Source organism: Mesoplasma sp. JKS002658 (genome assembly GCF_023566355.1).
GTDB lineage: Bacteria > Bacillota_I > Bacilli_A > Mycoplasmatales > Mycoplasmataceae > Edwardiiplasma > Edwardiiplasma whartonense.
On sequence record NZ_JAKNSW010000002.1, the window covers coordinates 57,672 to 115,342 of the forward strand.

Consider the following 57,671-nt stretch of genomic DNA (forward strand, 5'->3'; position numbering starts at 1 on the left):
CACATCACGAATATCTTTGTTGTAGTATTGAGCTAGAATACAAGCAGCATTACCTTTATTTGCAATCTTATTAGTAAGAGAAATTACAGGTAATGCTTTAGAATCACGAGTTACTCCATATAGGGTGTCGGTTTGAATTTTAACTGCATCTTTAAAATCTGTTAACATTCGCATGACATCATCTTTATATTTGGCATCTTTTAATTTCAAGACAATGTTGTTTGCTGGTCCTTTTCACTTGTGGGCTGGGTCATTATAAGTAAAAGTTCCTGCTTCCATTTCGTTTAAGTGAAAGAAGTTCTCTAAATCGTCATCCTGGTTTTTCAACATTGCTTTGTCATAATATTCCGTCATGACGTTAAGACAAGCATCGTTAATAATCGGATTATTTAAGATTTCTTTAATGATTGGTTCACTAATTGGAAATAAAATCCGTTTGAATTGACGTGCTTTGGGATCATGAATGTGGGAACCATCAAAATTGGTTAACAAAGTTGTTAAACCCAATTCTTCATATTGACGTGCACTAGCAATATATGGTCGGCCTGTAACAATACATACTTGGTGTCCGTTTTTCATTGCTTCTTTTAAAACTTCCACGGTTTTAGGATGCATTGTTTCGCCATCATTTGTCAAAATTGTTCCGTCCAGATCGACTAAAATTAAGCGTTTCTTATTTAAATTATTTAGTTTCATAAAAGATTCCTTTCCAAGAAAATACCTCTTAATTTTAACTGATAATTCCTTTCATAACATGATCAGAGGTTTTCTATTGTCTCCTTAAAGAGTACGGGCTAAAAATCATTTTTTCTTACTATTAAAAATAAAGTTCAGGTTATAATGATAATTAACATATTTAGAAAGAAGGAATAAATAATGAATGTTTTTGATGCGATTAAAAAAAGAAAAGCACTTAAAGCTTACAAACCTGGAACTCCAATAACTGATGAACAGTTAGATAAAATCATTGAAGCAGGAAGATTAGCTCCAACTGCTAACAACGTTCAAGACAACACTGTTATTGTCTTACGTAGTCCTGAAGCTCGTGAAAAGTACAAGAAAGGATTACATGACTTTAACCAACAGTATGCTACCACTGGAGAAGTAATTGTAATCTTTGTAGGTGTCCCTTGAGAGATGGTTGCTAAAAATGATGGTCAATGAATTTATGATGTTGATGTCCATGAGTATGATGCTCCTGAAGAAACCAAGCGAAAAATTGTCGAAGGGGTTCTGACTTATTACAAAACCAGATCAAGTTATGCTGATGTGCTAGACATTTATTCTAGTGCAATAATGTTTGCTTATATGAGTTTAGAAGCTACCGAATTGGGCTTTGGTACTACCCCAATGTTGGGAATTGCTAAAAATGATTTGGAAAAGATGTTGTTAGCTGATAAGTTAATTCAACCAGGACAACGGGTAAATTTAGCCTTAGCGATTGGATATGAAGATGAAGATAATGAACGAAACAAAATTCATACTCGGATTCGTATGCCCAAAGAAAAACAATTTAAGATTTTATAATTATCAAAAAATGTAGTCAAGAATAACTACATTTTTTTATCTTAAATTAGTTAGAAAATTTTCTGCTGATTTTCTTCAAAAATTACTGTCATTTCTCACCAGATATCTATAATGAACTGTGAGAAAGGAGAGAGAAAATGGATATTTCTAACAAAGATAAACAAGTTTGAGACAAAGCTAAGAGTTGTTATTGTGCCATCCAAGATTGTGCTGATAATCATAAGTTATGCGGAATTTGTGATGAAACAATGATTTATGGAGCTCATGAATCAGTACAACCAAATAGCGAATATTCTTGAAATGTTGATCATATTATTCCTTCATCATATGGTGGTGGCGATGGTATTAACAACTTACAAGCAGTTCATGTAGATTGCAATCAAGCTAAAGCTGATCACTAATAATCATTAGGCAAATGACACTTATCAATCTCTTAAGCGAATGGGACCCCTCCCTGCTTAAGAGATTTTTTTATTTTGCTATCTTAGGGGGGTGGAAGGTAGTTGTCTGCCTTAGATTTTTTCTAGAATAAGAAGTTTTTTCCTTTTTTCTGTTTGTGCAAATTCTATTATATGTTTCAAAAAGAAACATATAATAGAATAATAGAAAGAAGGGTTAGTTCTTTGAAATTATCCTCGAAGAAGAAAAAGGTTTGAAAACGCGCTAAACACTGTCATTGTAATGTTCAAGATTGTGCTCAAAATCACCGCTTGTGTGCTTTATGTCGTCAAACCATTATTTATACTGCTTATGAAAGTAATCAACCCCATAGTGAATATGCTTGAAACATTGATCATATTAAACCAAAATCACGGGGTGGAACTAATAAATTAAGTAATTTACAAGCAACTCACGTACGGTGCAACCTTGCAGCTGCTGATAAGCTTGATGATTAATTAACAATAAAAAAACCACCATTAACGGTGGTTTTTAACTGCAACAGCACAAGGCTGACAGTAATTATTTAAGCGCTGCATGTGCATCACATTCTTTCTAACTTATACTTTAATTATACTCTTATAATGAGATAATTAAGAGAGTTATCAAGCGTTAATTTTCACACTTTTTAATGACTTTTTTCTAGTTGTTGTAACCTTTGTTTTAGTGCCAATCCAGCACTAAAACCACCTAACTCCCCACTTTTACGGTTAACCCGATGACAAGGAATCATGATTAATAAGGGGTTTTTACCAACAGTGGTCGCAACATAACGCACCGCTTTGGGGTTATTGATTCTTGTGGCTAATTCAGAATAAGCAATGATTTCTTGATACTTCACTTTGGCAAGTTCTTTTCAGATGATGATTTCTTGCTCAGAACCATAAAGTTTAAAGGGAAAGGTTAATTCCTTGATTTTTCCTTGAAAATATTGCTCAAGTTGTTCTAAGGCTTGGTCGTTAACCAGGGTTGGTTGCTTAACCAAATTAATTGCTTCAATTTCAAAAGAGAAGTGATGATGAATTCAGGTTTTGAGTTTTTCATCAAAGTTCTCATGAGCAGAAATATAAATAATCTGGTGATCTAACTCTAAAACTGTAAAGAGATAGTCTTCAATTCTCCGACTGTTAATAATTCATGTTGTCTTCATTTTTGTTCTTTTCCTTGGCGTATTCTCTTTAATTGTAATAAAAAAGTTAGTCATAAGACTAACTTTATTGTTAATTTACTTGACCATCAGCACGCGCACATGCTTGACAACAATAAGGTTTATCGTTGACCATCACAACTTCATCTGGGTGCATTGAAACACCACAATGAGTACAACTAGTTTCGTTCATGAATTCACCTTCTTTCTAAAGTTAGTTCATCTCATAATCTCCCAATTATTGTACCTGGGTATAAATGCTTTTTTATGCAATTTCTAAAAGTTTCTATCCAATGAATTTAGTTTTATAATACGCCTTAGAAGTGGGGATTATGAAAACAAGTGAGATCATCAGTTTATACGCCTTACTGTTCACAATTTCTTATGCTGTTTTTCTGAAATCATTAAGTTCTTTTAAAGTTAAAAGATATAATTACTTAAAATAGAAGAGAGAAATAAATAAAATGGAAAATTTAAATGATGAGAGAATAGAGAAAATCTCGAATTCTTCAATCACACCTCAACAAGATATTAATAAGACTTTGTATGCGGTTGCTTTTGGTTTTATGATTCTAACATTGATTGCAACCGGAATTGCAGGAATTTACTTTATCATTTTTGCAGTTACTTCAACTTCATTTACCTCAACTTTTGATAAAGCAATGGTGGTGATTTATGCGATTTTTGCAGTAATTAGTTTTATTAGTTATGCTTGAAATATTCCTTTTACAATGAAAATCAAAAAGAGTATGGAAGCACTTGAAAAACCAAGCATTGCCTTTGGAGTTTGTGTTCTAATCTTTGGAAATTTAGTTTCTGGGATTTTACTTTTGGTAGCATCCTCAACCCAACCCAAAGTAATTAGCTAGAATGCGATAAAAAAGCAGATTTTAATAATCTGCTTTTTTATACCTCTTCACTCTCTTCTTGATTATTTTCTTTATCTTTCATTGCTTGGAGTAATTCTTGATTTTGCTTCAATAAGTCCTTGATTATTTGACCGTCATTTTGTTTACGAACAGTTTCTTGATTGGTGATTATTTTTTCATATCGTTCATCTTTTACTGATTCACTAGATTTATGTAGACAGATTAACCCGATTATTAATCCAATCAAGGCAGAACCTAAAAAACATAAAACCAAACCAACCGAATTATTATTGCTACACATAACAGCTCCTCCGATTGTGAAACCTAAAGTTCAAATTACTGCAACTATTACAATTAAAATTATCATATTATTCATCCTTATCATTTATTGTTTACAACAACAATAGTAATAATAATAATAATAATCAGTGTCAATGTTTGACACAAAATTGAGCAAGTTTTGATAGGTATAATTCATTCAGATAATTTAAGAAGATTAGATTGTTGTTTTATGTTTTTTATTTCGGAATGAAGTATTATCTAAGTAAGAAAAGTGGGCGATATTATGAATTTTAAAAAAGATGACAAAGTTTTAAAGTTAGTGAAGTATATTGGCAAAAATTATGATGTACAAAGTCAGGTGAAGATGCAAAAAATCTTGTATTTTTTGAATATAGATTTTTACAGAAAATATAATCGGTTCTTGGAAATATAAATTTCATCATTACCAATAATTTCCATAAATGCTTGTAATTCTGGTGGTTCTTGATTTCACTGGTCATAATCAAGACGCGGATTTTAAAACAAAAAATAGAAGAAGCCTATCAAATTAAAATTGATAAAGATAAAAATCCTGACAATAGTGTGCTATACAGAAGTAGAAATTCTGAGTGCAGATTTTAATTAAGAAAATATATTAAAAAATACCAAGTGTTTAAAAAAATGCTTGGTATTTTTCGTTAGTATAAATCCAAATTTTATTTTTCCCTATCAGACAGAAAATAAGTTATGTAGTAAAATAAGAATATGATATTTAATCATTAAGATGATTTAAATCATTGCTTAATAGGGGAGACTTAATATGATTCAGGAAAGGAATTTAGAGGAAAATTTTGCCTCTAAATTAGAAGAGAGTGGTTGAATAAAATTAGATGACATTAGCCGAGATAATGGCAAGTTAACTAGTGTAGTTGATACCAAACTTTTAAAGAAGAAAATTATTCAAATAAATGATATTTCTGAAAAACTGGCAGACAAAGCACTTTTAGAGATTCGTAAACAAAATGCTTCTTCATACCAAGAATTGGCTTTTTTGGGGTGACAATTATTAACAAATGGAGTTAAGGTTATTGACGATGAAAGTAATAATCTTACCAAAACTATTCGCTTAATTTCTCCTTATTCTGCTCAGAACACTTATCATTATGTCCGTCAATTTAAAATTGAAAGTCTTAATAATAACGAAAAACGAATTCCTGACATTGTTTTATTTGTTAACGGATTACCTGTAGTAGTGATCGAACTAAAGAGCACTTTAGCAGAAGAAAAACTTGATGATGCTTTTAACCAAAACCAATCACTAAAAACTTTTGCTCCCGAATTGTGAAAGTTTAATATTTTAAACATTGTTGCTAGTGATACAACGCTGTGTTATGGATCAATTAGTTCTAGTTATAAACGCATGGCTAAAATTAAAGGTTATAAAACCAGAGAGAGTCAAGAAGGGATTGATTATCTTCTCCATCCGAATAATCTTTTTAGTTTTATTGAACTTTATTCTTACTATTCTCAAGAACAAAACGAACAAATTAAATATATTGCTGCTCCTCATCAAATTGAAGCAGTGAAAAAAACAATGCAACATTTGGATGCTAATGCTAGTGATCCTGTTAAAGGTGGAGTGATTTGGCACACTCAGGGTTCTGGTAAGTCAGTGACCATGGTTTTTTTAACTAGAGCAATTTTAAACACTTATAAAAAAGCAACCATCCTGTTAGTAACTGATCGAACTGAACTTGATGACCAACTTTATACCCGCTTTGCAAAAGCAGCTAATTACTTGAATAATACCCCGGTGCAAATTCAATCTCGTCAAGATTTAATTAATCAACTTGATCAGAAGAAAAACTTTGGGATTTATTTCACAACGATTCAAAAATTTGGTGATCAAGTCCAGGGTGGTTTATCACAACGTGATGATATTTTTGTGTTGGTTGATGAAGCTCACCGCACCCAAAACAACTTAAGTTTTGACTGACAAGTGAACAAAGAAACCAGAGAATTAATTGAAAAATTTGGTTATGCTACTTATATGCGCAATGCTTTTCCCAACGCTCATTTTGTCGCTTTTACAGGAACACCATTAATGGGGGTAGAAAAGCAAACAACTAAAATTTTTGGTGATTATAACCATAAGTATTTAATGACTGATTCGATTGAAGACGGAACAACAGTCAAAATCAATTACGAGTTAAGAAAAATCAATTATGAGTTTGATCAAGAATATTTACAAAAAATGGATGAGTTACAAAACGCTTATGTTGAAGAACTTAATAAAAATGATTTAGCTTCCCAAGTAAAGGTGGATGAACTTTTACGTTCAATTAAAATTAAAGAAGTTTTAGAAAATCCCGAAATTATTAAGGCAAAGTCTCGGGATTTACTTGAGCATTATAAAAAACGTTTTCAAGTTTTACACGGAAAAGCAATGATTGTCGCAGGAACGAGAAAAGCAGCCTTTGAATACTATCAACAGTTAAAAGCTTTAACTGCTCAGGATGATGAATTAAAGCAAATCACTCATCTTGACTGAAGTGACCAAGAAATCATTTTGGTGATGACTACGAGTAATAAAGATAACCAAGCAATGAATGAAGCAATTGTTAAAGGTGAAAAAGAACATGAGGTTGCTGAAGAGTTTAAAAAACCTGATTCTAAACATAAAATTGCGATTGTGGTCGATAAGTGGTTAACTGGTTTTGACGTACCAGATTTAGACACGATGTATCTTGATAAAATAATTAAGTGACATAATTTAATGCAAGCAATTGCTCGCGTTAACCGGACTTATGAAAATTCAAAGTATCAAGAAGTAAAAGAAAATGGTCTAATTGTAGATTATATTGGGATTTGAAGAAAACTTCGTGACGCCTTATTACAATATACAAAAAGAGAAAATGATCCCAATGATTTCTCCATTGAAGATGTGGAAAATGCTCATGATTCTCTAGTTCAACAACTAAAAATCATTGAAGAAAATTACATCCCTGATTTATTCGCTTCTTATCAATCAGATTTAAAAAATAATGCTCAAGTAGCTTATCGTTTTATTATGAATGCTTGAGAACAAATTAGTAATTTAGCAATTGAAGATCGTAATCGTTTCTTGATGATGGCAAATTCAGTAAAGAAGTTTACTAAAGTTGCTTATTCGGTTTTAAGTGATGATGAAATCTGGGCTTCAAGGGTGGTTGGTGAAGTTTATGCTTTACAGAATTCTAGCACTAGATTTGATGATGCGCGGTTATATGCCACAATTGAACAAATGAAAACTTTAACCAAACAAGCAATCTTAGTTAATGACAAACAAATTATTGTTGAAGAAGCACAAATTAATCGGGATTTGAGTGAGGTTGCAATCTTAATGCAACAAGAAGCAAATGAATTAGCACCAACCAACCCTAAAATAGCAGTAAAGATTATTACCATGGCGATTAAAACCATTATTGATAAGGTTTCCACGATGCGACCAATTTTTGCTGAGAAGGCTTCTGAGCGTTTACAAACAATTGTTTTGGAATTTGATAAAACTATTGATGCGGCAAACTTATTAGAAGAACTAAACCGTTTGTTTAAAGATCTGCGTCTTGATTATGACCAGTGAAGTCAAGAACCACCAGAATTACAAGCATTTATGGAAATTATTGGTGATGATGAATATTTTCAAGAAGCGAAGAATTCACCAATTGTTGAAGAAATTTCCACAAAATTAGTTAACTTAATTAAGCAACAAGGGATTGTTCAATACGACACTAATCCGCGGGTGCGAACTTTAATTTTAAGAGAAATTAAGAAACTCTTATTGACAGATTATAACTATCCTCCAGAAAGATTAGGGGGAACTTCAAAGATTTTAATTGATTCAATTGATAAACAAATTAAGTTGAATCCGCACTACTTTGAAGAAAGTATTTAGAAAGAGGCAAACAATATGGCACAAAATATTGAAGACATTGAAACCAAACTTTGAACTGCTGCTGATGAATTAAGAGGTAACCAGTCAGCTGAAGAATATATGCATATTATCTTAGGGGTAATTTCTTTGAAATATATTTCCGACCGGTTTAAAGTTGCCAAAGAAAAACTAAAAGAAACTGGCGAAACTTTAGCTGATTATCCCCCAAGAGATTTTTATTTAACTTTTGAAGCTTTTGTGGTTGTTGAAGAGGCGAGTTGGGATTATATTATGCAGTTTGCCAACACCAACGAAATCGGGATGAAATTAGATCACGCTTTCTTGTTATTAGAAGAAAAGAACCTTGATTTAGCAGGTTTATTTAACAAAAACTACAACAGTGAAGGGTTAGACCAAATAAAGCTTGGAAACGTAGTTAAAGTCTTTTCTGATGAAGATTTCACTCAAAAAGGAAGCGAAGATTTGGTAGGAAGAATTTATGAATTCTTTTTAGGAAAGTTTTTCAAAGACCGGGGACAAAAGGGTGGTGAGTTCTATACTCCCGAATCAATTGTAAAGTTAATGGTTAATCTTTTAAAACCGACAGGAACGATTTATGATCCTGCTTGTGGTACGGGAGGAATTTTAGTTCAAGCTAAACATTATATTGAAAAACATGGTAGAAAGATTACTGATATCTTTGTTTATGGTCAAGAATATAATTCGGTTACTTGAAAGTTAGCAAAGTTGAACTTGGTATTGAATAGTTTCCCTTTAGAAGATGTTAAGCATCATCCAGTATTGGGAACCCGAGCAGCTGATTCGTTTGCTGCGGACCAACATAAAGGTTTGAAATTTGATTTTGCGATGGCCAATCCCCCATTTAATATGAAAAAATGAGGGCAAGACAAGTTGTTAGATGATCCTAGGTGAGAATGAGGTCTTCCTCCAGCAAACAATGCGAACTACGCGTGGTTATCAATGATTGTTTCTAAGTTAAATCAACACGGAAAAGCCGCAGTTGTGCTTGCAAACGGTTCTTTATCTTCTTCACAAAATAATGAGTTAGAGATTCGAAAGAATTTTGTTAAGAATAATAAGGTTGATGCAATCATTGAGTTACCAGATAAGTTGTTTTATACCACGGGAATTCCTGCTTCAATTTGATTCTTTAACAACGATAAGAAAACTGACAAGATTTTAATGATTTCTCCCAATGCTGTTAAAGGAAGAATGCGTAGTAAGAAACTTCGTGAACTAACAAATGAAGATATCAAAGGAATTGTTGAACTCTTTGATCGTCATGAAAATGGCGAAGATATCAACAAAGAGGGAATTGCTAAGTCAGTTACTCAAAATGATTTAGCAGCAAATGATTATTCTTTTGTCCCGGGAAGATATGTTGGTAGTGTTGAAGAAAAAGTTGATAAAGAGGCAATCAAGTCCGAAATTAAAACTTTGGCTAGTGAATTAAATCAGTTATTAGAAGAATTTGATGAATTGGTACCTGACATAAAAAAAGCAATTGACCAAGCAATCGCTTATAACGATGATGAAGAGTAAGCGGTAGTTTCAAACTCCTTAAGTAAAGAAGTTTTTTTATTCTTTTACTCCTAATTGAACCATTTCACTTCATAGTTTTTGATTATTTTTTGGAGTTCAGATTCCAGCTTGATAATTAAAAATTGAGAAAGTTAACAAAGGATAAGGAAAATTCATTTCTACTAACTTTGAAATACATTTGAAGTAATCGTTCTTCAAAGGAAGAATAACTTCACAAACCTTTTGTTTTCATGGTTGTTTATACTGAACTCCACTATAAATATCATTTAATTCAGGAACAATGAAATTATAAATTCCTCCAACCCCAACAACAGGATTCACTAAACTACCATCAGGCATTATTTGTGGTTTTGGTTGGGGATATTCCACAATTTTAATATGCAAAACCAGGTGTTCTAACAAATTACAATAAACCAATCGTTCGGATTTTTGTCATTCAAATGGCGAAAGTTGGGCAAATTCTTTAGTTGATAGCATAATTCCTTTATCTTCATCAATATGATGAATGTACAATCCTTCATTACCGCGACCAATCTTTTGAGTTTTACTGGTATAACTTTCATTAGTAAAGTAATTTTTAGGCACTAATCCATACTTTTTGTGAAGGTGTTTTCAACATTGTTCATAATCTCAACTTAACATTTGTTCGATTTCAGTCATTTTTTTATCCTTTTATCTAATTAATAAATTAACACAAAGTTGATAAAGTTTGGTTTTCTTAGCTTCAATTTCTTCAATTAGCAAGAGTAGTTTAAATAAAGTGTTGGTAATGTTTTTTCACTCAGAATTAAGTTTGAAGTAAAGCATTTCTTTTTTTGCTTTAGAAGCATGCTTAATTGTTGAACCAGTTGCATTCATTTCAATGATCTTTTTATTAGTGTTATTAAGAACGTTCAATAATATTTCCACCTTTGTTAAATAATCGGATTTCAAATTGTATAAATAACCATTAAAGCCTTCAATAAACCAATCAACTAAACCAACAGTAGCATCTAAAGAAAGTAAAATATCCCCTTTAAAGGTGTTCGGTTGATCTTTGACAAATTTACTAGAAATTCTGGTATTCAAAGTTCTTATATCAAGAAAAGGTGTTCCTGAGCTTTCAAATTCCTTTGGTCCGTTTTTACCTTTTTCAAAAGTAAGATGATTAATTAGTAGTTCATTGGTCTTTTCAATCTTATGGTTAGCAATCATTTTTAGTAATGAAATGATTGCTTTTTTAGTGGTTTTTATCTTAGTTGAGATTGTTTCAAGAGGTTCAATAATGTCGATTATTTTTTGTTGCTCTTCTAGTGGAGGAAGGTTTATAAAATATTGATTCCAAAAATTACTGGTTAGACGAGGTACAGCAGATCCTATACTAAAAATGGAAAAATCAATTGATGACATTAAATAATAGATGTATTTGGTTGTTGTATCATCTTTTGTTTTAAACGAAAATGCCGTGTTTTTTGTTGAATGTTTTTTGTTTGTAAAATATATGGACATAGTCCCAACCCTAGGCAAGATGATAGAATTACTTTCAAAGGTTGGAATTTTTGTATAACCAACTATTCCCCCTGTTGCAAATATAGGGAAATCTGAATCATTCCCATTAGCGACAAAACTTTTAGAATACTTTAATTCTCCAATTTCTCCAAGTTTATAAATTGCCATTAAAAAACAAGGCTACATTGCCTTGTTATAGATTTTTCAGTTGTCTTCTAAGGATAGGTTTAAATATCGAAAGGTTGTTTCAATTTTTTCGTGGCCTAACTGCAACATTACCATCTTAGGATTAGCACCATTTAACAATAAATGTGTTGCACTTGATCTTCGAATTGAGTGGGGTGTAAACTGATCACCCAAAACCTCTTTAACTCACAATCTTAAAGTTTTTGTCGTGTAATCAAATGGTCTTAATTGCTTGGTTGTTTCTCAATTGTGAAAGACTTCTCTAATTTTGTTTCCTTTCCCCAAAATCCTAATGGTTTTCTTGTTTATTTCGATTATTTGATAAAGTTCTGAAGCTCTTATTCCTGTCTCAAATAAGAAGCGAATCAATAGTTTCTTTTCTGTCAATGAAACATTTTCCTCCTCTTTAACTTCGGTTTTTTTCATTAAATATTTCTTGGTAAATACCTCCATATATACCTTAGGTATTTTTGGTAATTTGATATTTTTAAAGGTATCAATTCGTTTATCTTTGCTTCACTTCATGTATGAACATAAGACATTGTAATGAGTTCAAACTGTATTTGGTGAATGATAATGTAACCTTAATTCCTTCTTTAAGCTTGCAATATTTCCATAGTATTGCTTATATTTTTTTAAAATATTTGTATAAGTAATAATTGTATTTTTCGAATAATTATTTCGTTTTAAATAATTTATAAATTCTTTTTCTTTCATTTTCCCCCTCTTAAATACTAATTAAAATGGCAATACGATAGAATAATAATTAGAAATTGGGAGGTTTAATAATGGCAATTATTGGTATACAAACAGGTAACTCGAATACAGAGGATGCCCAAGAAAAAGGTATCTATCCTTTATTTGATAGATCGCAAGTAATTAAAAGAAGTAACAAGTATCTTTTCGATGGTGAGTACGTAATCGTGGCTGGAGAAGGAAACTTTAAACCAAAGTATTACAATGGAAAATTTGATTTGCATCAAAGAGCATATTGTATAAAATCGACAGATACTACGAAATTAAGTAATAAATATTTGTATTATTTAATTTTGAAAAATTATCAAATTTTCAATAATTATTCCGTTGGTTCAACTGTGCCATCGTTAAGACTTTCTAGTTTTAATTGGATTAACAAAATATCTTTTCCGGCTTTTGAAGAGCAACAAAAAATAATCGACATTATCGCACCAAAAGAAGAGTTATTTTTAAAATTTTCAAACACGATTAGAGTTGATAATTTTGAACATACGAAAAATGATCTTAAAAATTTAATCGACATTATTGAACCTATTGAGAAATTGATAGATTCGATAAATTTTGCCAAAAAAAAGACTATTTCTTTGATTTCGAAAATGGGTGAGTTATCACTTTTGGCTTCAAAGAATATTGAATCAATTAAATTTGATAAACAAAAAGAAAAGTATATTGAATCAGGAAATTATGTTTCAACTGGAAATATTGGTGATTTCAATAATCTTATTGAAAAGTTTGAACAATTATCATCAAATCCGACTAGAGCTAGACTTAAATTTAAAAAGGATACCCTTTACATTTCTAAATTAGATGGCGAAAAGAAAATTCTATATCTAAATAAAGATCGAGATTTAGTTCTTTCTAATGGTATGTGAGGAATTGAAGGAAATGAGGATAGTAAATATTCTTTATATGCTTTTCTACTATCAAATACTTTCTATGAAGAAAAGACACTCAAATCAACAGGAACTACGATGAGAGGATTGAATGACAATACTCTAAAACAAATTATTAATTATTATTCGATTACAAAGAAACACAATTGATTAGTAAAAAAATATTTTGTCTACTTGTCTTTCTTAACAGAATTATTAGAAGTATTTTATAAAATCAAAAATAAGTTCATTAAGTTTTTTGTTGTTTAGAGAATTAAAATTTTTTGAGTAAATATTTAACTGTTATTTGATTAATTAAATATCTTAAATTAAGATTAAATAAAGAAATGATGAGGTTTTATGATGAAAAAACAACAATATTATGATTTGATAGATGTTTTAAATAAAATGAATTTAAATCTAGAAAAAATTAATCAGAAATTAGAAGATGATGTGGAACTAAAATCTAAATTAATTGAAAGTGTTGATAGTTTTACCTACTCCTTAAAAAATATTGAACAATTTGTTGAAATATTAGGAAAAACAAATGAACATATGTCTAATTTACATAAAATTAGTGATGGAATTAGTAAAGTTTACCTTCAAGATGAGCAAAAGAATGAATTGTTAAAAGAAACATTAAATGAAATTAAATGAGCAAATAAACGATTACAAGAATAGTTAAAACTATTTGGAGAATTTATTTTAGATTAGGGAGGTTATTTTGTTGTGCCAAATTTTGAACAAACAAAAAAAGACAAGAATTACACGAAACTTTTGAACAATTTATTAGATATTAGGAGGGCCGATTCCTCCATTTTAACCAAAACATCGACTAATAAAAATTTTGATTTGTTTACTATGTTTCAAAACGATGTTAAATGTCTTGATCTTATATTTGATGAAAAAGAATTTACTCTACAATTAACAACAAAATGAATGGAAGAGTTTATAGATGAACTTAAGGAAGTTTATCAAAATTTTGAAAATCATTCTGAATATAGTTTTTTGGTGAAACAAAGAATAGACAGATTGTGTCAGAAATACGATTGAAAATTATCAAAAAAACAACAAAACGGTTTAGAACTTTCAGATAAAAGTGAAATAGTCAGAGAAACTTTATTAGAAATTGTTGATTCTTTAGAAATTGAACGACAAAAATTTATTAAAACATGAACTAAATATGCGAAAGAAGTTAATGATGAAATTGATCAAAAAGGCACATCCCCTTTGTACGTCGCTACTTGTTTCTTAAAAGGAACTAATCAGAATCAATCTATGGGATTTAATGCACCGTTGTTATTGAGAGAATTAAATATTAACGTTTTAAAAGATTCAGTAAAGATAACAAGTAGTTCTGATTGAATAATTAATGAAAAGTTAGTTTTTCATTTTGAAAGAATTGGTTATACATTACCTAAAAAACTTGATTTTGAAGATGAAAAGTCTTTTTCAGAAATTTTAAATGATGTTTTATCAAGAATTCAATTAGATGCACCAGCGAAAAATGGTTATTTCATTTCAAAATTTAAAAACTTTAAGAAAGAAGAGATTTCTAATAAAAAAATCGAAATAATGCCAGGAATCGTCATGGGTTGATTTAATCCTGTTGGGGGTTATTTAAGAGAATTAATGCAAAAAATTATTGATGATAATGAAATTGACCAGATTATTGATACTAATCCAATTAAAAGTATTTATCAAAACAAAATTATGACTGAGATCGAGAATAATTATGAAAAATTAGTTAAAATTCAAGAATTGAATTATGCCCAAGACAAAGCATTGGTTTCAGCATTAAATCAAGATACTATCATCTGAGGTCCTCCAGGCACTGGTAAATCACAGGTTATTGCTAATATTATCGCCAATATTTTGTACACAAATAAACGAGCCATTGTCATGTCACAAAAAATGGCTGCTTTAAGTGTTATTAAAAAAAGATTGGGTAAATTAGCTAAGTTTATTCTTTTTTCTTTCGATTCAAAACAAATGAAAAAAGAAGATTTCTACGAACAGTTAAATGATTTTTTAAAAACTGTAGAAAAATTCGACGATTCTGATATTAATTATCGAAAAGCTAAACCTTTAATCTCTAAAGAAAAAATCAATATTCTTAATTTTGTAGAACGTCTTAAAGCAAAAGGCGAATATGATAGCATTGTTAAGATTTATAAGTTGAATGGTAATAAGTATGACCAGATGAAACAAATTTCTTTTTTAAATAAGAATTACTATTATCCGGAAAATGCCACAAATGATCAAAATTACTTTTTAGAGAGTTTGGCAAATCTAAATAACATAAAGAAAAATGGTTATATTTTTTGATGAAAATATAAAGATTCTTTTATAGAAGAAGTTAATAAAGCTTTTCAAACAATGAATGATCATGAGATTCATGATTTAGAAAAGTATATTGCTCCTTTTAGAAAAACTTCGTTTGATAACGTCCGATTAGTTGGCGAAATTCCAAAAGTGTTAGGAAATGATGAAACAGATTTAGATTTTCAAAGTGATGAGGATTATCTGGAGAATTATTTAGCTACCAAGATTGCCAAAAAAATTGAGAATTGAAGTTTTTTTGATAGAGATAATCTTGTTAAATACAATAAGTTTGCTAGTGCAATTAGAGCTAAGCGAAGATTGCCTAATAAATTCATTAATGATCATCTTGAAATTCTCAATGAATTGTTTCCGATTATTGTTACAACTCCTGAACAAATTTTTGTTGGTTATGAAAAGAATTATTTTGATTATGCAGTGGTTGATGAAGCTTCGCAAATTTTTTTAGAAGTTGGTTTACCGATTTTATACCTAGCAAAAACAAAAATTTTAGCTGGTGATCCAGAGCAAATGCGCCCAACTTCTTGATTTTCAACAAGAGATGTTGCTGATGAATATGATGAAGAGGACGTTGAAGAGAATGCGCTTTCTTTATTGGATTATGCAATTGATAAAGGAGTTAACCAAGTTTTATTGAATCAAAATTATCGTTCTAGTTCTGCTGCTTTGATGTCCTTCTCTTCAAAAGAATACTACAACTCTGAGTTAGAAGTGATTGACAAGCAAACACTTCTTGATGAATTTTCTTTTACCAATAAACCAATTAAAATTGTTCAAGTGAATGGCGAATGAAACAAAGGAACTAACGAACAAGAAGCAAGAGAAGTTGTTAAGATTCTAAAACAAACTCATGAAAACTATGAAAACATTATTGTCTTAGCCTTTAATATTAAACAAAAACAATTAATTGAAGAAATGATTTCATTTTCTGAATCAAAAATTTGAAATAAGGTGTTAGAACGAAAAATAAGTATTCGCAATATTGAAAATATCCAAGGAGACGAAGCGGATTTAGTAATCATGTCAGTAGTTTATGCTCCTGAAACAAGAGTTATGGGGACCTATGTTGTTCGAAATGGCGGAAGAAATGCCTTGAATGTGGCGGTTTCGCGCGCCAAAGAACAAATGATAATTGTCAAATCAGTTAATGCTAATAATTTGGCTAATGGGTCAGGAGAAAACTATGAAACCTTTAGAAGATGACTTTATTTTTTAGATCTTGATAATCCAAAACAAAAAACTTATTCAATTACTGAAGTGAAACGAATAGAAAGTTATAGTGAATCTGATTTCGAAGAAACAGTTTATCAAAGATTATTAACCGATCTAAAACTTATCCAAGAAGAATTAAAATTGTTTCAACAATATCCGATTGGTTCAAAAAGAATTGATATTGCTGTTTTAGATGAAAATGACAATTATATTTTAGGAATCGAAGTAGATGGTTATAAATACCATTCGACAATTGATAAGTATTTAAAAGACCTTTCTCGAGAAAATTTTATTAAATCTAAAGGATATGATATTACTAGAATCAAAGATATAAATTGGTATTTAGATTCAGATGCTGAGGTTAGAAGAATTGAATTTTTAATAAATGATAAATTAAAGCAAAGTAATCTTAATCGAAATGATGAGAAACAATTAATTGAAAATAATGATTCAAATAAATATTGATGAGACCAATAAGTAAAGTACAACTAAAAAATAAGAATTTCGATAATTTGAAGTTGCATTCCTTAGATATAATAAGGTTATGTTTGATATCAGAAAGAACATTAATATGAAACAATTAACATCAAATCAAATCCGACAAATGTGGTTAGACTTTTTTGTGACTAAAGGTCATCATTTTGTTGAACCAGTATCTTTAATTCCAGTTAATGATCTTAGTTTATTGTGAATTAATTCAGGAGTAGCAACGTTAAAACCTTATTTTGATGGAAGAAAGACCCCACCATCAAAAAGGTTAACTAATTCTCAGAAAGCAATTCGGACTAATGACATTGAAAACGTAGGAGTAACTGCTCGTCACCAAACCATGTTTGAAATGCTTGGTAATTTTTCGATTGGTGATTATTTTAAAAAAGAAGCGATTCAATTTGCTTGAGAATTGTTAACTAGTAAAGAATGATTTGATATTCCTGTAGAGAAACTTTATATCACTGTTTTTGATGAAGATACAGAAGCTTATGAACTTTGAACTAAAGAAATTGGTATTCCAACTGATCATATTTTTAAGATGGGTCGAGAGACTAACTTTTGAGATGTTGGTCAAGGACCTTGTGGACCGAATACTGAAATCTTTTTTGATCGGGGTGAAGTCTGAGATCCAAAACATCTTGCTACGAAGTTATTAAGTGATGATTTAGAAAATGATCGTTATATTGAAATTTGAAATATTGTTTTCTCTCAATTCAATAACGATGGTACTAACCACTATACTGAATTACCAAGAAAGAATATTGATACTGGTGCTGGCTTAGAACGATTAACTTCAATTTTTCAAGACACCCCCACTAACTTTGAAACTGATTTGTTTTTACCAACCATTAAAAAAGTAGAACAACTAAGTGATGGATTTAGTTATTCTCTGGATAATTACTTTCATCCTCAAGATGCTCAAACTCGGACTAACACTGCTTTCAAAGTGATTGCTGATCATGTTCGGGCAGTGAGTTTTGCGATTGCTGATGGGGTATTTCCAAGCAATAAAGACCGAGGATATGTTTTACGACGTTTAATTCGTCGTAGTAGTGTTTATGGGGGTTATTTGGGTATTCATGAACCATTTCTTTACCAATTAGTTGATGAAGTGGTCAAGGCAATGCAAGTCTTCTATCCTTACTTAAGAGAAAAGAAAGCATCAATTGAAAAAACCATTTATGAAGAAGAAGTGAAGTTCTTAAAAACTTTATCTAAAGGATTTGAAATGTTAGAAAGCTTAATTACTACTAAGCATGAAGTTAGTGGTCAAGATGCTTTATTATTGTTTGAATCATTTGGCTTTCCAATTGAATTAACCATTGAAATTGCAGCAAACAAGCAAGTAAAAGTTGATGTTAAAGCGTTTAATGAGTTATTAGCAGAAGTTAAGGAAAACTCGCGTTCAGCACGTAAAAACCTTCAAGCTTGGAATAATCAAAACGAGTTATTTACTAAACTAACTGTTGAATCAGAGTTTATTGGTTATGAGACTTTAGAAAATAAACAAGCAAAGGTAGTTTATCTGTTTGTTGATAATCAAGAAGTTCAAAGTACGAAGGATGAAGAAGTTTATCTGATTTTAGATAAAACCCCTTTTTATGCTGAAAAAGGAGGACAAGCTGCTGATGCTGGTTATCTCTATTTAAAGAATGGCAGCAAAGTGTTTGTTGATGATGTTCAACAAGGACCATTGGGACAAAACATTCACCATGTTCAACTAAATAATCACGAACTAAAGGTTGGCGATGTTGTTGAAGCCCGGGTTGATGAAGAAAAACGTCTCTTAACCATGAAGAATCACTCAGGAACCCATTTAGTTCATGCTGCTTTAAGACAAGTCTTGGGAAATACAGTAATGCAATCTGGTTCTTATAATGATGAACACGGATTAAGAATGGACTTTACTTATAATGAAAAAATTACTTCTAATCAATTAGCCAAAACCGAAACAATTGTTAATCAAGTGATTGATTTAAATATTCCTAGAGAAGTGTATTACACTTCTCTAGAAGAAGCTATCAAGAAGTATCATGCTTTAGCTTTCTTTACCGAGAAATATGATGAGATTGTTCGGATTGTTAAGTTTGGTGATTTTTCTTGTGAACTTTGTGGAGGAACTCATGTGGAAAGTACCAGAGAAATTGAAAACTTTATGATTACCAAGTTGGAGTCAAAAGGATCAGGAGTTTATCGAATTCACTGTTTGACTAGTAATGCAACGATTAGTGAATATGTTCAAACTTTGTTTAATAACTATCAAGAAGAAGTTGATAAGTTAATGTCTACTTATCATGAATTTAAAGAACAAGTAACTAGTGCTAGTTTAGAAACTAAATATGAAGCAGTTAAGCATGTGGTGGTTGATAAACAAAACATCAACCAATTAAAAGAATTGGTTGATGACTTTAAACAAAGTTATAAAGAGTGAGATAAACAAAAACAAGACGTTTTAACTCAATTAAAGATTAAACCTTATTTAGAAGTTAAACCTCAAGTAAATGCTCAAGGAGTGGCAGAAATTCGTTTAGAAACTAAAAATTTAAGTATGAGTGATTTAAAAACTTTAGCTGATGTCTTTAGAAATAAATATGATGATTTGATTGTTATTCTATTTAGTCAAAGTAATAATGATAACTTTGTGGTGGTCGCGGTTAGTGAAAGCCTACAAGATCAATATAAAGCAATTGAGATCTTTAAGAATTTAGCAGTTCATCCAAAAGGTGGAGGTAATGCTAATTTAGCTCAAGGGAAGTATTAAAAAAATATCGTTTTACATTATTTTGAGAAACTTATTCCTTTTTTGATTATAATAACAGTGAACAAGTTTTGCTTGTTATATAAAGTTACAACGTGCCTCTTATATTCAGAACTGAACCTTTTGATATGTTAGGCTATGTGCTCGCAGAGAGCTTAGAAATATCACCACCTACTTATAAAAGTAGGTGGTGATATTTCTTTTTATTGATGCTTTTTGATGAGATTCCATAAGATGGCCTTATTTTTGGTGTTACTTTTCTGGACGTCATTAGATTTTATTTAATCTTTTTATTTATTTCAAAATGATATATTATTTAAATAAAATGGAAAAAAAATTAAACACATTGAATCAGAATATTAAAAATTCTGATACTTACAAGAATTTATCAAAAAGTTATGAGTTATTGGTTCCTAAACTGAAAAAAGACAATGGATTTGTAAAATACGATTATTTTACTACCAAAAACTGTGTTTCAAAAAACTTAAAAAATTCAAAAAGTGGTTTTGAAATTCATCACGTTAAAGAAACTGAGAGTAGTAATTTGTCTATTTCTTTTTATGCCCAAAGAGCAAAATGAGAGTATCAAATTAAAGAAAATTTAGTATATGTAAATAAGATTCAGCACATAATTTTGCATTTAAAAATACTAATTGAAAATGGAATTGGAAGAGGTTTTGAAATAACGTTAATTAATTTCCAAGCTTTAGTAAAGAACTGTTTAACTAAAGAAAATGGAATTTACGGCATTGAAAAAGAAAATTTTAAACAATGTAAGAAAGAGATTCCTTATTTCGTCTTGTGTTTTTTGTATTTATATATGAGTTTTTACAAATTAAAAACCGATGATGAAAATTTAAAAAATTTGAAAGCGTATCTTTCGGTTATAAATGGACATGTTTTAAAAATTTATCATCAAATGAGAAAGAAGAAAGAATATGAGTATTTACCTAAAGATTATAAGAATTTTATCAATAAACTTGATTTTGATAATTTAGATCAAAAGGTATTTAGGGATTATTTGAAAGGATGATCTCCCAAAAAACCGACGAATCTTATCGAAGAAAAAGAGGAAAAAATTAGTTTTAAGAAACCGGAAAAGATTTTTCACGATATCAACGGAAATCATATTAAATATAATCAAAAAGAAAGTTTGATACCTAAAGACTACCAAAAAGATGCTATTGATAAACTTTATAATCAAGATCGGGGTTTAATTACCTTTCAAATGGGACTTGGAAAAACACTTACTGCTGTTTTATTAATAGAAAAATGGCAATGTAAAGATTTACTAATTATTTGTCCAGATAAAGTCAAATCTAATTGAGAAAATTATTTTTTTTATCATACATCTACTCAGGATGAGAATTATAGAAGATACTCCTATAATAAAAATCATATTTCAATAATTACTCCTGAAGAAATATTAAGTAAGTTTAACTATCAGTATGACATCGATCAAAATAATGAGTTGTTTAAATACGAAAATATTATTATTGATGAAATTCAAAAATTTTCTGCCACTTACTCAGCAAAAGCAAATGCTTTGTACAAATTAAGTATTAATGCAGATAAAGTTTTATTGTTATCTGGCAATTCGATGTTATATGGAATGAATAGATTTCTCACCATTTATCGAATTCTAACCAATTGCGAAACTCCTATATTTGATTTGGCTAGATATCTAAAAAAAGATCATGGTTTCAATTCGATTATTCTTCCATCGGAATTAAATTTATATAAAAATCAGCATTGACCGTGCACGAATGAAAATTGTAAGGGAGGGAGACTTTCGTTAATAAATTCTCTGACTGGTCCTTTTAAATATTGCAACAAATGTAGTTTGATTTATTCATATGATATCGAAACAGAAGAATTTGTTTTAACTAATAAAAAGTTTCGCAAAGATATGTCGAGCAAAGCCAATATTAAAAACGAAATTCAGAAAATCAAATCGATGGAAGAACTTGAAGATAAAATTGCAGAGATTTCTAATACAAAAATGTTAGGTATCGAAGAGAGAAAACGTATTGTGAAAATAAAGACCGATTTAGCATATCATGAATTTTGTAAAACTAAGAAAGAAAAGGATGGTAAACTTGTGAAAACTCCGTTGAATATGCCTTATAAAAGAATTGTGTGACCAGAAAATATTGACAATAAAATCAAAAAATTAAATCAATTAATAAAACATAATCAAGAATCAATTTTGGTTTTTTATAATTTTAGTGAAGAATTGTCTACTCTTGAATCATTTTTTAACAATAAAGGTTATTTAATTTATAAAATTAATGGTGAAGAAAGTGGTCTTGATGAGTTCAAAAATAACAATTCAAAAAATCAAAAAATTGTTTTACTGTGTCAAACTGATGCTGCTGGTGTTGGTGTTGAGGGGTTACAAGATAGCATTCATATTTGTTATTTTTTCTCAATTCCTAAAAATTATTCTCTTTTTGAACAAGCAAAAGCTCGTATTTATCGAATTGGTCAAAAGAAAGATGTTAGTATATTTTCTTTATTTACTAAATTTGAAAAAAACTTATATAATAAAAAGCGTAATTTAACAGAATATCAAGACGAAACATCCGAGGAAAACGACTTGTATTAATCTAATAAAGAGAATTGAATTATAAAACATATAGAAGGTTCGGATGTTTTTTCTGAAAAAGTAAGCAACAATAGAAAGAGTGATAAAATGAGTTTTAGACAATTTAAAAATCCTTATCAAGAAGAACTTGCCAATATTGAGGAACAAAATAGAAATTTGACTAAGAATGAAAAATTAGCTGAATTTATTAAACAGAATTATGTAATGGAAAAGTGACCATCAATTGATGAAGCTGATATTTTTACTAATGATAAAGCTGTTAACTGTGCTTTTGTTGATGAAGAAAAGAACCAATTGAATATTTTTTCAACTTGTTATGTTGAAGAAGACTTTGCTAATTCATTTTCTATTAATATTTACTTAAACAACCTTCGGGATTCACTATTAGATTTTAGAAGACAATATTTTACTAAAGATCCAGAGTTTTCTGCAATGCTAAACGAATTTGTAGTTAATAATAATCATGAAGACAAAGTAAATGTTTACTTGATTTTATTAGCAAAAATAGAAAATAATACTGATTACAAAAACTTGTTAAATAGAAAAGAACAAGAAATTATTGATGTAATTAATTACAATAAGAGAACGAAGATTAATGTAAATTTAAAAGTTTGAAGTATTGAACAATTAGAAAATGAACTAGATCTACTCCATAAAAAAGCAGGAAGTAATAAGAATAATTCTTTAGAAGTTTTACAAGCGAATCAAACTGCTGATGGAAGTGTTTTAGAAGTTAAAAATGGTAAAAATAAAGTTTTATTAACAGTTTTAAAAGCTGATGGTTTGCGAGATATTTATCAAAAAGCATCCGATGAACAAAGAGCTTCTTTTTTTGATTTAAATGTTAGGGAATATATTAATGCTAATAAAAATGTTGATAATCAAATTATTGATACATTAAAAAATAATAAAGATAAGTTTTTTATTTTTAATAACGGAATTACAATTGTTGGTAAAAATATTTCTCGGAATGGTTATACGATTAATCTTGACGAAATGAATATTGTTAATGGAGCGCAAACTTTTTCAATTATTGGTAGTAAAACCGAGAATATTGATTTAACTGGTGTAGGAGTTTTTGCAAAAATAATTGAACTTAATGATTATGAAAATGATGATTTAACCATGAAGATTTCAATTGCTTCCAATAGTCAAAAACCAATTAGTCCTAAAGATTTACTTTCACAGTATAAGGAAGTTGAAGATTTTGAAAAAAGTTTCAACGCTTTAGCACTTAGATATGATTCGCGATATTACTTTCAACGAAAACGGAGTGCAGAATTAAATCGATCAATTAGACACGACAGAACAAAAATACCGCTTTCGATTGACAAATTTATCAAAACTTCATTGTGAGCCTTGTTTTCAAAACCAGGAACTTCACGAAGCGGTAGTGGGAAATTTATTTCTGAGGATCAAAGAGATGAATTTGCAACCATTAAAAGAACTTTTATTTATTCAAAACCAAGTAATCAAGATCTTGAGGTTTTGCTCTTCTTAGAGGATGTCCTTTTCTTACAAGAAAAAATTAAACAATATAAGAGTAATATTTATGCTAGCAAAATCTTTTCTAGTGAGGTTATTGATTTCTACAAAAATGGAAATTTATATATTGCATCATTAATGGTGGATTTGTTAAAAACTTTTCGTTTTCAAGAATATTTACGGTTTATTGATCTTAATCCTGAAAACAATAGTTTGAGAAGTGAAAATGCCATCTTTAGTGATGAGAATAAAAAGGAACTCATAATTCAACGACTTTTTGAAAGGGTTGAAAACGATTCGTTAAAGAATTATACGAAAGTTTATCAAGAAAAAATCAATTCGTTTTTGAAAAAGCACTTAGATGGCATTACCAAAAATGTAAAGACTTTTCGGGATAAAAAAGCCACCTTTACTAATACAACTAAAAAAGATAAGACCTATTTCAAACTTTTAGAGTATTATGCTAATCCAGAAAATGAACTTGAAATGAAAGAGGATTTAAAGCAAACATTTAGCTTGAATTAAACGATTAGTAGAATAATTAAAACCTTTTTTCTCAAAATTATTAACGATATAATTTAAACAGTGACTTATAATGTCAATTACAAATCATAGTTGCTATTAATTGAGGAGAAATTAACAAAATGAAAAAAGATTTTAATGATTTTATTAACACTCTTACCAACAACGTTATGGATTATGAAAATCTAGTTGATGTTGATAAAGTGATTGATAGATATTCCATTTGATATCAAGGATTTGCTGATATCAATGAAAAATTAACTGATTATGAAGAGTTTTATAATAGTTTAGATTATTGATTAACTAGTAATCCGACTACGAAAAAATATATTCCTTTATTATTTGCTACCAGAAATGAACAAGGGAAAATGATCAAGAAAAATGGTGAAGTTTTATCCTTTACTTCAAACACTCCTAATCAAGAAGTTATTGAAGTGATAAAAAATTCACCATTAGATAAATTAGTTGCCAAAAAGATGATTACTAACGTTAACGATTATTTATTGGGTGTAGAAGTAGGATTAGACTCAAATGCTCGAAAAAATAGAACAGGAAAAATGATGGAAGAACTTGTAATTGACATTATAGAGCAGAAGGGAATAAAAATTAAGTCTCAATATCATCTTGAACAATTATTTATTGATGGTTTCATTGATAAAAATCAGTTAGAAGAAATTAAATCTTTACAAAACAACCAAGCAACTAAAGTATTTGATTTCATGTTTCAATTTGAAGATAAAATTTATTTGGGCGAGACTAATTTTTATAATAGTCCTGGGTCAAAACTTAATGAAGTTACGAAATCTTATTTATTCTTAAATGAACGTTTAAGTAAAGTTCCTAATTTAGAATTTGTTTGAATAACTGATGGGGGAGGATGAAAAGCTACCAAGAACCAAATTCATGAAGCTTATACAAAAATCCCCTTCCTTTTCAATCTTCACCAGCTAAAAAATAACTCTTTTAAGGAGTTATTAAGTTAATGAAGCCTTTTGTTAAGTGAGCGGGTGGAAAAACCCAGTTACTTGGTGAAATTAACCAGTATCTACCTAAAAATTTTGATCGTCTGGTTGAACCCTTTGTTGGTGGAGGAGCTTTATTTTTAAGTTTGGAACACGATAAGGTTTGAATTAATGATTTAAATAAAGAGTTAATTAACTTGTATCAACAAGTTAAAAGAAATCCCAAGAAATTGATGACGATTGTTGATACTTTTAAAGATGAATATCAATTAGATCCTAAAGGTTATTATTATCTTCGTCGAAAACATGACCGTGATGAGGTTCTGTATGCTAATCTTTCTCCGGCTTTCAAAGCTTCGCGAACTCTATTTTTAAATAAAACGAATTTCAATGGTTTATATCGGGTAAATTCTCGTGATCGTTTTAATACTCCTTGAGGGCAAAAACATAAGGTACCAGAAATCTATAATCAAGAAGAATTACTCAAAATTTCCTCATACCTTAAACAAATTAAGATCACTAGCACTAATTATTATTCGATGTTAGAAGGTATCGATCAGGGCGATTTTGTTTATCTTGACCCGCCTTATGATAAATTGAATAAAAATACTTTTACTAGTTACACAATTCCTGATTTTGGCGAAGCGGAGCAAAGAAAACTCAAAGAATTTTGTGACCACTTAAATGATCGAGGAATTAAATTTCTCCAATCAAATCACAATACTCCTTTAATTCAAGAGTTATATCAAAATTATAAGATTGTAATTGTTAATGCTAAAAGAAACATTAATGCTAATGGAGAAAAACGAAATGGGGTTGAAGAAGTATTAATCATGAATTATGGTGAGTAAGTTTTCGATTCAATAACGATGTAAAAATCTAGGTTTATGATCATCTTTTGATTAATTACCTTTAAAATTTTTTATTGAATTGTACGTTCAGAATAACAGAAATAGAATTTGTCATATAACAAAACTTGTGGTGATAAAGTGTTCATAATTATTAGTAATTTAAAAGAATTAAGTTTAAAAAGTACCTAAAATTACGTTTTTTTATCACTTTTAGATTGATAAGGAATGTAAAAACGACTGATATAATTATAAGGTCAAAGTGAGACGGTTAAAGAGTTATTAATTGTGATTAACTACTTTTTTGTAGTCCAAAATGGTAAATACACTACGTCTTACTATCACAATGTTTTAAAACATTGAAAAGATGGGAATATAAAAATGAAAAGTAAAAAACAACAACCCCGAAGGTCTAAAAATTGAAAGTTATGGGCGGGAATTTTTGCTCTTATATCAGCTGGGTCAATTATTGCCACAACTGTAAGTTTAGTATCGTGTGGAACCAATAACCGTTCTGAAGTAATTAAAACTGATTTAGCTGATTTAAATCTTGAAGCAACTGTAGCAGTGGATCTATCAGCAACTCCAGAAGAAGTTTTTCAGGCCTTTTTAGATAAAAACCAAAGTATTCTTGATAATACTTTAACTCTTGATCATGTAGAGTTATCTGACTTCCAAGCATCAGAATACCTTAAAAATGGTTCTTTAATGATTAATGCTAAAAAAGTACCAACTAATAAATGAACTGGTACGATTCAATTGGCAGTCAAGTACATTCTACATGAAAAAAACTTTCCTGATTTTCTTGGTTACCTTTCTGATAATGATTTACTTAAATTCGAGATTCCTGCTGGGACAATCACCTCACTTGGTAATTTAGTTGAAGTATTCAAAGAAACATTAAATAATAAGATGAAACAATATTATGAATATGAAAGCAACATTACCGAAATTAGAGTGAAAAAATGAGCTTGAAACTTCCCTAAAGGGGTAGAAAGACCTTCTATAGAAGACTTAAATACTAAAGGATATACAGTACATCTTCCAAGATTTCGTGGGGTTTTTGCCATCGATCATCGCGATGGTCATTTAACCAAGATTGATAAGCACTGAAATGTTTATTGGACGATAGTATAATAAAATACTTTAAAGAATAGTTTATTCAGTTTAAAAAGGACCTTAGGGTCCTTTTTAAAATGTCTAATCTTAGGGTGAATAACATTGTTGTTGGTAACTTATAAGTCTGAGGACCTTGTGGTTCCCCAAATTCAAGCTTGTTCCTCGAAAATTTATTAATATATTTCATGTTATAACGAGAAATTATGAAGATCATAAAAACTTGTTTTTTTTCTTGCTTTCAGATTGCTAAAAACCTAATAATGATTGGTAAAATTATAGGGACAAATTGAGATTGTTAACGAATTATTGATTGCTTTTTATTGCGAAAAATATAGATATTCCTATTGTCATAATGACTTAAAACAACGTTTTTTAAGAAATAAAGAAAGAATAAAATTGATAAATTAACTATGAAAAATAAACAGAAAAAACCTAAAAATTGAAAATTACGGGCAGGAGTTTTTGCGCTTGCACCAATTGGGATAATTGCAGCAAGTGCAAGTGTGATATCGTGTGGAACTAATGGTCGTTCTGAGATCATTAAAACTAATTTGAACGATTTACATCTAAAAACTATATTATCAATGCCAGTAACTAATCAACAAGCGGCGTTTGACTTATTTATTAAAATGAACCCTGAAGTTAGTGATTTAGAAACGAATGTTGAAATCATTGATTTTAATACACCATTAATTAATAAAACTGGATCATTAACAATCCAAGCAAAACCAAACATGAAGTATAGTGGAACCTTAACTATCACGATTCCAGAACTAAATAAAACTGATATTACTCGTTTGATTAACAATCAAACTATTCAAGGTACTGAAAACATGACTGTTGATCAAGCTTTTCAGGCTTTCTTGGAAGCTAATAACAGCTGAACTAACTTAAACGACTATGTTGAAGTTGATAGTTTTACTGCTGCCACTTACACAAGTAATGGTTCTTTAACCATTAAGGCTAAAGCAAATACAGCATACACTGGATCAGTTATGGTTAGAATTAATGCAATTGGTCAAACAAGTTTAAATGACTTGCATTTAAAGACTTTATTATCACTTCCAGTAACCAATCAACAAACTGCTTTTGACTTATTTATTAAATCAAATTCAAATATTGGTGATTTAAAAGATGATCTTGAAATTATTAGTTTTAATACTCCAGATTACAATCAAACTGGATCATTAACAATTGCAACTAAAGTTGATGGTAAATATGTTGGAACTTTAACCATCATGATTCCAGAACTAATCAAAACTGATATTATTCATTTTGTAACAAACACAACCATTCAAGGTACTGAAAACATGACTGTTGATCAAGCCTTCGAAGCTTTCTTAGAAGCTAATAACAGCTGACCTAACTTAAGCGATTATGTTGAAGTTGGTGAATTTACTGCTCCTAATAGTAAGGATAATGGTTCTTTAATAATCAAAACTAAAGAAGATCGTGAATATACAGGAACAATTACTATTAAAATTATCATGACTACTGATTTAGCTGATTTAAATCTTGAAGCAACTGTAGCGGTGGATCTATCAGCAACTCCAGAAGAAGTTTTTCAGGCTTTCTTAGATAAAAACCAAAGTATTCTTGATGATGGTTTAACCCTTGATCAAGTTGAATTAACTGATTTTCACGCACCAGAATACCTTCAAAATGGTCATTTAAAGGTTGCTGCAAAGAAAATATCAACCAACAAATGAACTGGTGATATCGAATTGAGAATTAAATATATTCTAAGCGAAAACAATTTTACTGATATTTTCAGTTATCTTTCAGATAATGATTTACTTAAATTTAATGTTAATGTTGGGAGAATCAAAACACTTGGTGATTTGGCTGCTGTAGCAAGAGAAATATTGAATGGTGAAATGAAACAATACTATGAATATGATCAAAACATTAAGGAGATTAGACTACATCAATGGTCTTGAAACTTCCCTGAAGGGACAACACAACCTTCTCTAGAAGAATTGAACACTAAAGGATTTAGTCTACACCTTCCAAGATTCTATGGTGTTATTGCTCTTGACCATCCTGATGGGACCACAACCCTAATTGATCGTAATTGAAACGTTTACTGGATGATCGTTTAGAAATATTAAAGAATAGTTTTATTTAATTAAAAAAGGACCTCGAAGAGGTCCTTTTTGTTTTTTACTATTTAATCTTATTTGTGATTTGGATTCTTTTGATTAGCACGGTTGTTATTCGTATCGTTGTAATCCTTGTTGTTATGTGACTGATTAGTATTATTACTATTCTTTTGATTAGCTTTTTGGTTATTGTTACTCATAAATTTCCCTCCTCTTTACCAGTATGAACTCTTAGTGGAATTAAACAATTGTTTAGGGAGAATTTGTAATTTTCTTAATTTGCTTGAGTTTTATCCATTTTAATTAATCCTTAGATACAATAAAAATAAGGTGAGGTGTTCGTCATGAAAACAAATCTTGAAAAAGATAAAATAGTAGCTATTGCCAATTATTTAGTTACTAATTATCCTGACCAAATTGATGATTATATTAAAGTACAAAAGGTTCTGTATTTTCTAGACTGAGATTATAAGCAAGAAACTGGTCACCTTCTTTTTGAAGATCAGTTTGAAGCTTGAGTTTATGGACCAGTTAATCGTCGAATTTTTGCATTAATGAAAAACAATAATTTAGTGTTTGAAAGTGATTACAAGTTAAGCGAAGAAGACAAGAAATTTATCAAAAGAGATGTTAAAAAATATCTGAATTATCTTTCTTTTGATTTGGTGACTTTATCACATCAATCCCAACCTTGAGTTGAAGCAAGAAAAGGGCTCTCAACTTACGAACCTTCTCGAAAAAAAATTAAATTTTAGGTAACCCTTGTTATGGGAAAAGAGCATCAGAGCAAGAAGAAAGTTGGAGCAACACCCAAACTTGTTAAGAAAGTTTTACTTAATTTTGACGAGTTTTTGTTTAATTGCTTTGAGTTAGATAAATGAGGTTTCACATATAAATGTTCAGAACAAAAATGCGTGAATTATTTTAAACATCTTCTTGAGGGATTAATTCAAATGACTAATTCTCAGCAGTTTAAAAATAATTATCTATTACCAAGCCAGGGTAATGACCATCGCCATTCAGTTAATAATCAAGAACATTTGAAAAAAATTATCTCGATTTTAAAACGTGGAAAAAAACATAGTGATGATTGATATTCACAAAATATCTCTTTTGGTTCGGTTTATCAAACCAGTATTAATGCTGGAGGAGCAAGGTTATTTTTTACTTGTTTTGAAACTAATGATTATTTTGAAATTCGACCTTTATTTTTAGATTTACATCATGTTGTTTATCGTGATCCTGAAAAAAATTATGATGAACAATACAATTCTTGTTTCTTTTGTCTAGGAAAACATTGCTAACCCTAAATTTAGTTTCCCATTCATTTTTATATTATTTAAAATAATAATAGTAATAAACCAAAACAATTATGATGAAGGAAAAAATAATGGAAGATCAGCAAATTTATCAATTTAGAAGCATTAATTATCAAAATAATCGCTTAGAATATGTTATCCAAACTACTTTTACCACCAGAGTTGTTGAGCGATATGTTCAACGTAATTATGTTAAAATTCCAATCTATACTACTAGTGAAAAAGCAAAAATTGTTAAACGTTTTAACCGAGTAATTAAGCCAACAATCTTTATGATGAAAGACTTGCCATATTTGGAATGTACTACTCCAGAAATGAAAGCAGAAATTTGTTTAACTATTCACCAACCAATTCCTGATTGATTGAAAAATGAAATTGTTCTGCTTGATGTTGAAGCACAACAACTTCAGTTGGCTAAGAATTATGAATATGCAGAAAAAGATTTAGATCAAGCAAAATTTCAACAAGTATACCCTTTGGTTATCGATCGAGAAAGTTTGATCTTTTCATGAATTTTTTTCTTCATTGGTTTAGTACGACTTTTGTTAAAAAATTCACCCTCACTGAACCCAATTTTTCAAAGTCAAATTGAAGCTAATAAACTTCAAAATAATCATCGTCAAAGAAGAATTAAAAACTGTAAAACTAGAATTAATGAATTAGAACTTAATCAAATTAAATTAAAAGATCAACACCATAAATTGGAATTAATGATTGAACAACAAATTGCTGAGTTAACGAAGGTCGAAGAAATTATTGAAAAAGGAATTGAATGAAAGAACCTTCGTTCTTCATTGTTAGTTTACAATGGTGAATTGACTAAAGTGCGGGGAGTTTATGTTATTTGAAATAAGAGCAAAGATAAGTATTATGTTGGTCAATCAGTTAATATCGGTACCAGAATTTTTGCTAATCATTTTAAAAATGGTGATGTCAATAACCAAATCTTTATGCGTGATTGAATCAATGATGATAAGTTTTACTATCGTTATATCGAAAATAATAAAGGTTCATTAAATAATGAAGAGAAGTATTGGATTGATTATTATGATTCTTTCAATCAAGGATATAATTCTACTAGTGGTAACCAATTTTAGACAAGATAAAAACCCAATCAACCATTGATTGGGTTTTTATCAATAACAATGTTATTCATCTGAGTAGAGAATAAAAAGGTAATTAATTAACTAATTTGACAACTACTTAGTTAGTCTCATTACTATTCGGATTTGTTTGATTGTTGTTTGAATCTGAATTGTTTTGAGATTGGTTAGTATTGTTATTAGATTGACCATTGCTGTTATTTTGGTTAGAGTTTTGGTTATCTGGTCCCATATTTTCATTCCTCCTTATAGACAGTCTGAACTATTTCTTAAAAATAAGCAATCATTTTGGGAGAAATTTGAACCTTCTTAATTAGTGTCTTAGATAGATTAAATTCTAGGGAATTTTTGTTTAAGAAGATTATTGTTAAGTTAAGAAAAACCACGTTAGTTTTAACGTGGTTTTTAATAAACTATTCAGCTTCAGTTTCGCTATCCTTATCTTTAACATAGGTGTTAGTGTAATTGTTTGGTTTATTGTTGTTGAAACGATTATTGTAAGGACGGTTGTTATAACTAGAAGAGTTGTTATCACGATAACTTCTTCTTTCTCCGTTATTATGGTTAAAACCAGAACCTTGTTGGTCGCGATTACGGTTAAACCCATCACGACTGGGACGATTGTTGTTTCAACGACTTTGTCCTTGTTCGCCATTACCTTTATTATATGATGAGCGTTCACCACGATTTTGGTTATATCCACTATTTGTACGGATAAAACCGTTTTTATCTTTGTTGTAGTTTGGGCGTTGAGTGTTGTTATTGCGATCGTTGCTAAAACCATTGTTTGGACGACGATCATAACTTCTTCTTTCCCCATCTTTATTGTTAAAGCGAGTGTTATCACGAGAATAACTTCTGCCTTCTCCGTTATTACGGTTAAACCCAGAACCTTGTTGATCACGATTACGGTTAAACCCATCACGATTGGGGCGGTTATCATTTCCTCAATGGTTCGGTCTTTGTTCCCCATCACGGTGATAACTTCTTCTTTCCCCATTGTTTTGATTACTTGTTCTTCGGTTATTACCATAAGTGCGAGACCCACCTCGATTATGGTTATATTCACCCTTGTCGTTCTTTTCGTCCCCTAGTTCTTCACTACCGTGGTCGCGGTTATACTGACTAGGGTTATTGCGAAAACTATCTTTCTCACTGCGAGGATTACGTTTAGTGTAAGTTTTCTTTTCAAAAGAATGATGATTATCAAACTCTTTCTTATTACCTTCCTTTTTATGATTGGTATCTTTGGTTGCATCTTTTACCTCTTTTAAAAGGTTTGCCTCTAAGTTACTTAAGATGATTTCATCATCAATTAACTCTTCTAATTCTTCTTTTAATAATTCATCATTATCTTGATTATTATAATCTGTCATTCTATTCTCCTAAATTGGTCTTTCTTATTTTATCTGAAATTAAAAGTAATAGTAATTTAACTGGTCGATAGTTATTGCTCTTTTCTGGAGTTAGTTAAAAGATTCACAATTATTACCCTCATAACCTCATTTTGTTTAAAAAAATCTTATATTCCTTTAAAAACTACTATTATTTCTATAATTTCTGATTTAAGCAGCATTATAATTAAAGCAAAGTATCGCCTTGATACTTGTTTTTAATTTTGTAGAAGAGAGAAAGATAAAATTATGAGAACAATTGTTATTGGTACTAATCATGCAGGAACAACTGCGGTTAGAACTTTAAAAAAATTAGATCCAAAAATGGAAGTGATTACTTATGACAAGTCAGACAAAATTTCTTTATTAGGTTGTGGAATTGCCTTATGAGTTAAGGGTTCAATCACTAGTCCTCAAGACTTGTTTTATGCTAGTCCAGAGTTATTAGCTAAAGAAGGAATTGAAGTTCACACTAAACATGATTGAACTGGAATTGATGCTGATAAGAAAACAGTTACTTTTAAAGATATGAAAAGCGGTCAAGAAGTAGTTGACCACTATGACAAGTTAATTGTAGCGACTGGTACTTGACCAGCAACTCCTCCTTTCAAGGGATTGGATAATCCTAATGTAACTGTGGTTAAAAACTATGAACAAGGAGAAAAGATTGCTGCTGTTAATAACGATGCAAGCATTAAAAAAGTCGCTGTGGTTGGTGCTGGTTATATTGGTGTAGAACTAGTTGATGCGTTTGTTTCTGCAGGGAAAGAAGTTACTTTAATTGATGCTGCTGACCGAATTATGCCAAATTATTATGATGAGCTCTTTTCATCAAAAGTGGAAAATGCCATGAAAGAACAAGGAGTTGATTTACAATTGGGTCAATTTGTTCAAGAGTTTCTTGCTGATGAAAGTGGTGTGTTAAAACAAATCAAAACTGATAAGGGCACTTTTGCTGCTGATTATGCAATTGTGTGTGTGGGAGTTAAACCTCAAACCGATTTATTAAAGGGGGTTGTTGAGTTAGATCCAAGGGGAACGATTAAAACCAATGAATATCAACAAACTAGCAATCCTGATATTTATGGAATTGGGGATTGTTCACAAGTATATAATGTTGCTTACAACCAAGCAATGCCAATCCAATTAGCAACTACTGCGGTGAGAACAGGAATTCTTGCTGCAGTTAATGTAATTCAAAACAACAAGATGAAATCACCAGGATTTACTGGAGCAAACGCAATTGATGTCTTTGGGTGAAAACTAGCTTCTTGTGGAGTTACTGAAGTGATGGCGAAGAAATGTAACATTGATTATGAACAAATCACGTATACTGATGCTGACCGTCCCGAATGAATGAAAACTTACAACCTTGTGACTTTAAAAGTTGTCTATGAAAAAGCATCACACCGGATTATTGGAGCACAAGTAATTAGTGAAGCAAATCATAGTGAAGTAATTTACTTATTTGCTGGTTTGATTCAAAAACAAACCTTGATTGATGAATTGCCATTAATTGATATTTTCTTTTTACCCCATTTCAATAAACCATATAACTTTATTACTGAAGTTGGTTTAAGTTACTATGGGTTAGATTTCTTAAATACTGAGAAAAGTGAAAAATAATTCCCATTTTCCTCGTATTCTTAAGGGAGTTGAAAAACTTACTTTTTAACTCTTAAATAATTTATTTCTAAATTTTTTGTCGAAGAATAAATATTAAGAAAAGCGAGGAGAATAATTTATGGAAATAAAAAAAGTTAGTAGACCAGATATTTTAGTTGTTGCAAAGCATCTTTATGAAAGGTATAAAATTACAGAATTAGTAACTTTACACCGGGTTTTGTATTTACTTGATCAAGATTATTTTAATCAAACTGGAGCAGTGCTTTTTAAGGGTGATTTTGACACGTGAGCTTTTGGTTCGGTTTCACCAAGATTATTTCGTTATACTGAAAAATACGGGAAGAATTTTACTAAGATTGACAAGTTAGAAGACGAGGATGTAATTGCTTTTATCAAGAGAGATATTAAGCAATATAAAGATCAACCTTCTTATTTGTTAGTGAAAATGACTAAAGAGTCACAACCATACATTGATGCTTATGAGGATTTACCTTTTCCTTATTTAAGTAGCAATAAGATTCATTTTAAATAATGAGTAATAAAACTAAAAAAGAGAAAAGAAGTCATAACTGCAATAAGTTTTTGGGACTTCTTTTTTCTTGTGTTAATAACAATGGATTCACTTATCGAACTGATATAAGAAGATTGCTACAATCTTAAAGGTTTTTACTAGGATTTTGAGGGTGAGTTTATTGCTAATGAAAAAAAGAAAAATCGTTATGTTGTTCAAGATGAGGCGAAAGAATGGTTAAGAAAAATTTATGTTAAAGGTCTAAAGACTTTGGTTTTCAGGATAAACTCCCTGAATAATATCAGCTACATCTTGAGGATTATAACCATACTTATTTAAATCGAATTGTAAATAAAAAAGAGCGCTTAGCACTCTTGAAAAGATTAATAAATCTATGAAAATTATCTTCGTAAATATTTTTTAATACCACGAATATCTTTTTTGCTAGTAGCAATCATCACCACTAATCCACTATCAAGCACATAGTATTTATCAGCAAAAGTAGTTTGTGACTTTGCTAATGCTCTTAAGTTTTCTAAGACTTGGTGTTGTTCTTCGCTAGAAAGATTAGTAATTGGTTTAATTTTTAAAACTGGGTGCTCAACTAAGTTAACTTGAGCTTTGGTTGAAGCACTAATTGCAGTAGCACCTTTAGCATTCTTACTTTTTTTACTCTTTGCCTTTTTGGTCTTTTTATTAGCTTTGCTTGCTTTAACTTTGGGTTTTTTAGTTTTACTCTTTGTTGCTTTTTTTGGTTTAGCGACCTTTTTGGCAGTTTTCTTAGCTTTAACTTTTTTAGCAGGTTTCTTTGTTTTAGCAGGTTTAGCCTTTTTGGTTTTTTTCATTCTTTTACCTCTCTATATTTAACAGATCTTTTATCTGATTAATTGTATTAATTTAAGAATATCACACAGTGAGATAAATAAAAGAGAAAACAAATTTTTAAAAATTATTACTTTTTTGTATGATTAACAAAAGAAGGGAATTAAAGCATGTTATTTTTACAAACCAGAACTGTTCTTGTTGAAATTACTAAAGTTAATCAAGATCAATCTTCATATTTAATTGGTGATCAAAAATTTGAATTTATCCCCCAATCAATTTGAAAAGCTAGTTTTAAAAATGCAAACTGAAACCGCGCTTTAAAATACGAAGTAGATCCAATTATCAAAACTATGTATCAGGGAGTTAATTCTACTAGTAGATATTTTGCTTTGCGTTTTGACCTTTATTTAGACTTTAATCCCACTAGAGTGGTTTATTTAGCCTTTAACAAGTTCACTAATCAAATTCTGAACCAAGAATCATTTGCCCTAACAATGCTTCCTAAAATTCTTGTTAGTTATCAAAAGAATAACCAAACCTTTTGAAAGTTAAATGATGATCAATTAACAAAGAATTATTTAGAATTAACTCATCAACCCTTAATCGATATTAACGGTTTTTTAGTGAATGCTAATTTTGATATCAGTGATCCTAATTATCGATGGAACTATTTAATTAAACTGGGTAAGGAAAATAAAATTAGTTTTAGTAATCATCAGCAATTAATTTATGAAATTGATGAAAAACTATTTGATGATTCTTGATTAGCAACTTTTCATCTAGTTGATTTAATCAAGCAGCAAGTTTATTGTCAGGGCTATGTTGAAGTGCAAAATCACCACCATTTAAAGCTTGCTATTAATTATGAGGAACCTTTAATCTTTTTAATTCGTAATCGCGTTATTCGTGCACTTGAATCAAAATTTGCTCCAATATTAGAAGCAAGACAAACAGAATTCTTTCATTACTATAACTTAACTCAAGATGTTAAGTACTTGGTTGAGTTCATGGAAACTACTAGGAATTTGACTTATTTTGCATGAAAGAGTTTATGTCAGAAAATCTTTGAGTCTCTAAATTTGAATTATGATGATTTGCTTTATTCTTTAAAAGAAATCAAACCTTTCTTATTTACTAAGGTAACTGATTTAAAAGCGTTGAATGATTTAATAAATAATCTGCATCGGTTTGGAAATTTAACCTTTGATGAACAAGTGAAAATTAACGAACTAAAGGTCAAATATAATGTATCAAAATAGGACAGTATATATTTAAAATAATCGTTTATTTATGCGGTTTTTTAACTAATTTAACTTTTAGAAAATTTCTTAAAAATTTACTTTTAATTGCTTCAAAATACGGCTATAATCTAACTTGCATGTGTATTTTGTGTGCGTAAAAGACAACACGCTGGAACGAGTTGTCGTTAAATAGGAGATTTTAGAGATGGCTGAACAAAAAATCAGAATCAAATTAAAAGGTTATGATCACGGAACAGTTGATCAAAGTTGCTCAAAAATTATTGAAGCAGCACAAGGAACTGGTGCTCAAGTTAAAGGCCCAATTCCTTTACCAACTGAAAAGCAAATCATTACTGTTTTAAGAGCTGTTCATAAGTACAAAGATTCACGTGAACAGTTCGAAATGAGAACACACAAAAGAATCTTAGAAATTTCAAACCCATCAGCAACTACGATGGATGTGCTTGCAAGAGTACAACTACCAAGTGGTGTTGATATTGAAATTAAGCTTTAAGATAAAGAAATAAATTAACAAAATACATGTGATTATCAATCGGGAGGAAATAAGAATGAAAGGAATCTTAGGACGTAAGGTTGGCATGACTCAAATCTTTACAGAACAAGGGAGTTTAATTCCTGTAACTGTAATTGATGTGCAACCAAACAAAGTTTTACAAGTTAAAAGCGTTGAAAAAGACGGATATCAAGCGTTACAACTAGGTGTACAAGACAAACGTGAAAACTTAGTAAATAAACCTGCAACTGGTCATTTTAAAAAGGCTAGTTCCAATCCTAAGCGCTACGTAAAAGAAATCAGAGGGATGGAAGGATTTGAGCAAGGAGCAGAAGTTAATGCTGCAGATCTTTTCACCAATGGTGAATTTGTCGATGTGACAGGAATTTCAAAAGGGAAAGGGTTCGCTGGTTCAATTAAAAGACATAATTATCACACTGGACCAATGGCACACGGATCAGGATACCACCGCGGGGTTGGTTCAATGGGAGCGATTATTAACCGGATTTTCAAATCAAAGAAAATGCCAGGGCATATGGGAGCAGAAAAAGTAACCATCCAAAACTTGGAAGTGGTACAAATTGACCAAGCCAACCACTTAGTTTATATCAAGGGGTCTGTACCAGGACCAAGAAATAGTTTTGTGCAAATTCGTCAAAACGTGAAGCACAAAGCAAGTAATCAAGCAGCAAGCATTTTAGTTAGAAAAGCAGAACCAGCACCTTTGGTGCAACCAAGTGTTGAACCAGCTGCTGACACAGAAGCTTAAGAGAGGGAAAGTTTAAATGAAATCACAAGTTATTGATGTTAAAGGTACTAAACTTAAAGACCTTGAACTAAACGATAATATTTGAGCAATTACTCCTCACACTCAAGCGATGTTTGATGTAATCCTAGCTCAACAAGCTGCTGCGCGCCAAGGGACTAGCAAGGTTAAAACTCGTGCTGAAGTTTCAGGTGGAGGAAGAAAACCTTGAAAACAAAAAGGGACTGGTCGTGCCCGCCAAGGATCAATTCGTGCACCACAATGAAGAGGTGGAGGAGTTGCTTTTGGACCGACTGGAGAAAAGAATTATAAACTAACTGTTAATAAAAAAGTGAGAGTATTGGCAATGAAGTCAGCACTAGCTGATAAAGCGCAAAGTGAAAACTTAATCATTGTGGATAAATTCATCTTTAGTGAACCTTCAACTAAGCAAATGAGTGAAGTGTTGACTAACCTAAAAATTGATAATCAAAAAGTCTTAATTGTAACTAAAGAAAGTGATCAATTGGTTGTTAAATCAGGAGCAAACATTCAAAAGGTTAATGTGATTAGCAAGAACCAAATTAATGTTTTAGATTTAGTTAATGCAACCAAATTATTGGTAACTGAAGAAGCAATTCAAGCATTAGAGGAGGTTTATGCCTAATGCACGTAACTGAAGTAATTAAAAAACCTTTATTAACTGAAAAAAGTTATCTAGGTCACGCTAATGGTACTTATACTTTTGTAGTTGATAAAAGAACTAACAAAACGCAAATCAAAAAAACTTTTGAAGAAATTTTTGAAGTTAAAGTGCAAAGTGTCAGAACCATGAATTATGATGGAAAACACAAACGTTTAGGACGTTTTGATGGAACCACCAGTAATTATAAAAAAGCAATTATTACCTTAAAGCCAGGGGAACAATTAGCAATCTTAAACGACTTATAGAAAGACCTAACCCTTAGGTAGATTAATGTAAGCGTTGCTTATTAAGCAAGAAATGAAAGGGAAGAAAATGGCAATTAAAAAGTATAAATCAACGACCAACGGTCGGAGAAATATGACAACTATTGACTATAAAAAGGTTTTAACTACTGATAAACCAGAAAAGTCATTAGTAACATCATTAAATAAAAAGTCAGGACACAATAACCAAGGTCACATTACCACTCGTCATAAAGGTGGAGGACATAAACGTAAATACCGAATCATCGACTTTAAACGAAACAAGTTTGATGTAATCGGAAAAGTAGCAACAGTTGAGTACGATCCCAACCGAAACGCGTTTATCTCTTTAATTAATTATGTGGATGGTGAAAAACGTTACATCTTAACTCCAAAAGGATTAAGCGTAGGGATGAGTATTGTTAGTGCTCTTGATGCTGATATTAAGGTGGGAAATGCCCTACCTTTAAAAAATATTCCCGATGGTACTTTAGTTCACAACGTGGAATTAAAGCCAGGTAAGGGTGGACAAATGGCTAGATCAGCTGGTGCTTCAGTACAAATTGTTGGTCGTGACGAAACTACTAAATATACCATTTTACGTTTGAGTTCTGGAGAAGTTCGAAAAGTGTTAAGTGAATGTTTAGCTACAATCGGAGTGGTTGGTAATGAAGAACATAACTTAATTAATTGAGGAAAGGCTGGAAGAAACCGTTGAAAAGGAATTCGTCCAACCGTCAGAGGATCAGTTATGAACCCCAACGATCACCCTCATGGAGGGGGAGAGGGACGTGCGCCAATTGGGCGTAAAGGTCCTGTGACTCCTTGAGGTAAACCAGCTCTGGGAGTGCAAACTCGCAATAAGAAGAAGTCTTCACAAAAATTGATTGTAAGACGTCGTAGTAAGTAAGAAAGGAAATAGCAGGATATATGTCAAGATCATTGAAAAAAGGTCCTTTTGTGGATGACTATTTGTTAAAAAAAGTCGCTGCTTTAGGAGAAAAAAAAGAAGTTATTAAAACTTGATCACGTAGATCAACTATTTTCCCAGAATTCATCGGACATACTTTTGGTGTTTATAACGGAAAAGTATTTATCCCAGTTTATATTACTGAAGATATGGTTGGTCACAAGTTAGGTGAATTTGCCCCTACCCGTAAGTTTGGTGGTCATGGGGATAACAAGGTTAAGAAATAGGAGATAAGGAATCAAAATGGAAGCAAAAGCACAATTAAGTATGATTCGCATTTCCCCAAGAAAAGTTCGCCTTGTGGTCGATGCCATCAGAAATAAACCAGTTGCTGTAGCAATCGCTACTTTGCAAAACTTGGATAAACGTTCAGCAGAACCCGTATTAAAATTGTTAAACTCAGCAATTGCTAATGCAGTTAACAACAACGGGATGGAAGCTGATAAATTATTTATCGCTCAAACCTATGTAAACGAAGGGCCGACTTTAAAACGTTTCCGTCCTCGTGCTCATGGTCGCGCTTATGAAATTTTAAAAAGAACTTCTCACATCACAATTGTTGTGAGTGATCAAAGATAGGAAGGAGAGAGAATAATGGGACAAAAAGTATCACCAAATGCCTTACGTTTAGGAATTGTAAGGGATTGAGAAAACCGTTGATATGCGGAAAAAGAAGAGTATGTAAAGTGATTAAACCAAGATATTAAGATTCGTCGCAACCTTTTAGTTTTATTAAAGGATGCTGCGGTATCAAAAATCGATATTGAACGTACTAAAAAAGAAATTACTTTAATTATTCGTACTGCTCGTCCAGCAATCGTGTTGGGAGCAGAAGGGAAAAACATTGAAAAGATTGCTTTGACTGTGAAAAAAACCGCTAAGGATAAAAACTTAAAGGTTAGTGTTAAGGTAGTTGAAGTTCGTAATCCTGATGCTGATGCCACTCTAGTTGCTCGCTGAATTGGTGAACAAATTACCAACCGGGCATCATTTAGAACGGTGCAAAAATTAGCCATTCGCCGTGCTTTAAAGGCGGGTGTAAAGGGAATTAAAACCTCTGTTTCTGGTCGATTGGGAGGCGTTGAAATGGCGCGGACTGAAGGATATTTAGAAGGTTCAGTACCACTTTCTACTTTAAGAGCAAACATTGATTATGCTTTATACGAAGCAAAAACTACTTATGGTCAAATCGGAGTAAAGGTGTGAATTAATCATGGAGAAATCATTGGAAAATTCACCCGTAGCGAAACTCCAGAATTAGGGAAAAATCCTCGTAACGACCGTCGGGACTCACGTCGTCCTCGTCGCGAAGGAAACAATCCCAACTACCGCAATAATGCTCGTAAAACGACCCCTGAAGGGGAAAACCAAGGAGGGAAGAGATAGTTATGTTAATGCCTAAAAGAACAAAATATCGTAAACCTCACCGTGTTAGTTATGAAGGAAAAGCTAAAGGAGCTAAAAAAGTCGACTTTGGTGAATATGGATTAATGGCCTTGGATGGTGCTTGAATTACTGCTCGTCAAATTGAAGCAGCGCGGATTGCTATGACGCGTTATATGAAACGGGACGGGAAAGTTTGATTGCGAATTTTCCCCCAAATGGCAAGAACAAAAAAACCTGCTGAAGTACGGATGGGATCTGGAAAAGGGAATCCTGAAGAATGAGTAGCAGTTGTTAAACAAGGAACTGTGATGTTTGAAGTGGGCGGAGTGAGTGAAGAAGTTGCTCGTGAAGCGCTTCGCTTAGCAATGCACAAGTTACCAATCAAATGTAAATTTGTGAAGAGAGGTGAGATTAATGCCTAAAACAAACCAAATTAATGATTTAAGAAAATTAAGTGTTGAAGATTTAATTAAAACTGGTGAAGAAAAACGTGCCGAGTTATTTGCGTTGAAATTTCAAGCGGTATTGGGTAGTTTAGAACAAACTCACCGTATTAAACTCATTAAAAAAGAAATTGCTCGGATTGAACTGGTGCTAGGAGAGTTAAAACACCAAGGGCAAGACACTAATAAAACCATTAAGGCTGATTATAACAAGGCTGTCGAAGCAGCTGATCTTGATGGGAAAAAAGTGCGTGAACAACAACTGAAAAAAATTGAAGAATTACAAACAAAAATGCAACAAGACCAAGAAGATGGGGCAGCTGATAGTTTAACTACAGCTGTTGAAGAAGAAGCAAAAGGAGATGCTGATGATGGAAAGAAATAAACGTCGGGTTTTAACTGGAAGAGTCGTGTCTGACAAAATGGACAAGACAATCACTGTTTTAGTTGAAACTTATAAAAACCACCCAATTTATAAAAAACGCGTAAAGTATTCAAAGAAATACAAAGCTCACGATGAACAAGAAATTGCTCATATCGGTGATCGCGTCGAAATTATGGAAACTCGTCCCCTTGCTGCTACTAAAAACTTCCGTTTAGTGCGAATTGTGGAAAAAGCTGTACTTTAGTACTTAGTAAAGGAAAAATTGAGAGATGATTCAAGAATTAAGTAAGTTAAAAGTTGCTGATAATTCCGGAGCAAAGGAATTAAGAGTGATTCGGAACCTGGGTGGTTCAAAAAAGAAGTTTTCTAGCATTGGTGATATTGTTGTAGCTTCAGTAATTAGTGCTACTCCTGGAGCAGTAATTAAAAAAGGTCAAGTTGTGAAAGCAGTAATTGTACGCACAACCCGAGAACTACGTCGCGGGGATGGTACTTATATTAAATTTAGTGAAAATGCAGCAGTTTTGGTCAAAGAAGATAAAAACCCACGGGGAACTAGAATCTTTGGTCCAATTGCTAGAGAGGTAAAAGAAGCTGGGTTTGTGAAGATTTCTTCACTTGCTCCCGAAGTTTTATAGGAGAACAAGATAATGGCAAAAGCAAAATTATTAAAAGGTGATATTGTCAAAGTAATTGCTGGTTCTCACAAAGGAGCAACCGGGCCAATTACCTGAATATCAAAAGATAAAACCAGAGTGTCAGTCCAAGGAGTGGAAGTGGTTAAACACCAAAAACCTAATCAAACTGATACTCAGGGGGGGTTAAAACAAATTCCTGCAACAATTCATATTTCAAATGTTGCCTTTGTTGATCCCAAGAAAAAAGATGCCACTACTCGCATCGGATTCCAAGTAGTTGATGGAAAAAAACAACGAGTAGCCAAAAAATCTGGACAAGCAATTAAATAGGAAAGGAACAAGTCAAGATGAATAAAAGTCGCGTAGAAGTAAACTACAGGGAAAACATCGTTCCTGAATTATTTAAAGAATTTGAATATAAATCAGTGATGCAAGTTCCAAAAATTAGTAAAATCGTCATTAATATGGGAATTGGGGATGCAGTGCATGATTCAAAAAGAATTGAAGAAGCAGCTGGAGAACTTGCTCTAATTACTGGCCAAAAACCTTTGATTACCAAAGCAAAAAAATCTTTAGCAGTCTTTAAGTTGCGTGAAGGAATGCCAATTGGAGTCAAAGTAACCCTAAGAGGGAGAAAGATGTATGATTTCTTAGATCGTTTAATTAACGTTTCTCTTCCTCGTGTTCGTGATTTCCGTGGAGTTTCAAAAACTGCCTTTGATGGGTTTGGAAACTATACTTTAGGAATCAAAGAACAAATTATCTTCCCTGAAATTGATTATGATAAAGTGCAAAAAATTCGGGGAATGGATATTACGATTGTGACAACTGCGAAAAATAACCAAGAAGGACAGGCCCTTTTGGACAAAATGGGAATGCCTTTTGCAAAATAATACTCAGAAAGGAATTGAGAAGAAAAAATGGCAAAGAAATCATTAAAAGTAAAACAAGCCAAACACCAAAAGTTTAGGGTGAGAAACTACACTCGTTGTAAAAACTGTGGTCGTCCTCACGCGGTGTTAAAAAAGTTTGGTATTTGCCGTCTATGCTTTAGAAAGTATGCATACGATGGCCAAATTCCTGGTGTAAAAAAGGCCTCATGATAGAGAGATTAAAAGGAGAATAGAGAAATGACAACAGATGTAATCGCAGATATGTTAACCAGAATTCGGAATGCGAACCAACGTTACTTACCTCAAGTGATCATGCCTGCAAGTAAGATGAAAATCCAAATTGCAGAGATTTTAAAAAACGAAGGGTTTATTGAAGCATTCGAAGTGGTTGGTGATGTGAAAAAAACTTTAACTATTACTTTGAAATACAAAGGAAAAATCCGGGTAATTCAAGGGTTGAAAAAAATCTCAAAACCAGGCCTAAGAGTTTATGCACCAGCAAATCAAATTCCTCAAGTATTAAATGGGTTAGGAATCGCAATTGTTTCAACATCACAAGGAATCATGACGGGAAAAGTCGCTCGTAACCAAAAAATTGGTGGCGAAGTCTTGGCTTTTGTCTGATAGAAAGGGAGTTAAATATGTCACGTATTGGAAATAGATTATTAACCATCCCTGCGGGTGTTGAAATTAGTGTTCAACCAAATAATGAAGTGATGATTAAAGGACCAAAAGGAACTTTAACAAGAGTCTTTTCACCATTAATTAAAATTGAACAAGTTGATCAACAATTACACATTACTCGGAGTAATGAAAACAAGCACACCAAACAATTACACGGAACGACTAATTCAATCATTAACGGAATGATTGAAGGGGTGTTTCAAGGATATACTAAAGAATTAGAAATCGTCGGAGTTGGGTATCGTGCTCAGGTGAATGGAAACAAAGTTAACCTTTCTTTAGGTTTCTCTCACCCAGTAGAATACTTGATTCCCGAAGGAATTAGTATTGAAGCACCAAAACCAACGCGTTTGGTAATTAAAGGGATTGATAAACAATTGGTTGGTCAAACTGCTGCTGATATTCGGTCATATCGTCGTCCTGAACCTTATAAAGGTAAGGGAGTGAAGTATGTTGATGAACACATTATTAGAAAAGAAGGGAAAGCAGCTGGTAAATAGGCTGTAAGAGGTAGGAAATGAAATATACAAAACCAGAAGCAAGAAAACGCCGTCACTTTCGGGTACGTAGCAAGATCAGTGGTACACCTAACTGTCCACGCTTAAATGTTTATAAATCAAACACTAACTTCTATGCCCAAATTATTGATGATACGACTGGAACAACCCTAGTTTCAGCATCAACTTTAAAAATGACCGATTTAAAAAACAAGGCAAACATTCAAGCAGCAATTGCTGTGGCTGGAGAGTTAGCTAAAAAAGCAAAAGACGCTAAAATCGAAGAAGTGGTCTTTGACCGTAGTGGTTATTTATATCACGGAAAAGTCAAAGCATTTGCTGAAGCGATGCGTGAAAACGGAATTAAATTCTAGAAAGGACAATGATGATGACACAAATTGATAAAAACCAAACTACTGTTAATGTAGTAGAACAACCTAGTGCTGATGACCAAAATTCATCAGCACCAAGAAATAACGATCGTCGTTTTTCTAAGCCACGTCGTGATAACAAAAACAACCGTCGTCCTCGCGTTGATCAAAAACAAGAATTTGAAGAACGAGTAGTAACAATTCGTAGGGTTACTAAAGTTACCAAAGGAGGAAGACACTTCCGTTTTGCTGCTGTTGTTGTGGTTGGAAACAAGAAAGGACAAGTTGGTTTTGGGACTGGTAAAGCTAACGAAGTGCCTGATGCAATCAAAAAAGCGGTAAAAGAAGCTCATAAACACCTTATTAGAGTACCTTTACGAGGAACAACAATTCCTCACGAAGTGTTAGGAAACTTTGGGGCTGGGAAAGTGTTAATTAAACCAGCTAAAGAAGGAACAGGGGTAATTGCTGGAGGACCAGCAAGAGCAGTGATTGAATTAGCAGGAATTGGTGATATTTATGCTAAATCATTAGGATCAAATAGTCCAATCAACATGATTCGTGCCACAATTGCTGGATTAGAAAACATCCAAACCAGAAATCAGGTGCAAGCTTTACGTTTTAGTAAAGAACCACAAGTTGACCAAATTAAGGTTGATAATAAAGAACAACAACAAGAAGGCTAGTAGGGAGTGAATAAACGATGAAATTACACGAATTAAAAGCAACCACTGGTAGTCGAAAGAAAGAAACCAGAATTGGTCGCGGAACTGGGTCTGGAAAAGGGAAAACTGCCACTCGTGGACACAAGGGGCAAAACTCACGTAGTGGAGGGGGAACTCGTCCAGGATTTGAAGGGGGACAAACTCCTTTGTTTAGAAGAATTCCAAAAATCGGTTTTAACTCCCATAATCAAAAGGAATATGTTTTAATTAACTTAGACCAAATCGAAAAGTTCACTTTTGATGAGATTAACCACCAAACTTTAGTGGAAAACAAGATCATTAAAAATGATAAAGTCTTAGTAAAAATTTTGGCAAAGGGAACTTTAACTAAAAAGGTTAAGGTAAAAGTAAACAAAGTTTCTCAATCATCAAAAGCCATGATTGAAAAAAACGGGGGAACTGTTGAGGTAATTTAGGTGGCTAAGGTAGTTAAAACTAAACAAAATAAATTAACTAGATTGCACAAAGAGCCTAAGAAGGTAAAAGTTAACGATTTTGACAAAAATAATTTCTTTGTAAAAAACAAGGACTTAGTTTTGCGAATCGTTTTTACTTTTTTTGTGCTAGTAATTATTCGGGTGGGAATGTTTTTAACTGTTCCTGGGGTTACAATTGATCAAAAAGCAATGCAAGAAGCTCAGGGAATGGATTTTTTCCAACTGATGTCTACTTTAGGGGGAGGAAGCATTGGGAAGTTCTCGATTCTTGCTTTAGGAGTTTCACCCTTTATTACTGCTTCAATTATTGTGCAGTTGTTATCAACTGATGTGATTCCAGTTTTAGCTAACTGGGCTAAGTCTGGAGAACGAGGAAGAAAAAAACTCGACCGTTTAACCAAAATCTTGATGGTTCCTTTTGCGATTATGCAAGCAGAAGCCACAGTCTTTACTCTTGCGAACATGAATGGTGGGGCAAACCCGATTATTCGTTTGGCATGAGATACAGCTGGAGATCAAGTGGGAATGGCTCCTGCTGCCTTCTATTATGTTTTGATTCCCTTAGTGATGTTAGCAGGATCATACTTGATGTTATGAATCTCTGATCAAATTACCACCAGAGGGGTAGGAAACGGAATTTCGATTGTAATTTTCTTAGGAATTATCACCACTTTTCCTAACAACTTTAAGTCAAGTTATCAATACTGAATTTCAACTAATCACGAAGCTGCAGGAGTGCTGTTTAGTGGAATTATTAAGTTTGTGATTTATGTTGTAGTTTTCTTGTTAATTATCTTCTTTGTGGTATTAATGAACGAAGCAGAAAGAAAGATTCCAATTCAGCAAACTGGGTCTGGTTTAGTTAAATCTGAAGACTACACTCCTTATTTACCATTAAAACTAAATAATGCCGGGGTGATTCCTGTCATCTTTGCTTCGGCGATTATTTCTACTCCAATTACAATTGCTCAAATTGTTCGAGCCGGTAGTCCTAACAGCGGGTTTGTTAAGTTTTGTGATAATATCTTATCATTTGGAAGTTGGTGAGGAATTGTTATTTATGCGGTATTAACCATCGCCTTCACCTTCTTGTATGCCCAAGTCCAGATTAATCCTGAAAAGATTGCTGAAAACTTTCAAAAATCAGGAACCTTTATTCCTGGAATTAAACCAGGTAAAGATACTAGTAAATTCTTGGGTGGAACAATTAACCGGCTTTCGATTATTGGGGCTTTCTTCTTGGCGATAATTGCAGTATTACCATACATTATTTCTAAGATTACTGGTTTACCAAGTCAATTTGCCATTGGAGGAACGGGATTAATTATTTGTATTTCTGTAGCGATTCAAACAATTCAACAAGTCAAGGGAAGATTGATCCAACAATCATTTATTGACAAGAAAAAACAAAAGTTTAGTGATAGTGATTTGGTGAAATCAGAACGAGAATCACATATTTGATAGAAGGAGATTGATGATGAATATTATTTTATTGGGAGCTCCGGGTTCTGGAAAAGGAACTCAAGCAGAAAAACTGGTTACAAATCAAGGATTTATCCAATTCTCAACTGGGGATGTTATGCGAAAGGAAATCGAAGAAAATACTGTTCTTGGTAAAGAATGTAAAAAGTACATTGATCAAGGAAATTTGGTCCCTGATGTTCTGGTTAACCAAATGGTAGAAAGCTATTTGGTTAATACTCGTAGTGATAACTTAATTTTTGATGGTTATCCTCGTACCCTTGCTCAGGCCAAAGCTCTTGATGAAATGTTAAAAAAACTTGGTAAGGGAATTGATAAAGTCTTTTATATTCAAGTCAGTGATGAAGTAATCATCGACCGGATTTCCAACCGCTTGGTTTGTCCAATGTGCAAACGTAGTTATAATTTAGTTGGTCGTCCTCCAAAAACACCTGGGATTTGTGATTATGATGGAACTAAGTTGGTACGGAGAAGTGATGATGAACCAGCAAAGGTAATAATTAGATTAAAAGAATATGAAAAAAATACCAAACCTTTGGTTGATTATTATCATAGTATTGAAAAAGTAATTAAAATTCCTGGTCATGATAGTGATGCTAATGTCGCTTATCAACAAATTTTAGAAAGTTTAAAATAAGAACGTCAAATGATTAAAATTAAAACTAAGGCAGAAATTGAAAAAATGCGAATAGCAGGAAGTGTTTTAGCTGAAGGATTACAGTTACTTAACACTAAAGCTCAGGTCGGGACGAATTTACTTGATCTTGACCAAGCGTTTGCCGAATTTTTAAAGACTAAAAACTGTTTGCCGAATTTTTTAGGATATCAAGGTTTTCCAAAAAACATTTGTATTTCAATTAATGACCAATTAGTTCACACAATTCCTCAAGATCGGGTGATTCTTGAGGGTGACCTTGTTTCAATTGATGCTGGGTGTATGTATCAAGGATACAATGCGGATGCAGCTTTTAGCAAAATTTGTGGTGAACCAAAAAGCAAAAAAGATGTTATACTTATAGAGGTGACTGAAAAATCGTTGGAAATGGCTATTAACGTGGTAAAACCAGGGGCAAGAATTGGTGACATCGGCGCAACAATTCAAAATTATGTGGAAAGTTTTGGGTTTTCTGTGCCACGAGATTATGCTGGTCATGGGATCGGTTTAGATATGCATGAAGATCCCTTTATTCCCAATTATGGAACTTTTAATAGTGGACTGCGTTTACGTGAAGGAATGGTTATTTGTATTGAACCAATGGTTCAACAAGGGAGTCGTTTTACTAAAACTGGTCCTGACGGGTGGACCGTCTATTCAGTTGACCACCAGAACAGTGCTCATTTTGAACATACTATTTTAGTGACCAAGACTGGTTGCGAAGTTTTAACTCGTAATAAAGGAGAAAAAGAATAGATATGGCTAAAGAAGATTTATTAGAAGTCGATGGGACTGTTGTAGAAGTATTGCCCAACGCAATGTTTAAAGTGAAATTGGAAAACGATGTTATCATTGATGCCCACGTGTCAGGTAAAATCCGGATGAATTACATTCGCATTTTACCTGGAGATAAGGTAACAGTTGCGATTTCACCATATGATATGACACGTGGAAGAATTACTTATCGTTTTAAAGGATAAGTATATAACTAAGAATTGTGGAAAGATGGAGGAGCTAGTCAGATGAAAGTAAGATCATCAGTCAAAAAAATTTGCGACAATTGTCGAGTAATTAGACGTAAGGGACGTGTAATGATTATTTGTATCCACCCAAAACATAAACAACGTCAGGGTTAAACCTTGAAAGAAAATTAAGAGAAAGGGAAGAATAATAAATGGCTCGTATTAATGGAGTAGAAATACCAAACAATAAAAGAGTAGTGGTTGCTTTAACCTATATTTATGGGGTAGGAAACAGTACTGCTCAAAAAATCTTAAAAAATGCCCAAATTTCAGAAGATGTGCGGGTAAAAGATTTAACTGAAGAACAAATCAAAGATATTACTCAAGAACTAGGAAGTGTAAAAACCGAAGGGGATTTACGTCGAGAAGTTTCTTTAAACATTAAACGTTTAATGGAAATTGGGAGTTATCGAGGAATTCGCCACCGTAAGAGTTTACCAGCGCGTGGACAATCTTCAAAGACCAATGCAAGAACTGTTAAAGGTCCAAGAAAAACTGTCGCCAATAAAAAGAAATAGTTAGATAGGAGTAAATCAAAATGGCAAATAAAAAACCACAAACTAAAAAGAAAATCAAGAAAAATATTCCTAAAGGAATTGCTCATATTCATTCTACTTTTAACAACACTATTGTTACAATTAGTGATGAAAAAGGGAGCGTTCTTGCTTGATCAAGTGCTGGAGCTTTAGGATTTAAAGGATCAAAAAAATCTACTCCTTATGCTGCTCAGTTGATTGCTGAAGCAGCAGGAAAAGGGGCAATGGATAACGGGGTGCGAAGCATTTCTGTTGAAGTTAAAGGCCCAGGACCAGGAAGAGATGCTGCAGTGAGAAGTTTACAAGCAGTTGGTTTAGAAATTTCTTCAATTAAAGATACCACACCAATTCCCCACAATGGTGTGCGTCCTAGAAAACGTCCAAGAGGTTAAGTTACGATGAAACAATTTATCAGACCAGAATTCAATCTTCTTAAAGAAGAAAAATCTACCTCTTATGGGGAATTTATGGTGGAACCATTAGAAAGAGGTTTTGGCACTACACTTGGTAATGCCTTACGTCGCACCCTATTAGCAGCAACCCCAGGAGCTGCAGTTTATGCGATTAATCTAAAGGGAGCAAACCATGAATTTGCCTCTCTACCAGGGATTGTAGAAAATGTTTCACGTATTGTCCTTAATATTAAACAATTGATTTTAAAGATTGATACCAAGATGTATGGTGATGAAACTGTTGAGTTAAAGATCAATAGTACTACTGCAGGGACAGTTACTGCTAAAGACATCAACCTTCCTGCTGGAGTTGAAGTTTTAAATCCAGAGTTAGTGATTGCTACTTTAGCTGATGGAGGAGTTTTAGATTTAACCCTATTTGCTCGTAATGGTCGTGGGTATCGTTCTTTCAAAGATAATAAAGAAGAAGTGAAAGAAGTTGGGTTAATTACTATCGATTCTAACTATTCACCAATCGTTAAGGTTGCTTATCACGTTGAACCAACTAAGATTGGTCGTAGCATTGATTTAGAAAAACTAATTTTAGAAGTTACTACTGATGGAAGTTTAACCCCAGTTGCGGCAATTTCAGTTGCGGCAAAAGTTTTAACTGCACACCTAGAATACTTCATTAATTTAGATGCAGAAATTAATGATTTAGAAGTAATTGGCACTGAGGAAGAAGAAGATCAAGAGTTAGATCAAAATATTGATGATTTAGATTTAACCCAACGTTCTTTAAACTGTTTAAAACGTGCTGGAGTTGAAACTTTACGTGATTTAGTTTCTCGTTCTGAAGATGAAATTCAAGAAATTAGAAATTTGGGTCGTAAATCATTTAAAGAAATTAAAGACCGCGTGGCTAGTTTAAATTTAAACTTCAAACAAGTATAAAAAGAGAGGATTAATTTATGTCATACATTCAAAAAAGAGGGCAAAACACTGCTTGAAGAGAGTCATTAATGCGTAATTTAACAACCGAGTTAATCCTTAATGAATCCTTACAACTTACCCAAACCAGAGCAAAAGAATTACAAGTGCACTTTGATCACATGATTACTTTAGCAAAACGTAATGATTTACACGCTCGTAGACAAGCAAGTGCTTGATTGCGAAACATCCAAGCAAATGAAAAGGAAACTGCGTTGCAAAAACTTTTCACCACCTTGAATAAACGTTATCAAGATCGTAATGGTGGGTATACCAGAATTCTAAAACTAGATAACCGTAAAGGCGACAATGCCCCAATGGTTTTAATTGAACTGGTTTAAGAAAGTCTTTTTAAAAAAGATACTAGTCGTTTTAGTATCTTTTTTTCTGTCTTATGATATTCTTAAAATGGAACTTTTTAAGGAGGTGCTGTCATGTTGATTTATAACAATAAAAATCAAAAAGAAGGTTTTTTCCAAGAAATGAAAAACAATCATTTTTATCAATCGATGAGTTTTGAGCAAGCTTGAGATTGATACTACACCATCCAATCTTTAAAAATATACAACCAGAATGTTAAAAAAATTCTTAGTCTGGATGCTTATAATGTTGATCCTACGATGCGAGTTTTTGAAGGTAAGATGGAATTAATAACTCACGAAGTGCAAGACTTTTTTCTTTGTTATGAAACTGATCAACTTCATCCAGTTTTAATTGTTAATTATCGTTTTCCACTTAGTTAGATTCTTAAAAAAGTGTAAACGCTAAACTCGGGATAAACTTTGGTTTCGACTACTTTTCAAACCTTTGGATCAATTTCTGGGGCGTATGTGTCACCTGGGTAATCTTGATCAATAATGCTAACAACTAGTTTGTTAGCTTTTTTTATCACTTGATCAAAAACTTCTCTGCCTCCAATTATCATTAATTCCTCTACTTGATTTGTATACTGTTCTAAAAAAGAATCAAGGTTAGTGATAACTTCTACTTGATGAGGGAAATTGTTTCTACTTTGATGGGTTAAAACAATGTTTTTGCGTCCAGGGAGTGGTTGGATGTGCAAAGCATCTCAAGTTTTTCGCCCCATTAAAACTGATTTATTTAAAGTCTGTTGTTGAAAATGTTTCATTTCATCAACAAGTTTTCATGGCAACTGGTGATCTTTTCCGATTACCTTTTTTTTGGTTTGAGCTCAAATTAAAGTGATCATGTTTTCCTTTCTTGAAGAGTTTAATTATAATTTATAATCAAATTAAGGAAGCGATTTCGCTTTCTTTTTATTTATAAAAAGTATAAACTAATAATAATTATTTGTTGATTAGAGGAGCTTATTTTCATGGAAAAAAATCAGGATTTTTCAACCTATTTAACAGAAAAGCTCAATCAAAGTGATTTAGATGCTTATTCGCAAAAACTTAATAGTTTAAATCAGGATGTTAACAACAGCTTGGAAGTTTTTCTGTCCGCTAAAAAAAAGTACCATCACCAACTAATTACTCGTATTGAGTATCAACAAGCTAAGACTAATTATCATCAAGCCAAAGCGAATTATCAAGAACTAATTAAAATTAAGGCGTTTAAAAATAACTTAGTTAATATTAATAGTTTGGTAAAATCTACTTCTGTTAGTGATCCAAGTTATGAAACGATAATTAATGAACAAAAAGCAGCGCAAAAGTTGTACGCAGAATTTAAAGAAGTAGTAAAGAGCCAGGGTAGGTTGGGGAATTTAGAAAAACTTTCTCCTGTTGCAATTGAGATTAAAGACTTAGCTTTTCGTTATGATGAAGACGAACCCTTAGTGTTAGATGATATTAACCTAAAGATTAACCATGGTGAATATGTTGCAATTGTTGGTCACAACGGGTCAGGTAAATCAACGTTATCTAAGCTGCTTATTGGGGTATTACAACCAGATGAGGGGAGCATTAAAATTTTTGGTAATTTAATGCAAGATAATAATGTTGAGAAAGTTCGTCAGTTTGTGGGGATTGTTTTTCAAAATCCAGATAACCAGTTTATTGGTTCAACAGTCCAAGATGATATTGCTTTTGGTTTAGAAAACCATCGGGTTGATCCTGCATTAATGCCCACAATTATTCAAGCATCAGCTACCAGGGTAGGAATGGAAAACTTTTTAGATAAAGAACCTTTAATGCTCTCTGGAGGACAAAAACAGCGTGTAGCAATTGCTTCAACTCTGGCCTTAGATTCTGATATTATCATTTTTGATGAAGCCACAAGTATGTTAGATCCTAAGGGTAGACGTGAAATTAAAGAAATCATGGTAGATTTAAAGAATGAAGGTCAAAAAACAATCCTGTCGATTACTCACGATATGGATGAGATTTTAAATGCTTCAAAAGTAATGGTTTTAAATCAAGGTAAAATGGTGCGTTTTGGCGATCCCGCAACAGTTATGGGAGATAAGGAATTTTTGCGCGGCATTGGGTTGGAATTACCCTTTGTTTCAATGGTTGAAGATGCGTTAAATAATAAGGGAATTAAAGTTCAAGAAGGGGCCAAGAACTTGGCAGAATTGGTGGATCATTTATGCGCGCTAAAATAATTCAGCAATGAAAAGAATATCAGCTAAATAGACAAGCTGCCAAAAAAGCTAAACAAGAACAAAAAAAAGCCGATAAGGCTCAAAAAAAGGTTGATAAATTAAATAATCAACCCTATTTAACGATTTTAAAACAAGCAAAAAAAACTAAACAAAAGTTTGATTATCAAGATGATATTTTGTTAAAAGACGTTTCTTATGTTTATTCAAAAAACTCTCCTTTTGAATTTAAAGCACTAAATAAAGCTACTATTAGTTTAGCTAAAAATAAGATTACTTGTATTATTGGTACTACTGGTTCGGGAAAATCAACTTTGATTCAATTAACTAATGGTTTATTGATTAGTGAAACTGGCGTTTCATTGATTGGTGATTATCCCATTCCTGCAGGAATTAAAAAAATCGTTAATGTCAAAGAATTGAGAAAAGAAATTGGGTTAGTTTTCCAATTTCCCGAATACCAGTTATTTCAAGATACTATCGAAAAAGATATTGCTTTTGGACCAATTCATTTGGGAGAAAGCAAGGCTAAAGCGTTAAAAGCCGTTCCTGAATTATTAACTTTAGTTGGTTTACCACCCCACTATGCTACTCGTTCACCTTTTGAATTATCAGGAGGACAAAAACGTCGGGTAGCGATTGCAGGAATTTTAGCTTTGGATGGTAACACGCTAGTTTTAGATGAACCAACAGGGGGATTGGATCCTCAGGGTGAAGATGACTTTATGAATTTATTTTTAAACTTAAACCAACAGTATCATAAGCGGATCATTATGGTGACTCACAACATGGATCAAGTTTTAAGAATTGCTGATGAAGTAATTGTGATGCATAATGGTCAACTTTATAAGAAAGATAGTCCCTTTAAAATCTTCTCTGATGAAGAATTATTAAAAAAGATGGAAATCGAACCACCAAAAATTTATGAGTTATTGTATGCTTTGAAAGCCAAGGGAATTGATTTAACGACAAAAGAAATTCGAACTATTGATGATTTCACTGCAGCATACCAAGATTATTTAACTACCACCCATTAACTTTTAGAAAGGAACAGTTTCATGCGTTTAACATTTGGCCGTTATATTCCCTTAAATTCCCCTGTCCATAAAATGGACCCACGGTTTAAACTTTTGATGATTATCCTTTTAATCATTGCGATTTTCTTTCCAGTTGGTTACACGGGATACTTATTTTTATCAGCAACGATTTTTAGTTTATATCTCTTAGCCCGATTACGATGAACAATGCTGTTTCGCCTTTTGCTTCCTGCGATGATTATTTTTGTGGTGATTTTGATTATTAATATCTTTTTGATGAAGTTAACAGGCGAGATGACTACGGGGTTATTGGCTAATCAAGGTGATTATAGTCAGTATTATCATGAAGTTGCTAACCATGGGTATAGTGGTTATCTTCCAGGTCCCTATGTTGATATTCTGACTGAAAAGGGGCCTGAGATTTTAAAAGTTACTGGTTTGGGTCACTTCTATCATTGAAAAGCGTTTTGATTTAGTGAAAAAGCCTTATACAGTGCTTTACTAATGGCTTGAAGAATTTTCTTAATGATCACTTTAACTACAATCATTACTGGGACTACTCAACCACTAGAAATTACGTTAGGATTAGAAGATTTACTTTCACCCTTAAAACTTATTGGAATCCCAGTTTACATTCTTTCGACAATTATTTCAATTGCTTTAAGAATGATTCCGACCCTGATGGATGAAGCAGGAAGAATTATGAAAGCTCAAGCTTCACGGGGAATTGATATTAAAAACGGAAGTTTTAAAGATAAGGGAAAAGGTTTGGTTTCTTTAATTATTCCTTTATTGGTTTCTTCATTTCAAAAGGCTGAAGACCTTGCTTATGCGATGGATGCTCGGGGTTATGATCCTCACGCTGCTCGTACTCGTTTCCACCAATTTAGTTTTTCTGTGGTTGATTTAATCATTTTTGCTGTTGGCACAAGTATGGGAGTTTTAATGATTGTTTATTCTCAAGTTTATCCAACCACTAGCGCTTTAATGCACCTACCCTATATTGATGTCTTAACTGCTTACTAACATGTGGCGTGAATTTACACAAGCTTATTTATTAAGTCTGAGTTATGATGGGTCAAGTTTTAAGGGGTGGGTCAAACAACCTTCAACTCGCACAGTGCAACAAACTTTAGAAGATGCAATTAAACATTTAATTAAAAAGGTTCCTTTTAAGGTTTTAGGAGCTTCAAAAACTGATCAGGGCGTTCATGCTCTGGATCAAAAAGTTTTATTACAACTTGATTTTGAAATTAGTAATTTAACTAGTTTTTTGCATGGTTTAAATAAAAAGTTACCCCTTGATGTGCGTATTAACACTATCCAACGGGTTGCTAATGATTTTAATGTTCGGCAAGTAGTACAAAAAACTTATTGTTATACGATCAATGATCATCAGTTTGATATTTTTAGACAGCGCTATGAATTGCACTGAACCAAAGGTTTGATTGATGTTAATAAGTTAAAGAAATGATTAACCTTATTTGTTGGTAATCACGATTATTTTTGTTTTTCTGGCTTAAAAAATGCTGAACGTTCATCCTTTCAAACGGTTAGATCAATTGAATCGATTACAGCAACTCGGGATCAAGATAACAGGATTAAAATTTATTTTCAAGCCAAAGGATTTATTCGGTACCAAATTCGGATGATTGTTGGAGCTTGCTTACAAGCCTATCTTAATAATCCTCGCAGTCACGAAGCGTTAATCAAACTTCGTTTAACTCGTGAAGGTGATAAGTCGCCTTTTATTGTTGATGGTAAGGGTCTTTGTTTGGTAGGAATTACTTATCAACAAGGAAGTGAAAAGCAAACTTATAAGGAAGATTAATAAAAATAGCGTATGATAAGAAAGAGTGGTAGAA

68 protein-coding genes (1 of these 68 only partly in view) are annotated in these 57,671 nt (G+C 32.0%); 56 read left to right on the forward strand and 12 right to left on the reverse strand.

The window, feature by feature from the left end:
* A protein-coding gene (locus LD125_RS02305) for an HAD-IIB family hydrolase (protein WP_374982218.1) crosses the window boundary here: on the reverse strand, positions 1-756 show its 5' portion. The gene continues 180 nt to the left of window position 1, outside the view; only the first 756 of its 936 coding nucleotides appear in the window; its start codon is at positions 754-756; its stop codon lies off the left edge, out of view.
* A gap of 120 nt (positions 757-876) precedes the next feature.
* On the opposite strand from LD125_RS02305, the gene LD125_RS02310 reads away from it, so the two are divergent.
* The 3 genes from LD125_RS02310 to LD125_RS02320 all read left to right on the forward strand — a co-directional run bounded on the left by LD125_RS02310 (position 877) and on the right by LD125_RS02320 (position 2,423).
* Positions 877-1,527 (forward strand): nitroreductase family protein, encoded by a 651-nt coding sequence (locus LD125_RS02310; protein WP_250136317.1) that lies wholly within the window; start codon positions 877-879, stop codon positions 1,525-1,527.
* 137 nt (positions 1,528-1,664) lie between these two features.
* The gene (locus LD125_RS02315) at positions 1,665-1,928 is read left to right on the forward strand and encodes an HNH endonuclease (protein WP_250136318.1); all 264 of its coding nucleotides are present in this window, start codon (positions 1,665-1,667) and stop codon (positions 1,926-1,928) included.
* A gap of 222 nt (positions 1,929-2,150) precedes the next feature.
* Positions 2,151-2,423, forward strand: a complete 273-nt coding sequence (locus tag LD125_RS02320; RefSeq protein WP_250136319.1) for an HNH endonuclease — start codon at positions 2,151-2,153, stop codon at positions 2,421-2,423.
* Positions 2,424-2,593: 170 nt separating this feature from the next.
* Here the strand turns inward: LD125_RS02320 and LD125_RS02325 are convergent, their stop codons facing one another.
* Positions 2,594-3,115 carry a methylated-DNA--[protein]-cysteine S-methyltransferase gene (locus tag LD125_RS02325; RefSeq protein ID WP_250137538.1) on the reverse strand — a complete coding sequence of 174 codons (522 nt, stop codon included), beginning with the start codon at positions 3,113-3,115 and terminating at the stop codon, positions 2,594-2,596.
* 70 nt (positions 3,116-3,185) lie between these two features.
* Complete coding sequence (locus LD125_RS04060; protein ID WP_250136321.1) at positions 3,186-3,305, reverse strand: metallothionein; 120 nt, start codon at positions 3,303-3,305, stop codon at positions 3,186-3,188.
* 271 nt (positions 3,306-3,576) lie between these two features.
* Here LD125_RS04060 and LD125_RS02335 point away from each other — a divergent pair, with 271 nt between their 5' ends.
* Complete coding sequence (locus tag LD125_RS02335) at positions 3,577-3,981, forward strand: hypothetical protein (protein WP_250137537.1); 405 nt, start codon at positions 3,577-3,579, stop codon at positions 3,979-3,981.
* 37 nt (positions 3,982-4,018) lie between these two features.
* Here the strand turns inward: LD125_RS02335 and LD125_RS02340 are convergent, their stop codons facing one another.
* The gene (locus LD125_RS02340) at positions 4,019-4,348 is read right to left on the reverse strand and encodes a DUF2178 domain-containing protein (RefSeq protein WP_250137536.1); all 330 of its coding nucleotides are present in this window, start codon (positions 4,346-4,348) and stop codon (positions 4,019-4,021) included.
* Between the two features lie 714 nt (positions 4,349-5,062).
* Here LD125_RS02340 and LD125_RS02345 point away from each other — a divergent pair.
* Positions 5,063-8,176: a type I restriction endonuclease subunit R gene (locus LD125_RS02345; protein WP_250137535.1), complete on the forward strand. Its 3,114-nt coding sequence runs from the start codon at positions 5,063-5,065 to the stop codon at positions 8,174-8,176.
* Between the two features lie 15 nt (positions 8,177-8,191).
* On the forward strand, positions 8,192-9,718 hold the full coding sequence (locus LD125_RS02350; protein ID WP_250137534.1) for a type I restriction-modification system subunit M: 1,527 nt from the start codon (positions 8,192-8,194) through the stop codon (positions 9,716-9,718).
* Positions 9,719-9,754: 36 nt separating this feature from the next.
* On the opposite strand, the gene LD125_RS02355 is transcribed toward LD125_RS02350, so the two are convergent.
* The 3 genes from LD125_RS02355 to LD125_RS02365 are packed head-to-tail and all read right to left on the reverse strand — an operon-like array spanning position 9,755 to position 12,109.
* The gene (locus tag LD125_RS02355) at positions 9,755-10,378 is read right to left on the reverse strand and encodes an SAV1803-related protein (protein WP_250137533.1); all 624 of its coding nucleotides are present in this window, start codon (positions 10,376-10,378) and stop codon (positions 9,755-9,757) included.
* 12 nt (positions 10,379-10,390) lie between these two features.
* A complete protein-coding gene (locus LD125_RS02360) occupies positions 10,391-11,374 on the reverse strand; it encodes a restriction endonuclease subunit S (protein ID WP_250138375.1) in 984 nt (327 codons plus the stop codon).
* 12 nt (positions 11,375-11,386) lie between these two features.
* Positions 11,387-12,109 (reverse strand): tyrosine-type recombinase/integrase, encoded by a 723-nt coding sequence (locus LD125_RS02365; protein ID WP_250137531.1) that lies wholly within the window; start codon positions 12,107-12,109, stop codon positions 11,387-11,389.
* A 71-nt stretch (positions 12,110-12,180) separates the two neighbouring features.
* Here LD125_RS02365 and LD125_RS02370 point away from each other — a divergent pair, with 71 nt between their 5' ends.
* The 10 genes from LD125_RS02370 to LD125_RS02415 all read left to right on the forward strand — a co-directional run bounded on the left by LD125_RS02370 (position 12,181) and on the right by LD125_RS02415 (position 29,471).
* Positions 12,181-13,290, forward strand: a complete 1,110-nt coding sequence (locus LD125_RS02370; protein WP_250138374.1) for a restriction endonuclease subunit S — start codon at positions 12,181-12,183, stop codon at positions 13,288-13,290.
* A gap of 93 nt (positions 13,291-13,383) precedes the next feature.
* Positions 13,384-13,701, forward strand: coding sequence for a hypothetical protein (locus LD125_RS02375; RefSeq protein WP_250137529.1), 318 nt, complete (start codon positions 13,384-13,386; stop codon positions 13,699-13,701).
* Between the two features lie 48 nt (positions 13,702-13,749).
* Positions 13,750-17,052, forward strand: coding sequence for an AAA domain-containing protein (locus tag LD125_RS03975; protein WP_250137528.1), 3,303 nt, complete (start codon positions 13,750-13,752; stop codon positions 17,050-17,052).
* Between the two features lie 94 nt (positions 17,053-17,146).
* Positions 17,147-19,828: an alanine--tRNA ligase gene (gene alaS, locus LD125_RS02385; protein WP_250137527.1), complete on the forward strand. Its 2,682-nt coding sequence runs from the start codon at positions 17,147-17,149 to the stop codon at positions 19,826-19,828.
* A gap of 322 nt (positions 19,829-20,150) precedes the next feature.
* Positions 20,151-22,433: an SAV1803-related protein gene (locus LD125_RS03980; protein WP_250137526.1), complete on the forward strand. Its 2,283-nt coding sequence runs from the start codon at positions 20,151-20,153 to the stop codon at positions 22,431-22,433.
* 87 nt (positions 22,434-22,520) lie between these two features.
* Entirely contained in the window at positions 22,521-24,443 is a 1,923-nt protein-coding gene (locus tag LD125_RS03985; protein ID WP_250137525.1) for an AIPR family protein, read from the forward strand.
* Between the two features lie 119 nt (positions 24,444-24,562).
* Positions 24,563-25,423, forward strand: a complete 861-nt coding sequence (locus LD125_RS02400; protein ID WP_250138373.1) for a DpnII family type II restriction endonuclease — start codon at positions 24,563-24,565, stop codon at positions 25,421-25,423.
* Positions 25,423-26,253, forward strand: a complete 831-nt coding sequence (locus tag LD125_RS02405) for a DNA adenine methylase (RefSeq protein WP_250137522.1) — start codon at positions 25,423-25,425, stop codon at positions 26,251-26,253. The genes LD125_RS02400 and LD125_RS02405 overlap by 1 nt, the downstream gene beginning before the upstream one ends.
* 378 nt (positions 26,254-26,631) lie before the next feature.
* Positions 26,632-27,387, forward strand: a complete 756-nt coding sequence (locus LD125_RS02410; protein WP_250137126.1) for a hypothetical protein — start codon at positions 26,632-26,634, stop codon at positions 27,385-27,387.
* A 392-nt stretch (positions 27,388-27,779) separates the two neighbouring features.
* Positions 27,780-29,471 carry a hypothetical protein gene (locus LD125_RS02415; protein ID WP_250137521.1) on the forward strand — a complete coding sequence of 564 codons (1,692 nt, stop codon included), beginning with the start codon at positions 27,780-27,782 and terminating at the stop codon, positions 29,469-29,471.
* Positions 29,472-29,545: 74 nt separating this feature from the next.
* On the opposite strand, the gene LD125_RS03705 is transcribed toward LD125_RS02415, so the two are convergent.
* On the reverse strand, positions 29,546-29,671 hold the full coding sequence (locus tag LD125_RS03705; RefSeq protein ID WP_284069417.1) for a hypothetical protein: 126 nt from the start codon (positions 29,669-29,671) through the stop codon (positions 29,546-29,548).
* 144 nt (positions 29,672-29,815) lie between these two features.
* Here LD125_RS03705 and LD125_RS02420 point away from each other — a divergent pair, with 144 nt between their 5' ends.
* The 3 genes from LD125_RS02420 (at position 29,816) to LD125_RS02430 (ending at position 31,887) form a co-directional block, all read left to right on the forward strand.
* A complete protein-coding gene (locus tag LD125_RS02420) occupies positions 29,816-30,226 on the forward strand; it encodes a Panacea domain-containing protein (protein WP_250136335.1) in 411 nt (136 codons plus the stop codon).
* A gap of 12 nt (positions 30,227-30,238) precedes the next feature.
* A complete protein-coding gene (locus LD125_RS02425; RefSeq protein ID WP_510354246.1) occupies positions 30,239-30,775 on the forward strand; it encodes a UU032 domain-containing protein in 537 nt (178 codons plus the stop codon).
* An 86-nt stretch (positions 30,776-30,861) separates the two neighbouring features.
* A complete protein-coding gene (locus LD125_RS02430; protein ID WP_250137520.1) occupies positions 30,862-31,887 on the forward strand; it encodes a GIY-YIG nuclease family protein in 1,026 nt (341 codons plus the stop codon).
* Positions 31,888-31,993: 106 nt separating this feature from the next.
* Here LD125_RS02430 and LD125_RS03710 read toward each other — a convergent pair whose 3' ends face one another.
* Complete coding sequence (locus LD125_RS03710) at positions 31,994-32,125, reverse strand: hypothetical protein (protein WP_284069416.1); 132 nt, start codon at positions 32,123-32,125, stop codon at positions 31,994-31,996.
* Positions 32,126-32,306: 181 nt separating this feature from the next.
* Positions 32,307-33,269 (reverse strand): hypothetical protein, encoded by a 963-nt coding sequence (locus tag LD125_RS02435; protein ID WP_250137519.1) that lies wholly within the window; start codon positions 33,267-33,269, stop codon positions 32,307-32,309.
* 267 nt (positions 33,270-33,536) lie between these two features.
* On the opposite strand from LD125_RS02435, the gene LD125_RS02440 reads away from it, so the two are divergent.
* Both LD125_RS02440 and LD125_RS02445 read left to right on the forward strand, forming a co-directional pair.
* A complete protein-coding gene (locus LD125_RS02440) occupies positions 33,537-34,913 on the forward strand; it encodes an FAD-dependent oxidoreductase (RefSeq protein ID WP_250137518.1) in 1,377 nt (458 codons plus the stop codon).
* 118 nt (positions 34,914-35,031) lie between these two features.
* Complete coding sequence (locus LD125_RS02445) at positions 35,032-35,445, forward strand: type II toxin-antitoxin system antitoxin SocA domain-containing protein (RefSeq protein WP_250137517.1); 414 nt, start codon at positions 35,032-35,034, stop codon at positions 35,443-35,445.
* A 380-nt stretch (positions 35,446-35,825) separates the two neighbouring features.
* On the opposite strand, the gene LD125_RS02450 is transcribed toward LD125_RS02445, so the two are convergent.
* The gene (locus tag LD125_RS02450) at positions 35,826-36,269 is read right to left on the reverse strand and encodes a hypothetical protein (RefSeq protein ID WP_250137516.1); all 444 of its coding nucleotides are present in this window, start codon (positions 36,267-36,269) and stop codon (positions 35,826-35,828) included.
* A gap of 147 nt (positions 36,270-36,416) precedes the next feature.
* Here LD125_RS02450 and LD125_RS02455 point away from each other — a divergent pair, with 147 nt between their 5' ends.
* From LD125_RS02455 to LD125_RS02605, 31 genes are all read left to right on the forward strand, one after another.
* Positions 36,417-37,508, forward strand: a complete 1,092-nt coding sequence (locus tag LD125_RS02455; RefSeq protein WP_250137515.1) for a hypothetical protein — start codon at positions 36,417-36,419, stop codon at positions 37,506-37,508.
* Between the two features lie 187 nt (positions 37,509-37,695).
* On the forward strand, positions 37,696-38,004 hold the full coding sequence (gene rpsJ / locus LD125_RS02460; protein WP_250136343.1) for a 30S ribosomal protein S10: 309 nt from the start codon (positions 37,696-37,698) through the stop codon (positions 38,002-38,004).
* Between the two features lie 55 nt (positions 38,005-38,059).
* Positions 38,060-38,773 (forward strand): 50S ribosomal protein L3, encoded by a 714-nt coding sequence (rplC, locus tag LD125_RS02465; protein ID WP_250137118.1) that lies wholly within the window; start codon positions 38,060-38,062, stop codon positions 38,771-38,773.
* 16 nt (positions 38,774-38,789) lie between these two features.
* Complete coding sequence (gene rplD, locus LD125_RS02470; protein WP_250137514.1) at positions 38,790-39,416, forward strand: 50S ribosomal protein L4; 627 nt, start codon at positions 38,790-38,792, stop codon at positions 39,414-39,416.
* A complete protein-coding gene (rplW, locus tag LD125_RS02475) occupies positions 39,416-39,700 on the forward strand; it encodes a 50S ribosomal protein L23 (RefSeq protein ID WP_250136346.1) in 285 nt (94 codons plus the stop codon). The genes rplD and rplW overlap by 1 nt, the downstream gene beginning before the upstream one ends.
* Positions 39,701-39,767: 67 nt before the next feature.
* Positions 39,768-40,607 (forward strand): 50S ribosomal protein L2, encoded by an 840-nt coding sequence (gene rplB / locus LD125_RS02480; protein ID WP_250136347.1) that lies wholly within the window; start codon positions 39,768-39,770, stop codon positions 40,605-40,607.
* A gap of 20 nt (positions 40,608-40,627) precedes the next feature.
* The gene (rpsS, locus tag LD125_RS02485) at positions 40,628-40,894 is read left to right on the forward strand and encodes a 30S ribosomal protein S19 (protein WP_250136348.1); all 267 of its coding nucleotides are present in this window, start codon (positions 40,628-40,630) and stop codon (positions 40,892-40,894) included.
* A gap of 16 nt (positions 40,895-40,910) precedes the next feature.
* Positions 40,911-41,246 carry a 50S ribosomal protein L22 gene (gene rplV / locus LD125_RS02490; protein WP_250136349.1) on the forward strand — a complete coding sequence of 112 codons (336 nt, stop codon included), beginning with the start codon at positions 40,911-40,913 and terminating at the stop codon, positions 41,244-41,246.
* A 15-nt stretch (positions 41,247-41,261) separates the two neighbouring features.
* Entirely contained in the window at positions 41,262-42,053 is a 792-nt protein-coding gene (gene rpsC, locus LD125_RS03990; RefSeq protein WP_250136350.1) for a 30S ribosomal protein S3, read from the forward strand.
* A gap of 2 nt (positions 42,054-42,055) precedes the next feature.
* On the forward strand, positions 42,056-42,475 hold the full coding sequence (gene rplP, locus LD125_RS02500) for a 50S ribosomal protein L16 (protein ID WP_250136351.1): 420 nt from the start codon (positions 42,056-42,058) through the stop codon (positions 42,473-42,475).
* Entirely contained in the window at positions 42,468-42,881 is a 414-nt protein-coding gene (rpmC, locus tag LD125_RS02505) for a 50S ribosomal protein L29 (protein WP_250137513.1), read from the forward strand. The genes rplP and rpmC overlap by 8 nt, the downstream gene beginning before the upstream one ends.
* Positions 42,865-43,125 (forward strand): 30S ribosomal protein S17, encoded by a 261-nt coding sequence (rpsQ, locus tag LD125_RS02510; protein ID WP_250136353.1) that lies wholly within the window; start codon positions 42,865-42,867, stop codon positions 43,123-43,125. The genes rpmC and rpsQ overlap by 17 nt, the downstream gene beginning before the upstream one ends.
* Positions 43,126-43,150: 25 nt before the next feature.
* The gene (rplN, locus tag LD125_RS02515) at positions 43,151-43,519 is read left to right on the forward strand and encodes a 50S ribosomal protein L14 (RefSeq protein ID WP_250136354.1); all 369 of its coding nucleotides are present in this window, start codon (positions 43,151-43,153) and stop codon (positions 43,517-43,519) included.
* A 12-nt stretch (positions 43,520-43,531) separates the two neighbouring features.
* Positions 43,532-43,849 carry a 50S ribosomal protein L24 gene (gene rplX, locus LD125_RS02520; RefSeq protein WP_250136355.1) on the forward strand — a complete coding sequence of 106 codons (318 nt, stop codon included), beginning with the start codon at positions 43,532-43,534 and terminating at the stop codon, positions 43,847-43,849.
* Between the two features lie 17 nt (positions 43,850-43,866).
* Positions 43,867-44,412, forward strand: a complete 546-nt coding sequence (rplE, locus tag LD125_RS02525; RefSeq protein WP_250136356.1) for a 50S ribosomal protein L5 — start codon at positions 43,867-43,869, stop codon at positions 44,410-44,412.
* Between the two features lie 27 nt (positions 44,413-44,439).
* Positions 44,440-44,625, forward strand: coding sequence for a type Z 30S ribosomal protein S14 (locus LD125_RS02530; protein WP_250136357.1), 186 nt, complete (start codon positions 44,440-44,442; stop codon positions 44,623-44,625).
* A gap of 24 nt (positions 44,626-44,649) precedes the next feature.
* A complete protein-coding gene (gene rpsH, locus LD125_RS02535) occupies positions 44,650-45,039 on the forward strand; it encodes a 30S ribosomal protein S8 (protein ID WP_250136358.1) in 390 nt (129 codons plus the stop codon).
* A 14-nt stretch (positions 45,040-45,053) separates the two neighbouring features.
* Positions 45,054-45,596 carry a 50S ribosomal protein L6 gene (gene rplF / locus LD125_RS02540; RefSeq protein ID WP_250136359.1) on the forward strand — a complete coding sequence of 181 codons (543 nt, stop codon included), beginning with the start codon at positions 45,054-45,056 and terminating at the stop codon, positions 45,594-45,596.
* Positions 45,597-45,613: 17 nt separating this feature from the next.
* Positions 45,614-45,967: a 50S ribosomal protein L18 gene (gene rplR / locus LD125_RS02545; protein WP_250136360.1), complete on the forward strand. Its 354-nt coding sequence runs from the start codon at positions 45,614-45,616 to the stop codon at positions 45,965-45,967.
* A 14-nt stretch (positions 45,968-45,981) separates the two neighbouring features.
* Positions 45,982-46,650: a 30S ribosomal protein S5 gene (gene rpsE / locus LD125_RS02550; RefSeq protein ID WP_374982219.1), complete on the forward strand. Its 669-nt coding sequence runs from the start codon at positions 45,982-45,984 to the stop codon at positions 46,648-46,650.
* 17 nt (positions 46,651-46,667) lie between these two features.
* Positions 46,668-47,105 carry a 50S ribosomal protein L15 gene (gene rplO / locus LD125_RS02555; RefSeq protein ID WP_250136361.1) on the forward strand — a complete coding sequence of 146 codons (438 nt, stop codon included), beginning with the start codon at positions 46,668-46,670 and terminating at the stop codon, positions 47,103-47,105.
* Positions 47,106-48,590 (forward strand): preprotein translocase subunit SecY, encoded by a 1,485-nt coding sequence (gene secY, locus LD125_RS02560; RefSeq protein WP_250137512.1) that lies wholly within the window; start codon positions 47,106-47,108, stop codon positions 48,588-48,590.
* Between the two features lie 13 nt (positions 48,591-48,603).
* Entirely contained in the window at positions 48,604-49,245 is a 642-nt protein-coding gene (locus LD125_RS02565) for an adenylate kinase (RefSeq protein WP_250138372.1), read from the forward strand.
* 9 nt (positions 49,246-49,254) lie between these two features.
* The gene (map, locus tag LD125_RS02570) at positions 49,255-50,019 is read left to right on the forward strand and encodes a type I methionyl aminopeptidase (protein WP_250137115.1); all 765 of its coding nucleotides are present in this window, start codon (positions 49,255-49,257) and stop codon (positions 50,017-50,019) included.
* 2 nt (positions 50,020-50,021) lie between these two features.
* Positions 50,022-50,243 (forward strand): translation initiation factor IF-1, encoded by a 222-nt coding sequence (infA, locus tag LD125_RS02575; protein WP_096862479.1) that lies wholly within the window; start codon positions 50,022-50,024, stop codon positions 50,241-50,243.
* Between the two features lie 42 nt (positions 50,244-50,285).
* Positions 50,286-50,399: a 50S ribosomal protein L36 gene (gene rpmJ, locus LD125_RS02580; protein ID WP_096862480.1), complete on the forward strand. Its 114-nt coding sequence runs from the start codon at positions 50,286-50,288 to the stop codon at positions 50,397-50,399.
* A gap of 38 nt (positions 50,400-50,437) precedes the next feature.
* Complete coding sequence (gene rpsM / locus LD125_RS02585; RefSeq protein WP_250136365.1) at positions 50,438-50,803, forward strand: 30S ribosomal protein S13; 366 nt, start codon at positions 50,438-50,440, stop codon at positions 50,801-50,803.
* A 20-nt stretch (positions 50,804-50,823) separates the two neighbouring features.
* A complete protein-coding gene (rpsK, locus tag LD125_RS02590) occupies positions 50,824-51,213 on the forward strand; it encodes a 30S ribosomal protein S11 (RefSeq protein ID WP_250136366.1) in 390 nt (129 codons plus the stop codon).
* Positions 51,214-51,219: 6 nt separating this feature from the next.
* Positions 51,220-52,167 (forward strand): DNA-directed RNA polymerase subunit alpha, encoded by a 948-nt coding sequence (locus tag LD125_RS02595; protein WP_250136367.1) that lies wholly within the window; start codon positions 51,220-51,222, stop codon positions 52,165-52,167.
* Between the two features lie 17 nt (positions 52,168-52,184).
* Positions 52,185-52,544 (forward strand): 50S ribosomal protein L17, encoded by a 360-nt coding sequence (gene rplQ / locus LD125_RS02600; RefSeq protein WP_250136368.1) that lies wholly within the window; start codon positions 52,185-52,187, stop codon positions 52,542-52,544.
* Positions 52,545-52,637: 93 nt separating this feature from the next.
* On the forward strand, positions 52,638-52,946 hold the full coding sequence (locus tag LD125_RS02605; RefSeq protein WP_250136369.1) for a hypothetical protein: 309 nt from the start codon (positions 52,638-52,640) through the stop codon (positions 52,944-52,946).
* Here the strand turns inward: LD125_RS02605 and LD125_RS02610 are convergent.
* On the reverse strand, positions 52,943-53,413 hold the full coding sequence (locus LD125_RS02610; RefSeq protein ID WP_250137510.1) for a dihydrofolate reductase: 471 nt from the start codon (positions 53,411-53,413) through the stop codon (positions 52,943-52,945). The genes LD125_RS02605 and LD125_RS02610 overlap by 4 nt on opposite strands.
* Before the next feature lie 126 nt (positions 53,414-53,539).
* Between LD125_RS02610 and LD125_RS02615 the strand changes: the two genes are divergently transcribed.
* The 4 genes from LD125_RS02615 (at position 53,540) to LD125_RS02630 (ending at position 57,637) form a co-directional block, all read left to right on the forward strand.
* A complete protein-coding gene (locus LD125_RS02615; RefSeq protein WP_250137509.1) occupies positions 53,540-54,772 on the forward strand; it encodes an energy-coupling factor transporter ATPase in 1,233 nt (410 codons plus the stop codon).
* Positions 54,773-54,894: 122 nt separating this feature from the next.
* Positions 54,895-55,806 (forward strand): energy-coupling factor transporter ATPase, encoded by a 912-nt coding sequence (locus LD125_RS02620; protein ID WP_374982226.1) that lies wholly within the window; start codon positions 54,895-54,897, stop codon positions 55,804-55,806.
* 21 nt (positions 55,807-55,827) lie between these two features.
* Complete coding sequence (locus tag LD125_RS02625; RefSeq protein WP_250137507.1) at positions 55,828-56,832, forward strand: energy-coupling factor transporter transmembrane component T family protein; 1,005 nt, start codon at positions 55,828-55,830, stop codon at positions 56,830-56,832.
* Position 56,833: 1 nt separating this feature from the next.
* On the forward strand, positions 56,834-57,637 hold the full coding sequence (locus LD125_RS02630; protein ID WP_250137506.1) for a tRNA pseudouridine synthase A: 804 nt from the start codon (positions 56,834-56,836) through the stop codon (positions 57,635-57,637).
* Positions 57,638-57,671: the final 34 nt, after the last annotated feature.